Origin of the sequence: Pseudomonas sp. 21615526, assembly GCF_013386245.1 — a bacterium.
Lineage (GTDB): Bacteria > Pseudomonadota > Gammaproteobacteria > Pseudomonadales > Pseudomonadaceae > Aquipseudomonas.
On sequence record NZ_JACAOM010000015.1, the window covers coordinates 57,672 to 115,342 of the forward strand.

Here is a 57,671-nt window from a genome sequence, read left to right on the forward strand (position 1 = left end):
AATACCAACTGCCGCCCAGCACTACGAGGTAACCGCCACCGCCTGCCAAACCCAGGCCGATCAAGGCGATCAGCAGGCCCAGCCCAACCAGCAACCATCTGCTGCCGGTGGCAGCCCCAAAGTTATTCATCGCGCAAACGTCCTTCCTGTATACCTAACGCAAAATAATGTACCAAACAGTTACTTTTCACAATCTGGCACAAAATAATGTGTTCGATCAGCGGCGAAAATAAATTCCCGGCGGGGCGGGCAGTATCGCCAGGACCGAGCCTGTAACATGCTCGCCCATTGATGCCCGCGCCGGAGAACACCTTGCCCGCCTCTCACCCTCCCGTCCTCGATGAAATCGATCGCCAGTTGATCGCCGCCTTGCAGATCAACGCGCGTGAAAGCGTGGCCATGCTTGCCCGGCAACTGGGCATCGCGCGCACCACCGTCACCTCGCGCCTGGCGCGCCTGGAAAAAACCCAGGTGATTACCGGCTATGGCGTGCGCCTCAGCCAGCGGGTGGTGGATGGTGGTTTGCAGGCCTACGTGGGGATCACCGTGCAACCGCGCTCCGGCAAGGAAGTGCTGCGCCGGATCAGTGCCATGGCGCAGGTTCAGCAGTTATGTGCGGTAAGCGGCGAGTTCGATTACGTGGCCTGGCTACGCACCGATTCGCCGGAACAGCTGGATCAACTGCTGGACCAGATCGGCAGCGTCGATGGCGTGGAGAAGACCACCACCTCGATCATCCTCAGTAACAAACTGGATCGCGGCCAACCAATCTGACCAGCAAGATCGTCACTCTGACTAAAAACAATTCAATCCGACGACACATTGCGTCTTATTAACGAACGCTACGCTCCCTAGAATGGCTGCCATCTTTTCCTATACTCAGCGGGTCGCGCCCCGCCGAGCCGCCAGCAAGGTCAGCCATGAGCATTCCTTCCAGCACCATCAGCAAGACCAATCGCCACCCGGCAAACGGCAAAAAGCCCATCACTATCTTTGGCCCGGACTTCCCGTTTGCCTTTGATGACTGGATCGAACACCCGTCGGGCCTGGGCAGCATTCCGGCGGCCAACCACGGCGCCGAAGTGGCGATCGTCGGCGCCGGGATTGCCGGGCTGGTAGCCGCCTATGAGCTGATGAAGCTGGGCCTTAAACCCGTGGTGTATGAAGCCTCGAAAATGGGTGGCCGCCTGCGCTCCCAGGCGTTTGAAGGCGCCGAAGGCATCATTGCGGAACTGGGTGGCATGCGCTTCCCGGTGTCCTCCACCGCGTTCTACCACTATGTGGACAAGCTCGGGCTGGAGACCAAACCCTTCCCCAACCCGCTGACGCCGGCTTCCGGCAGCACGGTCATCGACCTCGAAGGCCAGACGCACTACGCACAGAAACTCGCTGACCTTCCTGCACTGTTCCAGGAAGTGGCTGACGCCTGGGCCGACGCCCTGGAAGCCGGCTCGCAGTTCGCCGATATCCAGCAAGCCATCCGCGACCGTGACGTACCGCGCCTGAAAGAGCTGTGGAATACGCTGGTTCCGTTGTGGGACGACCGCACCTTCTACGACTTCGTGGCGACCTCCAAAGCGTTCGCCAAGTTGTCCTTTCATCACCGCGAAGTGTTCGGCCAGGTCGGTTTCGGCACCGGCGGCTGGGACTCGGACTTCCCCAACTCGATGCTGGAAATCTTCCGCGTGGTGATGACCAACTGCGACGATCACCAGCATCTGGTAGTCGGCGGCGTCGCCCAAGTGCCCATGGGCATCTGGCGCCATGTGCCGGAGCGTTGCGCCCACTGGCCCGAAGGCACCAGCCTCAGTTCCCTGCACAACGGTGCGCCACGGGCCGGGGTCAAGCGCATTGCCCACGCCCCGGACGGCCGTTTCGCCGTCACCGACAACTACGGTGACACCCGCGAATACGCCGCCGTGCTGACCACCTGCCAGAGCTGGCTGCTGACCACCCAGATCGAGTGCGACGAAACCCTGTTCTCGCAAAAGATGTGGATGGCCCTGGACCGCACCCGCTACATGCAGTCGTCGAAGACCTTCGTGATGGTCGACCGGCCATTCTGGAAGGACAAGGATCCGGAAACCGGCCGCGACCTGATGAGCATGACGCTGACGGATCGCCTGACCCGCGGCACCTATCTGTTCGACAACGGCGACGACAAGCCGGGGGTGATTTGCCTGTCCTATTCCTGGATGAGCGATGCGCTGAAAATGCTTCCGCAACCCATCGAGAAACGCGTGAAGCTGGCTCTGGATGCGCTGAAGAAGATCTACCCGAAAGTCGACATCGCCGCGCGGATCATCGGCGATCCGATCACCGTGTCATGGGAAGCCGACCCGCATTTCCTCGGTGCTTTCAAAGGCGCACTTCCCGGCCACTATCGCTATAACCAGCGGATGTACGCGCACTTCATACAGAAGGACATGCCGGCGGAGCAACGCGGTATTTTCATTGCCGGTGACGACGTGTCCTGGACCCCGGCGTGGGTTGAAGGCGCCGTGCAAACCTCGCTGAACGCGGTGTGGGGCATCATGACTCACTTCGGTGGCAGCACTCACCCGCAGAACCCGGGGCCGGGGGATGTGTTCGACGAGATCGGGCCAATCGCACTGCCCGAGTAAGGAGTTGCCCATGCGTGTTGCCCTGTATCAATGCCCGCCTTTGCCGCTGGACGTGGCCGGTAATCTCAAGCGCCTGCATCAGTTGGCGCAAGAGGCCAATGACGCCGACCTGCTGGTACTGCCGGAGATGTTTCTCACCGGCTATAACATCGGCGTGGAAGCGGTCGGCGCCTTGGCTGAAACCCAGGACGGTCCCGCTGCCCAATCCATCGCCGCGCTGGCGAGAAACTCGGGCGTGGCGATCCTCTATGGCTATCCGGAACGCGGTGCAGACGGGCAGATCTACAACGCCGTGCAGTTGATAGACGCCAACGGCCAACGCCTGTGCAACTACCGCAAGACCCACCTGTTTGGCGACCTCGACAACTCGATGTTCAGCGCCGGGGACGATGATTTTCCGCTGGTGGAATTGAACGGCTGGAAGCTGGGTTTCCTGATTTGCTATGACCTGGAATTCCCGGAGAACACCCGGCGCCTGGCGCTGGCCGGGGCGGAGTTGATCCTGGTGCCGACGGCCAATATGGTGCCCTTCGATTTCGTCGCCGATGTGACCGTGCGGGCGCGGGCGTTTGAAAACCAGTGTTATGTGGCCTACGCCAATTACTGCGGGCAGGAAGGCGAGATCCAGTATTGCGGGCAAAGCAGCATCGCCGCACCGGATGGCCAGCGGATTGCCCAGGCAGGTCTGGATGAAGCGCTGATCGTGGGCACACTCGATCGGCAGTTGATGGTCGACTCACGCGCGGCCAATCGCTACCTGCTGGACCGTCGTCCCGAGCTTTATGGGGCGTTGCACAAGCACTGATCCCGGCTGCTTTGCGCTAGCATAGGCACTTCCTACGTTTCGGAAGTGCTCATGCCTGCGCCGGCCCACCCTCATCACCTTCAATTGACCCTGGCCAGCGGCCTGCGGGTTTCCTTGCATCATGCGCCGCGCTTGAAGCGCGCCGCGGCTGCCTTGCGCGTTGCAGCGGGCAGCCACGATGTACCCCTGGCGTGGCCGGGACTGGCGCATTTTCTTGAGCATTTATTGTTCCTGGGCACCGAGCGTTTTCCTGCAAGCGACGGGCTGATGGCCTACGTCCAGCGCCAGGGTGGACAGGTGAATGCCAGCACCCGCGAGCGCACTACCGACTTTTTCTTTGAGGTGCCTGTTACGGCATTTGAAGCCGCACTGGAGCGCCTGGGGGACATGCTCGCCCATCCGCGCCTGGCCCTGGAAGACCAGTTGCGTGAGCGCGAAGTATTGCAGGCGGAGTTTATTGCCTGGTCGCAAGATGCCACGGCGCAACAGCAACAAGCGTTGCTGGGAGGTGTTGCGGCGGGTCATCCGTTGCGCGCGTTTCATGCGGGCAACCGGGATAGCTTGCCGGTAGAGCGTGAGGATTTTCAGCAGGCCTTGCGGGATTTTTATGAAGGTTTCTATCATTCCGGGCAGATGACCTTGAGCCTTGCGGGCCCTCAGTCGCTGGTGGAGCTGGAGGCATTGGCGCATCAGTTTGGCGCTGCGCTGAAGACTGCACCTCTGCGGCGACAGACGCCGGCGCCCGCGTTGCTGGCCGGCAATCAACGTACTTATCAACACACCGATGAACACCACTGGCATCAGGTGGTGGCAAGCGAGGCTTCCCCTGAGGCGCTGGATTTCCTCTGCCTGTGGCTGAACACTTCGGCGCCCGGCGGGTTGCTCGCCGAGTTGCAGTCGCGGCAGTTAGTCAGCGCCATTAACGCAACGGCGCTGTATCAATTTGCCGGACAGGCGTTGTTGGATATCAAGTTCACCCTGGACACTCAGGGTGCGCAGCAGACGACACTGATCGAAGAACTGCTGCACGACTGGCTGAGCTTTTTCGCACACAGTGACTGGGCGCCCCTGCGGGAAGAGTACGCCTTGCTGCTTGCTCGCAAACAACAGGTCAGTGGTGCCCAGGCATTGGCCCGGCAGGACAAGGAACTGGTCCTGTCCGAGCAGAGCGCCAGCTCCCTCAAGACCCTGCTGGACTCGCTGCAATTGCCGCCGTCCCGGCACGCCTGGCAACTGCCGCCCACCAATCCGTTCCTGCAGCCGGCAGCCAAGGAAGAGCGCCCGGGGCTGATTCGCGGGCAAACCAGCGCCCATCGCGGCCTGCGCACGTTCGCCCAGGATCGCTCCCGTGGGCGGAAGGATCTTTCGGCGCTGACCTTCAGCCAGGCCTTGCCAGGTGACACAGATGAAGGCGCGCTCTACCTGCGCTGGCATCTGGATTCGCCACTGGATGCAGAGCTTTTCCCACGGCTACGTGAGAACGCCAGCCAGGCTGGCGTCCAGATGTCTTTCGAGACAATCGGCGGTCACTGGCAGCTGAAGATGCTAGGGCTGCACGAACCCATGCCCGCGATATTGGAGGAAGTGGCACGCGAGCTGACCCGGCTCGACGAAAATGCCGGAGCGTCATCCTCCCCGGCGCCGGCAATGGCGATCCGGCAGTTACTCAAGGCATTGCCCGGGTATTGCGCCGACATCCAAGCTGCACAGCAGGTTGCTGGGCGAGACCGATGGTCAACCGCTCGCTGGCAAGGGCTCGCCGTGGGGCTGCCCGCCGCCTGCGAGACGGCGATAAAAAGTGCAGCCGGGAAACTGCCCGGCCAACCCCAAGCGGCTATCAGCGAACTGCCGTCAATCAGCAGCCAGCATCGTTGGCACGAAGTCAGGACCGATTCCAGCGACGCCGCGTTGCTGCTGTTCTGCCCGACACCCACACGCTCCTTGGCGGACGAGGCTTGCTGGCGCCTCCTCGCACATCTGGTGCAAGCGCCGTTCTACCAGCAACTGCGTGTTGAGCTTCAATTGGGCTACGCGGTGTTCAGCGGCATCCGACAGTACAACGGGCAAACCGGCCTGCTGTTTGGGGTGCAATCCCCAAGCGCGTCTCTTGCGCAAATACTTGATCGCCTGCAGGCGTTCCTGAAGCAACTGCCCGCGCTGATCAACGCCAGCGAACTGTCGAACGATCTGGCCCGGCAATTTTCCCTCGACGCCCTACCCACTTCCCAAGCCGCTGAACTGCTCTGGCACGCGCACTTGGCAGGCCACCCGTCGGATTACATCCAGCAGCTGCAAGATTTCATCCAGACCCGCACCCGCGAGGATTTAATGGTAGCTGCACAGCAACTCGATGCTGCTGCAGGCGGATGGTGCTGTGTGGCCAATGGCGCTTGTGCCGCCGGCTCCTGGCAACGATCTGGCTGATCATTGCCGCTTCGGTAAAAGGCTTTTTCCCGCAGGACAGCGCTATCTTCAAAAGAAGTACGTAACATTCACATGCACACATCTGAACATCTCCGCTTGGAGGTGGACTATATGTATTACTTGGTAGTAAACGTCCCTTCCCTTCGTAGGAGTAAGAACATGACCTGGTCCAAACCTGCTTACACTGATCTGCGTATCGGCTTTGAAGTCACCATGTACTTTGCCAGCCGCTGATTGGCTTTGTATCGCAATGCAACGCCTCGGCTCGCCCGGGGCGTTTTTATTTTTGAGTTGTGTGTAATGGAGCGGCCATGTTTGTCCAGATTCTAGGTTCCGCCGCCGGCGGTGGTTTCCCGCAATGGAACTGCAACTGCGTGAACTGTGCAGGTTTTCGCGACGGCAGCCTGCGGGCCGAGGCGCGTACCCAGTCGTCCATCGCGATTTCCGATGACGGCGTGAACTGGGTGCTGTGCAACGCCTCGCCAGATATTCGCGCCCAGCTTCAAGGCTTCGCCCCGATGCAACCGGGCCGCGCGCTGCGGGATACCGGCATCAGCGCGATCATCCTGATGGACAGCCAGATCGACCACACCACCGGCCTGCTCAGCCTGCGCGAAGGCTGCCCGCACCAGGTGTGGTGCACCGACATGGTCCATGAAGACCTGAGCACCGGCTTCCCGCTGTTCACCATGCTGACCCACTGGAACGGCGGCCTGGCCTGGAACCGCATCGAGCTGGACGCCAGCTTCACGATCCCCGCCTGCCCCAACCTGCGCTTCACACCATTGCCCCTGCGCAGCGCGGCACCGCCCTACTCACCTCACCGATTCGACCCACACCCGGGCGACAACATCGGCCTGATCGTCGAAGACCTGCGCACCGGCGGCAAGCTGTTCTATGCGCCGGGCCTGGGCAAGGTTGACGCACCGTTGCTGGAAATAATGGCCGGCAGCGATTGCCTGCTGGTGGACGGCACGATGTGGGACGACGACGAAATGCAGCGCCGTGGCGTCGGCACCCGCACCGGTCGCGAGATGGGCCACCTGGCACAAAACGGCCCCGGCGGCATGCTGGAAGTGCTGGAGCAGTTGCCCAAGCAGCGCAAGGTGCTTATCCACATCAACAACACCAACCCGATCCTGGATGAAGACTCGCCCGAGCGAGCCGAGCTGCTGCGACGCAATGTGGAAGTGGCGTACGACGGCATGAGCATTGAATTGTAGGAGCGAGCCAAATGACTGACACACCGCTGACCACCGCCGAGTTCGAACAGGCCCTGCGCGCCAAGGGCGCCTTCTACCATATCCATCACCCGTATCACGTGGCGATGTACGAAGGCCGCGCCACCCGCGAGCAGATCCAGGGCTGGGTCGCCAACCGTTTTTATTACCAGGTGAACATTCCCCTCAAGGACGCCGCGATCCTGGCCAACTGCCCGGACCGGGAGATTCGTCGTGAGTGGATCCAGCGCCTGCTGGATCACGACGGCGCTCCCGGCGAAGACGGCGGCATTGAAGCCTGGTTGCGCCTGGGACAGGCCGTCGGCCTCGACCCGGATCAACTGCGCTCCCAGGAGTTGGTACTGCCGGGCGTACGATTTGCGGTAGACGCCTACGTCAACTTCGCCCGCAGGGCCAGCTGGCAGGAAGCCGCCAGCAGTTCCCTGACCGAGTTGTTCGCCCCGCAGATCCACCAGTCGCGCCTCGACAGCTGGCCCCAGCATTACCCATGGATCGACCCCGCCGGCTACGAGTATTTCCGCACCCGCCTGGGCCAGGCTCGCCGGGATGTGGAGCACGGTCTGGCCATCACCCTGCAGCACTACACCACCCGCGAAGGCCAGGAGCGCATGCTGGAAATTCTCCAGTTCAAACTGGACATTCTTTGGAGCATGCTCGATGCAATGAGCATGGCTTATGAACTGAAACGCCCGCCGTATCACAGCGTGACCGATCAGCGTGTATGGCATAAGGGGATCACCCTATGAGCTTCGATCGCAGCAAAAAACCGACCTGGCGCCAGGGCTATCGTTTCCAGTACGAACCGGCGCAAAAAGGCCATGTGCTGCTGTACCCGGAAGGCATGATCAAGCTCAACGACAGCGCCGCCTTGATCGGTGGCTTGATCGACGGCGAGCGCGATGTCAGCGCAATCATCGCCGAGTTGGACAAGCAGTTCCCTGGCGTGCCCGAGCTCGGTGAAGACATCGAGCAATTCATGGAGGTTGCCCGTGCTCAGCACTGGATCGAACTTGCCTGACCTGCCACCCAAGCCGGAAATCGGCCTGCCGCTCTGGTTGCTGGCCGAGCTGACCTACCGCTGCCCGCTGCAATGCCCGTACTGCTCCAATCCGCTGGATTTCGCCGAGCAGGGCAAGGAACTGAGCACGGAACAGTGGATCAAGGTATTTCGTGAAGCCCGGGAAATGGGCGCTGCGCAACTGGGGTTTTCCGGCGGTGAGCCGCTGGTGCGCCAGGACCTCGCCGAACTGATCGCCGAGGCGCGCAAGCTGGGTTTCTATACCAACCTGATCACCTCCGGCATCGGCCTCACCGAGCAGAAGATCAGCGACTTCAAGAAGGCCGGCCTGGACCATATCCAGATCAGTTTCCAGGCCAGTGACGAGCAAGTGAACAACTTGCTGGCCGGCTCGAAAAAAGCCTTCGCACAAAAACTCGAAATGGCCCGGGCAGTGAAAGCCCATGGCTACCCGATGGTGCTGAACTTCGTCACCCATCGGCACAATATCGACAAGATCGACCGCATCATTGAGCTGTGCATTGCCCTGGAAGCGGACTTTGTCGAGCTTGCCACCTGCCAGTTCTACGGCTGGGCCCAGCTCAATCGGGTCGGCCTGTTGCCGACCCAGGAACAGCTGGTGCGCGCCGAACGCATCACCAACGAATACCGCGCCAAGCTCGAAGCCGAAGGCCACCCGTGCAAGCTGATATTCGTCACGCCGGATTACTACGAGGAACGCCCGAAAGCCTGCATGAATGGCTGGGGCAGCATCTTTCTGACAGTAACGCCGGACGGTACTGCCCTGCCGTGCCACGGAGCCCGACAGATGCCGGTGCAATTTCCCAATGTGCGCGACCACAGCATGCAACACATCTGGTACGACTCGTTTGGCTTCAACCGCTTTCGCGGCTACGACTGGATGCCCGAGCCGTGCCGTTCATGTGACGAGAAGGAAAAGGACTTCGGTGGGTGCCGCTGCCAGGCGTTCATGCTGACCGGGGATGCCAGCAATGCTGACCCGGTGTGCAGCAAATCGGAGCACCACGGCATGATCCTCCAGGCCCGCGAAGAAGCGGAGCACGCCACCCAGACCATTGAGCAACTGGCCTTTCGCAATGAGCGCAACTCACGGCTGATCGCGAAAGGCTGAGGTCTTTTAGCGTTTGGCGATGATGTACACCGCGTGCACGATGCCGGGAATGTAACCGCACAAGGTCAGCAGGATGTTCAGCCAGAACGCGCCAGCGAAACCCACTTGCAGGAACACACCCAGTGGCGGCAGCAGAATAGCGATGATGATGCGAATGATATCCATGGGTTCAGCTCCAGAAAATCGGCTCGTGTGAGCCGTACAAGCTAATCGACCTTGGCCGTTGGTAAGGGTTCAGTGGGATCTGGCACTCAGCCATCGTCTAATTCGCGGACAAAAAAACGCCCCCAGCCAAAAGAATCAGGCTGGAGGCGCCGCGTATACCGCGAGACGGTTCAGGAAATATGGGGCTTAAACGGCAATGCCCTTGCGGCATTGCAGCTGTGCAGTGCGCACCCGGGAGAAGGCACGGGCCAGGCGCAGGAGCATTTCGTCGACGTTGCTTTTGCTCAATGTGAGCGCCGGGGTGAAGCGCAGGCAATCGGGTTGCGGCGCGCTCAGGATCAGGCCTTCACTGAGCGCGGCCTTTACCACGGCATCTGCCGAATCCTCCGACAGAGTCAGTCCCCACATCAGGCCCTGGCCGCGCAGTTCACCCTGGTCATAGCGATGCGCCAGGCGGGCAAGCCCTTCGCCCAGGTAAGTGCCGACCTCGCAGACGTGTTCAAGAAATCCGTGGTTCAGCACCGTATCAAGCACCGCCACACCGGCGGAAGCCATCAGCGCGTTGCCGTGGTGGGTGCCTTCCAGCTCACCCAGCTCAAAACAACACGCTTTGCCCCGTGCCAGCAACGCCGCCAGCGGCACACCGCCCCCCAAGCCCTTGCCCAGGGTGATGATGTCGGCGCGAACGCCATAGTGCTGTTCGGCGAGCAACGTGCCACAACGGCCGGTGCCGGTTTGCACTTCATCAAGGATCAACAGAATTCCCAGCTCACGGCACAGACGTTCGACACCCTTGAGGTAATGCTCGGTCGCGGGAATGACGCCGGCATCGTTCTGGATCGGTTCCAGCATGATTGCCACGGTTTGCGCATCCACCGCCGCGTGCAGCGCCGGCAGGTCGTTGAACGGCACGTGGCTGAATCCCGGCAACTGGGGCTCAAAACGGTTTTCACTGGCGGCTGCCGAGGCTGACATCGCGGCAAAGCTGCGGCCATGGCAACCGTTGCTCGCGGTGATGATGCGATAGGCGCCACCACGGTGCAGTTGGCCCCATTTGCGCGCCAGCTTGATGGCCGCTTCGCAGGCTTCGGCGCCGCTGTTGAGCAGGTAGGCCTGGTCGCTGCCGGTGCGATGGCACAGGCGGTCGGCGAGGTTCAGTTGAACGCGGTTGTGCAGGCTGTTACCGGGATTGATCAGCGATTGGGCCTGATCGGCCAGCGCCTTGGTCACTGCCTGTGGGCTATGGCCCAGGCTGTTGGCGCCGCCACCCTGGCTGAAGTCGAGATAGGCGCGGTCTTCGCTGTCCCACAGCCAGGAGCCCTGGCCGCGTACAAACACCTGGGGCGGGCGGGCCACGCTGGGCATCAGGCAATCGCTGGAAAGATCGTCTCGCAGAGCCGGGGTCTTCGCCTCGAGGATCAGATCATCCAGGCTGGGGGCGGGGCGACGCAGGTTGAACAGGTTCATGGATGAACCTCTTTGGCAATCGCACCTTGGTCGGTATTACCGATAAACCCATGGCGGAGGTTTTTTGCCTTGCCTATGCAAACACCGTCAACATAAACACTACTCATCTTGCTTTCCGGCCCTGTAAGCCCTGTGAATAGGCGCTAGACTAGGCGCCTTGGGGGCACTCGGCCATTTCGATTTTCCAGCATTTTCGATAAGCATTACTTATGGATTTCAAGCAACTGCGTTATTTCGTCGCGGTGTACGAAGAAGGCCATGTGGGGCGGGCAGCGGAGCGCCTGTCGATCTCCCAGCCAGCGTTGTCGCAGCAGATTCGCCAGCTCGAGCAAAACCTTGATGTGAGCCTGTTCGAACGCAGCAGCAAGCGCCTGCTGCCGACCCTCGCCGCCCACACTTTGTATAACCACGCCCTGCCCTTGCTCGACGGTATGCAGCACGCGGTGGAAGCACTGCGCAACTTCAAGGGCCAGGCACTGCGCACCTTGGCGATCGGCGTGCTGCAAACCGTGCACACCAGCCTGGTGCCGCAGATGCTCGAACGAGTACGCAAGGCCCAGCCGCACCTGGTCGTACAGATCTACGAGCTGACCGGGATGGAAATCGAACGCCGGCTGCTCAACGGCTCGCTGGATATCGGCATCAGCTACCTGCCGCCACGCCAGCCGGGGCTGCACGGCGTGCTGCTGTATGAAGATGAACTGAAGGTGGTCATCCCGGCTGATCACCCGCTGCGGGAATTCAAGAAAGTCTCCCTGAAGCAAGCCGCCGAGTTACCCATGTTGCTGCTGGGGGAAGAGTTTCAGGTGCGCCAGATATGGCAAGGTCAATTGGCCAACCTGGGCCGACGCCCGCAAGTGCAGGCCGAGTTGAATACGATGGCGGGGATTCTCGACAGCCTGCCCCACACCAAGCTGGCGACGGTGCTTCCCGGACGCTCCCAGGATGAACACAACAGCAAGGCGTTGCTGTGGAAACCCTTGAGCGAACCACGGGTGCCGTTGAAAGTGGGGTTGGTGTGCCGGGATGTGCAGCGCCAGCAGGCGACGCTGGAATTGTTGCGCACGCTGCTGGAAGACGTGATGAACGCGCCCGCCTGACTTTTTCGCAGGCAAAAGAAAACCCCGCCGAAGCGGGGCTTTGCAGACTGTTTCCCTGACATCCATTTCACTCCGCCTTCCTGGCAGAATCCTACGTGTCCGTGTTGTTGCTTTGCGCTTCCTGCGCGACGTCCATGTGAAGTAGATTATCCGTGGATCCAATTTGGCGATAGAGGACGAATAGCAGCACGTCATGTAAGAGAATGCTTACACGCCCTCCAAGCCCTTAGAACAGTGCTTCATCCAGCAAGAACAGCGATTCGCTACCGGCTTTTACCGAGGCGCTGAGGGACGCGATCCGCGGCAGCAAGCGCGCAAAGTAGAAACGCGCGGTGCCCAGCTTGCTCGCGTAGAAGTCTTCCTGAGCCTCTTTACCCAGAGCCGCCTTGGCCATCAGGGCCCACATGTAGGCATAAGCCATGTAGCCGAACGCGTGCAGGTATTCCACGGATGCCGCGCCGATTTCATTCGGGTTGGATTTGGCGCGGTCCAGCAGCCAGGCGGTCAGTTCGTCCAGGTCATCCACGGCCGCGTTCAGCGGCTTGGTGAATTCGGCCAGTTCGGCGCCGGCAGTGGTGGTGAAATGGCGGATCTCATCAGCGAACAGCTTGTAGAACGCCCCGCCGCTGCCGACGATCTTGCGTCCCACCAGGTCCAGGGCCTGAATCCCGTTGGTGCCTTCGTAGATCTGGGTGATGCGCACATCACGCACCAGTTGCTCCTGGCCCCATTCGCGAATGTAGCCGTGGCCGCCGAAAACCTGCTGGCCGTGCACGGTGGTTTCCAGGCCCAGGTCGGTCAGGAACGCCTTGGCAACCGGGGTCAGCAGAGCAACCAGATCGTCCGCGCGTTTGCGGGCAGTGGCGTCTTCGCTGAACTTGGCGGTGTCGAGCTGCATCGCCACATAGGTGGAGAACGCACGGCCACCTTCGTTCGAGGCTTTCATGGTCAGCAGCATGCGCCGCACGTCCGGGTGGACGATGATTGGGTCAGCGACCTTGTCCTTGGCTTTCGGACCGGTTGGCGAACGGCTTTGCAGGCGGTCGCGCGCATATTCGATAGCGTTCTGATAAGAGCGCTCACCGGAGGCCAGGCCCTGGATGCCCACACCCAGGCGCTCGTAGTTCATCATGGTGAACATCGCGGCCAGGCCACGGTTCGGCTCGCCCACCAGGTAGCCCACGGCTTCGTCGAAGTTCATCACGCAGGTCGCAGACGCCTGGATGCCCATCTTGTGTTCAATGGAGCCGCAGGTCACCGGATTGCGCGCGCCCAGGCTGCCGTCGGCATTGACCATGAACTTGGGTACCAGGAACAGCGAAATACCCTTGGGACCCGCCGGTGCGTCCGGCAGCTTGGCCAGCACCAGGTGGATGATGTTCTCGGTGAGGTCGTGTTCGCCACCGGTGATGAAGATCTTGGTGCCGCTGACCTTGTAGGAACCGTCTGCCTGAGGCTCGGCCTTGGTCCGAATTATCCCCAGGTCAGTGCCGGCATGAGGTTCGGTCAGGCACATGGAACCGGCCCACACGCCGGAGTACATATTCGGCAGGTAAGTGGCCTTGAGCTCTTCACTGGCGTGGGTGTTGATCGACACGCAGGCGCCGGAGGTCAGCATCGGGTACAGGCCGAAGGCCAGGCCCGAGGAGTTGATCATCTCTTCCACCTGGGCCGACACCGCCTTGGGCATGCCCATGCCGCCGTACGCCGGGTCGCCGCCAACACCTACCCAACCGCCTTCAGCGTAGGTTTTGTAGGCGTCCTTGAAGCCAGCCGGGGTGAAGACCGCGCCATTCTCCCAGCGGCAGCCTTCTTCGTCGCCGCCGCGGCTGAGCGGGGCGACGGTCTTGGAGGTGACTTTGCCGGCTTCTTCGAGGATTGCCTCAACGGTCTCGGCGTCGACGGTTTCTGCCAGCGCGGGCAGTTGGGCCCAGAGTTTGGCGACCTCGAAAACTTCGTTGAGGACGAAGCGCATATCGCGCAGCGGCGCTTTGTAGTCAGCCATGGCAAACCTCGTGAGAACTTTAACGTTATTCGGGTGGGGTCGGTTTTACAGACCCCGAGTGTAACCGAACAACTTTTGTGACACATAGGGTCTGCTTGTGACCAACAAGTATTTTACGGTCACTAAAGCGCAAACAGCTCCGCGGGCAGACTCATCAGGCACTCACTGCCCGCCTCCACCGCCGCCCGGTGCGCGGCCGTGCGCGGTAGCAGACGCTTGAAGTAGAACTCGCAGGTCGCCAGCTTGCCTCGGGCGTAATCGGCATCACCGCTACCGCTGTCCAACTGCTCCTGTGCCACCAGCGCCATGCGCAGCCACAAGTAGGCAAGGATGATGTAGCCGCTGTACATCAGGTAATCCAGGGCTGCAGCGCCGACTTCATCCGGGTTTTTCATGGCTGCCATGCCTACCTTGACCGTCAGCTCACCCCACTGCTGATTCAACTGGTTGAGCTGAGCCACATGGGCCTTGAGTTGCGGATGTTCGGCGTTGGCCGCGCAGAACTTGTGGACGATTTTGGTAAAGCCGCGCAGCAGCTTGCCCTGGCTGCCGAGCACCTTGCGCCCGAGCAAATCCAGGGCCTGGATGCCGTTGGTCCCTTCATAGATCGGCGCAATCCGGCAATCGCGAACCAGTTGCTCCATGCCCCATTCACGAATGAAGCCATGGCCACCGAACACCTGCATGCCGTGGTTGGTCACCTCCAGCCCGGTTTCGGTCATGAACGCCTTGCAGATCGGCGTAAGGAAGGCCAACAGGTCTTCGGCTTCCTGGCGTTGCCCCTCGTCGCCACTCAGGTGTGCTGTATCGAGCAACTGTGCCGAGAAGTAGGTCAATGCGCGGTTGCCTTCATTGAAGGCTTTCATGGTCAGCAACATGCGCCGCACATCCGGGTGGACGATGATTGGATCAGCGGCTTTTTCGGGTGCCTTGGCGCCGGTCAGCGAGCGCATCTGCAAGCGGTCGTTGGCGTACTTGATCGCACCCTGGAAGCTCGCTTCCCCCAGGCAAAGGCCCTGCATGCCGGTGCCCAGGCGCGCATGGTTCATCATGGTGAACATGCAGTTGAGGCCCTTGTTCGCCTCACCAATCAGGAAACCCCGGGCGCCATCGAAGTTCAGCACGCAGGTGGCCGACGCCTTGATGCCCATCTTGTGCTCGATGGAGCCGCAACTCATCGTGTTGCGCTCGCCCGAGTCGGCATGGAACTTGGGCACGATAAACAGCGAGATTCCCTTGGTGCCGGCCGGCGCATCCGGCAGCTTGGCCAGCACCAGGTGGATGATGTTGTCACTCATGTCATGCTCGCCGGCCGAGATGAAAATCTTGCTGCCGGTGACTGCATAACTGCCGTCGGCCTGCGGGACGGCGCGGGTCTTGATCAGGCCCAGGTCGGTGCCGCAATGGGCTTCGGTCAGGCACATGGTGCCGGTCCACTGGCCCGCGGTGAGTTTGCTCAGGTAGGTGTTTTTCTGCTCTTCAGTGCCGTGGGCACGGATCGCCGACATCGCACCGTGGGTCAGGCCGGGGTACATGCCCCAGGACGTATTGCTGGAGGAGATCATCTCCGCGAGCACCAGGCCCAGGGACATTGGCAAGCCCTGCCCGCCGTAGGCCGGGTCAGCCGCCAAACCGTGCCAGCCGCCTTCCACGTACTGCGCGAAGGCTTCCTTGAAGCCCTTGGGCGTGGTCACCACACCGTTGTCGAAATGGCAGCCTTCTTCATCGCCGGAGCGGTTCAACGGCGCCAGGACGTTTTCGCAGAACTTCGCACCTTCCTCGAGGATTGCGCCGACCATGTCCGGGCTGGCATCGCTTGCACCCAGCGCGGCGTAATGGCCGTGGAAGTCAAAGACGTGATCGATCAGAAAGCGCATGTCGCGCAGGGGAGCTTTATAGTCAGGCATGGCAATGTCTCCGGCAGCAGATGCCTTCAACCTACTGCCGCACGGCCCACCGGACAATCACTGTAGGGCCGCTGAATACACCACCATCACTCAACCGGCAGCGCTGTCCATGCGGACCGCGCCGCGGCGGGTCTGCCCCGCAGCGACCACGCAGTTACGCCCCGCACCCTTGGCGTTGTACAGCGCCTGGTCGGCGGATTTGAGCACTTCTTCAGGGCTGCGCTGCTCGGCCTGGCGTTCGGCCACGCCGATGCTGACGGTCACCGACACGCTGGAAGCGCCATTGCCTACACGACGCTGGCGCCCCTGCTGGTCGTCGTGGGGACGGTCCGGGTTACGCAGCTTGATGTCGTAGTTGGCGATGATTTCGCGGATCTCTTCCAGGTGCGGCAGGCATTCATCCAGGGTCTTGCCGGCGAATACCACGGCAAATTCCTCACCGCCATAGCGGTAGGCCCGGCCGCCGCCGTTGACCTTGGACAGCTTGCTGGCGACCAGGCGCAGTACCTGGTCGCCCACGTCGTGGCCATGGGTATCGTTGAAACGCTTGAAGTGATCGACGTCGCCCATGGCCAGCACATAATTGCGCCCCAGGCGCTGCATGCGCTCATTGAGCGCGCGGCGGCCCGGCAACCCGGTCAGCTCGTCACGGAAGGCCATTTGATAAGCCTCGTGGGCCACCCCGGCAGCGATCATCAGCATCACCTGGCTGCACATGATGTTCAGGGTGAACGGCAGGATGAATGTCTGCGGCAACATCCAGAACAACCCCAGCAACCCTACCAGTTGCGCGGCGTGCAGCGGTCTTGGTTGATACCAGTACTGCGCGGCCAGGGTCACAAAACCAATCAGGAACATCGGATAGGACAGCTGGATCAGGCTCATCCAGCGGCCATGCAAGGCGGGCCAGCGAATTTCAGCCAACCAGCTCAACAAGGCATGGGGGAAACTTTGTTCAAGGGCAAGCGCCACGCTGCCTACCGCAAACAGCACCGCGCAGCGTGCGACGAAGTCGCGAAACAGGTGGGTTTTTTCTTGCCAGACCGCGTAGATGCCGAACAGCAACGGTAACAGCAGGCAACACAGATGGAAGACCACGGCCGCGTCGTCCCGCACGCGACCGTTATCGCGGTAGTAATCGGTCTGGGTATCCAGCAGGAAATAGACCACGTACACCGTGATCATCAGGAACAGCTCTCGTTGGCGCCGGTAGACCGCGCAGTACGAACCGCCCAGCAGCAGCACGAGGGTCGGCAGCACATTGAACAGTGAAGTGAAGAACACATTGAGATCCTTCACATACGCAGCCGAGAGCCCCGCCAGCAGTAAAAGCAGTGAAGGTAAAAAATGACTGAAACGTACAGCAGACACGCGCGACAAGGGTAAAGCTCCGACCCACAAAAAAGATGGCACAGTGCCTTCACTGATCACAGTTAAGCACATTCAATGTGATGCGTATCACATTGCCATCACTGTAACGGCCGCTCGGAGCAATCCCTGAGTGCGGTACTGTGGTTTTTTATCGCGCAAAAAAAACCGCCGCTCCCGAAGGAGCGGCGGCTTTTGAAGCGAACTGGCCGAGGCTTAGTAGCCCAGGTCGAAGTTCTCTTCTTTCATGTCCATCAGGTTGTTGGCGCCCGACAGCATGGTTGCAACGTGGGTGCGGGTACGCGGCAGGATGCGCTGGAAGTAGAAGCGCGCAGTCTGCAGCTTGGCGGTGTAGAAGCCTTCTTCGGTGGTGCCGGCAGCCAGTTTCTCAGCGGCCAGGCGGGCCATGTCGGCCCAGAAGTAAGCCAGGCAGGCATAACCGGAGTACATCAGGTAATCCACCGAAGCGGCACCGACTTCTTCGCGGTCTTTCATGGCCGCCATGCCGACCTTCATGGTCAACTCGCCCCACTCTTTGTTCAGTGCCGCCAGCGGTGCAACGAATTCCTGTACGGCTTCGTTGCCTTCGTTGGCCTGGCAGAACTTGTGGACGATCTTGGTGAAGCCCTTCAGCGCTTCGCCCTGGGTCATCAGCACTTTACGGCCCAGGAGGTCGAGGGCCTGGATGCCGGTGGTGCCTTCGTACAGCATCGAAATGCGGCTGTCGCGAACGTTCTGCTCCATGCCCCACTCGGCGATGAAGCCGTGGCCGCCGTAGATTTGCACGCCGTGGTTGGCGGCTTCAAAACCGACTTCGGTCATGAACGCCTTGGCAATCGGGGTCATGAACGCCAGCAGTGCGTCAGCCTGTTTCTTGGCTTCGTCGTCGGTGCCGTACTTGACCACGTCAACCTGCTTGGCGGTGAAGTACACCATCGCGCGGTTGCCTTCGGCGAAGGCTTTCATGGTCAGCAGCATGCGGCGCACGTCAGGGTGCACGATGATCGGGTCAGCGGCCTTGTCTGGCGCTTTCGGGCCAGTCAGGGAGCGCATTTGCAGGCGGTCGCGAGCGTATTTGAGGCCGCCCTGGAAGCCGATTTCAGCGTGGGACAGGCCTTGCAGCGCGGTGCCCAGGCGAGCGGTGTTCATAAAGGTGAACATGCAGTTCAGGCCTTTGTTCGCCGGGCCGATCAGGAAACCGGTGGCCGCGTCGAAGTTCATCACGCAGGTGGCGTTGCCGTGGATACCCATCTTGTGTTCCAGGGAACCACAGGACACCGCGTTGCGTTCGCCAATCGAACCGTCGGCGTTTGGTACGAACTTGGGAACGATGAACAGCGAAATGCCCTTGGTGCCAGCCGGTGCGTCCGGCAGGCGAGCCAGCACGATGTGGACGATGTTGTCGGCCATGTCGTGTTCGCCGGCCGAGATGAAGATCTTGGTACCGGAAACCTTGTAGGAACCATCAGCCTGAGGCTCGGCCTTGGTGCGCAGCATGCCCAGGTCGGTGCCGCAGTGCGGTTCGGTCAGGCACATAGTGCCGGTCCACTCGCCCGACACCAGTTTGGTCAGGTAAGCCTCTTGCTGCTCGGGGGTGCCGTGCTCGGAAATGGTGTTCATCGCGCCATGGGACAGGCCCGGGTACATGCCCCACGACCAGTTGGCTTCGCCGACCATTTCGCTGACCGCCAGGCCCAGGGATTCCGGCAGGCCCTGGCCACCGTGCGCCACGTCGTGGGCCAGGCTTGGCCAGCCGCCTTCAACGAACTGTTTGTAGGCTTCTTTGAAACCGGTAGGGGTCTTAACGCCTGACTCGCTCCAGGTGCAACCTTCGATATCACCCACGCGGTTCAGCGGTGCCAGTACCTGCTCACAGAACTTGGCGCCTTCTTCGAGAATGGCGTCAACCATGTCCGGGGTAGCGTCCTGGCAAGCCGGCAGGCTCTGATAGTGCGCTTCATAGCCAAGCAGTTCGTCACGAACGAAGCGAATATCACGCAAGGGGGCCTTGTAGTCAGGCATAGCGATAAACCTCTGCTGATGTATCTGGGATGAACAACCGCGTGGATTGTTGTAGCGGTCAAACAGTTGTTTGAAACATACGTTTACGACCTATCCTTGTCAAGCGTCGTGCAAACGCCGTTTGTCATGACGCAGGTCAACGTCAGGCACGGCAAGGCCTGCAGCGAAATGCCGCATGACGATTCAGGAGGAAAAAGATTATTGAGCGGTGAAGATCAATGTGGGCGCTGGCTTGCCTGCGATGCGGGCGCCGCGGTGTATCAGGAGGATCGAGGTGACGCTATCGCAGGCAAGCCAGCTCCCACAGAGAAGCCAGCTCGCACGATAAGAGGGGGGGTTATGCGTAAGTATCGATCAACGTGCCGAGCATTTCGTCGGAAGCCTTGGCGACTTTGGCGCCCAGTTCAACCTGGAACTTGCCTTGGGCCATCTCGACCATGTTGCTCGCCGAGTTGCTGGCCTGATTGGCGTCTACCGAACGCAAACGATCACTTTGCGCGTCCGAAGGCTGGGAAGTGGCGGCGCTGGCAATCTTGCCGGCGGCCTGGTCGACACGGTTCTGCCCGGTCTGAATCGCGCTCAGTCCCGAGTAAAACGCACTGCTACCAGAGATTTCCATGGCGTGGACCTGCCTATAAGAGAATCGTGAACTGTTATTGAAGCAGACCTACCGGCAAAACGCTCGTCAAAAACACTAATGGCATAATGCCTTCTCGATAGGCAAAACTAGTCAAGCAGGTCCAGTTGCAAGTACGCGGCGACCGCTTCGGCGCTGGGATGCTTGAGCTTGGGCACCCTTCCCAGGCATGGCGCGGGGAGTCGTTCAGCCAGGGTCGCGAGGTTTTCTTCCAGACGAGAGGTCTTGGGGTCGATGATATTGGCCACCCAGCCCGCCAGCGGCAATCCGTCCCGGGCGATGGCTTCTGCGGTCAACAACGCGTGACTGATACACCCCAGCCGCACACCCACCACCAGGATCACCGGCAGCTTCAGCGCCTGGGCCAGGTCCGACAAATTGTCCTGGTCCGCCAATGGCACACGCCAGCCGCCCGCACCTTCGATCAAGGTGAAGTCCGCCTGCTTGGCGAGAACGTGCTGCATGGGTTTCAACAACGACTGCACCGTCAGCGCCACGCCGGCTTCACGGGCCGCCAGATGCGGCGCGATGGCCGGCTCGAAGGCCACCGGGTTGACCTCGGCATAACTCAACGGCAACGAACACTCGGCCAGCAACGCCAGGGCGTCCGAATTGCGCAGGCCCTTGGGCGTCAGCTGGCACCCAGAGGCTACCGGCTTGCCCGCCGCCGTACTTTTGCCGGCTTGCCGCGCGGCATGCAGCAGGCCGGCAGCGACGGTGGTCTTGCCGACGTCGGTGTCGGTCCCCGTGATGAAGTAAGCGGCATTCATAGAGGTTTCTCCAGGACGGCGTACACCACTTGATAAGTTGCCGGCAGGCCCTGGGCCTGGCGGAACTGCTCGTAGGCTTGCACCAGTGCAACAATCCGCGCCCGGCCCGTCAACCCTCCTGGGCGCCCCGGGTTCAGATTGTGCGCACCCAACGCTTTCAGTTCGTGGGTCAGGCTGCGCACGTCGGGGTAATGCAACACGTGGGGACACTGCTCCAGGCTGCGCACCCGCAAACCACTGGCTGCGCACAGTTGCTCATAAGCACTGAACGGCCGGAAGCGGTTCACATGAACCATGCCATCCGCTGCGCGCCAGCTTTCGCGCAACTCATCCAGCGTACCCACGCAGAGGCTGGCAAACGCCAGCACGCCGCCGGGCTGCAATACGCGCTGCGCTTCGCTGAGCACTGCGGCAAAATCCGAACACCACTGCACTGCCAAACTGGAGTAGATCAGCCCGCAACTGGCGTCCTGCAACGGCAAGCGCTCGGCATCGCCAGCGATGAAATGTTGTGCACCGCCCAGCGGCCGGGCGTGCTTGAGCATGCCCTCGGCGATATCCAGGGCGAAACCCTGGCTACCCGCAAATGACTGGCCCAGCACACGACTGAAATAACCCGTGCCGCAGCCCAGGTCCAGCCAGCGTTGTGGAGAAAGACCTTCGGGCAAACGCCGCAACAGCTCGCTGCCCACCGCACGCTGCAACTCGGCAACGCTGTCGTAACTGGCGGCTGCGCGGGAAAAGGAGGCCGCTACCTGGCGCTTGTCTGGCAAGCCGCCGGGCAGCACATGGGACAAATCAGTCATCACCGCACTCATGCAAAAAAGCCTGGATGGCCCCCGCCACACCGTGGGGGTCCTCCAGTAGAAAAGCGTGACCGGCCTGTTCAATCAGGCCGATTTCAACGTCAGGCAACAAGGCGAACAACTCACTCGCCACTTCAGCCGGAACCAGCCCGTCCAGCCCGGCAAACAGATGCAACTGCGGCCCTTGAAAGTCGACCAACGCCTGACGGGTGTCCAATCGGCCCAACAGCTCCAGACCACTGAGCAAGGTTTGCGCGGAGGTTTTAGGGGCACCCGCCAGCAATAGCCGAGCAAGTGATCGGGGATCGCTGGAGCCCCGGGCGCAAAGCAGACTGAAGCGTTTTAACGTCGCAACCGGATCAAGGCGGCAACCGTTAAGAAACGCAATAAAATCCTCTTCGTGCATGCCATGGTCCCAGCGGGACCAGGCCACGAAGCTTGCGTTGCTGGCAAAGGTGAGCAAACCGCAACAATGATCACCGCGCCGCGCGGCCAACTCGGCAGCAAGCATGCCACCGAGGGACCAACCACCCAGCCAGACGTCTTGGGGCAAGGTCGAATCCAGCTCATCGAGCCACTCTTGAAGGTCGTCCGACTCCACGCCCGGCAACGGTTCGATCTGCACCTGCAAGTGTTCATCCAGCCCCTGCAACGCCGCCGCCAGCGGTTCCAGCGGCGAAACGCCGAGGCCCCAGCCAGGCAGCAATATCAGTCGATCACGCATGGTCGGGCTCCTGGCCTAACAAGCGGAAACACTCTTCCAATGCGCTTAACAATAGCTGCACCTGGGCGTTGCTGTGGGTCGCCGTCAGGGTCACCCGCAGGCGAGCGCTACCGGCAGGCACGGTCGGTGGCCGAATCGCCGTCACCATCAGCCCGCGCTCGCGCAGCATCTGCGACAAACGCACCGCGCGGGCACTGTCGCCAATCATGATCGGCTGGATCGGCGTGAAACTGTCCATCAGTTCCAGGCCAATCTGCTCGGCGCCCTGGCGGAACTGGCGGATCAGCCCATTGAGATGCTCACGGCGCCAATGCTCGGTGCGCAGCAATTCCAGGCTTTTCAGCGTGGCGCAGGCCAATGCCGGCGGTTGGCTGGTGGTGTAGATATACGGGCGGGCGAACTGGATCAGGCTTTCGATCAGCTCTTCGCTGCCCGCGACAAACGCGCCGGCAGTACCGAAGGCTTTGCCCAGAGTGCCCACCAACACCGGAACGTCTTCCTGGCTCAAACCGAAATGCTCGACGATCCCACCACCGTTGGCGCCCAAAGGCCCGAAGCCATGGGCGTCATCCACCATCAACCATGCGCCCTTGGCCCGGGTTTCACGGGCCAGCGCCGGCAAGTCGGCCAGGTCACCGTCCATGCTGAACACGCCGTCGGTCACCACCAGCGTATTGCCGGTGGCTTTCTCCAGGCGCTTGGCCAGGCTTTCAGCATCGTTGTGCAGGTAACGATTGAAGCGCGCACCCGAGAGCAAACCAGCGTCCAGCAACGAGGCGTGGTTAAGGCGGTCTTCCAGCACCGTATCGCCCTGCCCCACCAGCGCGGTGACGGCGCCAAGGTTGGCCATGTAACCGGTGGTGAACAGCAGCGCCCGCGGGCGACCGGTGAGGTCGGCCAGGGCCTCTTCCAGTTCATGGTGCGGCGTGCTGTGGCCGATCACCAGATGCGAAGCGCCGCCACCCACGCCCCAGCGAGCCGCGCCCGCGCGCCAGGCTTCAATCACTTGCGGGTGATTGGCCAGGCCCAGGTAATCGTTGTTGCAGAACGCCAGCAACGGCTGGCCGTCGACCACCACGTCAGGGCCTTGCGGGCTCTGCAGCAGTGGACGTTGGCGATACAGGTGTTCGGCACGACGAGCCGCAAGACGCGCGGCGAGATCGAAAGACATGAGACCTCGGTAGATCAGGGTGAACGCGGTCAAAAATGTGGGAGCGGGCTTGCTCGCGAAAGCAGTGGATCAGTCAGCTTATGTATTGGCTGACACACCGCCTTCGCGAACAAGCCCGCTCCCACATTTGGATGGCATTCCAAAGTGGACTTATCAAACAGCCGCGTTGTAAAACTGCTCGCTGCTCTTCTGCTCCACCAGCGCCTGCTCGATCGCCGCCTGGTGCACTTCATCGGCGTGCTCTTCACGAGCTTCCGGCAAGATGCCCAGGCGCGAGAACAGTTGCATGTCCTTGTCCGCCTGCGGGTTGGCAGTGGTCAGCAGCTTGTCGCCGTAGAAAATCGAGTTGGCGCCAGCAAAGAACGCCAGGGCCTGCATCTGCTCGTTCATCGCCTCACGCCCGGCCGACAGCCGCACATGGGACTGCGGCATCAGGATGCGCGCCACCGCCAGCATGCGGATGAAGTCGAACGGGTCGATGTCGTCGGCGTTTTCCAGCGGCGTGCCGGCAACTTTCACCAGCATGTTGATCGGCACCGATTCCGGATGCTCCGGCAGGTTGGCCAGCTGGATCAGCAGGTTGGCGCGGTCGTCCAGGGACTCGCCCATGCCGAGGATGCCGCCGGAGCAGATCTTCATCCCCGAATCACGCACGTACGCCAGGGTTTGCAGGCGCTCGCCGTAGGTGCGGGTGGTGATGATCGAACCGTAGAACTCCGGCGACGTGTCGAGGTTGTGGTTGTAGTAATCGAGGCCGGCCTGGGCCAGGGCTTCGGTCTGGTCCTGGTCGAGGCGGCCGAGGGTCATGCAGGTTTCCAGGCCCATGGCCTTCACACCTTTGACCATCTCCAGCACGTAGGGCATGTCTTTGGCCGATGGATGTTTCCAGGCGGCGCCCATGCAGAAGCGGGTCGAGCCGATGGCCTTGGCGCGAGCGGCCTCTTCGAGGACCTTCTGCACTTCCATCAGCTTCTCTTTTTCCAGGCCGGTGTTGTAGTGGCCCGACTGCGGACAATATTTGCAATCTTCCGGGCAGGCGCCGGTCTTGATCGACAGCAGCGTGGAAACCTGGACGCGGTTGGCGTCGAAATGCGCGCGGTGCACGGTCTGCGCCTGGAACAACAGGTCGTTGAAGGGCTGTACGAACAGCGCTTTGACTTCGGCTAAAGACCAATCGTGACGCAGGTTGGCAGTGATGCTGGCGCTCATGGGCGATTCCTTGATTATGCTTTGGCAAGCCCTGTGGGAGTAATACCCACAGGTACGACACGGATGCTCGGCATATTTAAGGAAGATTCATGCACTGTCAACTTGAGAACAAACACGAGGTTTACATCTGGTTAAAAAGCAACCAAACCTGTTTAATCTGCGATGAAAGCAGCGGAACGGCCGATCCTGTCTGCGGCGCCTGCGAAACCGAGCTGCCCTGGCTGATGGAACATTGCGAGGTGTGCGCACTGCCGTTGCCGGCGACGGGCCTGGTGTGCGGCCAGTGCTTGAAGCAACCTCAGGCGTTCAAGCAGGTCGTCGCGCCGTGGACCTACAGCTTCCCCATCGACAGCCTGATCAGCCGTTTCAAGCATCAGGCCCGCTGGCCGCTGGGGCACCTGCTTGCGCACCTGTTGGGACAATTCCTGCAACACCGCTATGAAGATGCCGCGCTGGCTCGCCCCGACTGCCTGCTGCCCGTGCCCCTGGCCCGCAAACGCCTGCGGGAACGGGGCTTCAACCAGGCGGCGATGCTCGCCCGCTGGCTGAGTGAGGACCTGAACATCCCCTGGGATGAGCACCTGCTGTCACGGCCGCGTGAAACCGTGGCGCAGCAAGACCTGGACGCCAGGACCCGCAAGCGCAACCTGCACCAGGCCTTCGCCCTGGCCGACGGCGCGCAAGTCAAAGGCCGGCACTTGGCGCTGATCGACGACGTACTGACCACCGGCGCCACCGCCAGCAGTCTCGCCCGCCTGTTGATGGATGCCGGCGCCCGACAGGTGGATGTGTATTGCCTGGCCCGTACGCCCAAGCCCGGCACATGACTTGACTCGCGGGCGCCCTGCCCGCAACGTCTGCCCATTCCATCGAAGCGTGTAACCATGTCCCTGCCAACCCTCTTGAGCCAACACATCGTCCGTCGCCCGCAGCGCATTGCACTGCTGCAACATATTGCCGAACAAGGCTCCATCACCCGCGCCGCAAAGAGTGCGGGGCTGAGCTACAAGGCGGCCTGGGACGCCATCGACGAACTGAACAACCTGGCGCAAAAGCCCCTGGTGGAACGCAGCGTTGGCGGCAAGGGCGGTGGCGGCGCCAGGTTGACGGCCGAGGGTGAGCGGGTATTACGCCTTTACCAACGCCTGCAGGTGTTGCAAGCCCAGGTGCTGGATTCCGCCGAAGACGCCAGCGACTTCAACCTGCTGGGCCGCCTGATGCTGCGCACCAGCGCACGTAACCAGTTGCACGGCCGGGTGATCGCCATCGACAGCCACGGCCGCAATGACCTGATTCGCCTGGAGCTGGCAGCCGGGCTGCGCCTGGATGCGCAGATCACCCACGACAGCACGTTGCGCCTGGAGCTGGAGATCGGCACCGAAGTCGTCGCCCTGATCAAGGCCGGCTGGCTTGAAGTACTGGCCGTCACGCAGGCAGCAACACCTGGACACAATTGCCTGGAAGGAAAAATCGAGGCCATTCTCGATGCCGAAGACGGCCCCAGCGAGGTGCGGATCACCTTGCCCAACGGCCAGGTTCTCTGCGCCCTGGCCCGGCCCGACGCGCTTGCGCAGATCCATGCCGCCGAAGGCCTGCAGGTGAAGGTGCAGTTCTCCCCCAGCAACGTGCTGCTGGGCACTCCGGTGTAGCGCTTCAAACTGCAACAATTTCGTCACGACTGCTCCCTAAGGTGGCTGCAAAAACCCGCAGGGAGCCTGAAATGAGCCTATTAGAAGAAAACCAAGCCACCGACCTGGAACAGATGGTCGGCCTCAGCCGCCGGCGTTTTATCGGCGCCGGCGCCCTGTGCGGTGCCGCGATGTTCCTCGGCGGCAACCTGCTGACCCGCAGCGCCCTGGCGGTCAACGCCGCGTCGAACAGCCCATTGCTGGGTTTCACCAGCATCGCCTCGGCCACCAGCGACACCATCACCCTGCCGCCCGGCTACAGCGCTTCGGTACTGATCAGCTGGGGCCAGCCGCTGCACAAGAACGCGCCGGCCTTCGACCCCAGCGGCAACGGCACGGCCAAGGCCCAGGAACAGCAGTTCGGCGACAACAACGACGGCATGAGCCTGTTCGCCTTCCCCGGTGACGACAACCGCGCGCTGATGGCGATCAACAACGAATACACCAACTACCGCTACCTCTACGCCCACGGCGGCGCGCCGCAATCGGCCGAAGACGTGCGCAAGGCGTTGGCCAGCGAAGGCGTGTCGGTGATCGAAGTACGGCGCAAAGGCGACACCTGGCAGTTCGTCCAGGACTCGCGCTACAACCGGCGCATCCACGGCAACTCGCCAATCCGCTTCGGTGGCCCTGCGGCGGGCCATGCCTGGCTGAAAACCAGCGCCGACAAAACCGGCAAAAAAGTCCTCGGCACCTTCCAGAACTGCGCCAACGGCAAGACCCCGTGGGGCACGTATCTCACCTGCGAAGAGAACTTCACCGACTGCTTCGGCAGCAGCAACCCGCAACAGACCTTCGACGCCGGGCAGAAACGCTATGGCGTGGTGGCCGCCAGCAAAGACATCAACTGGCACCCCCACGACCCGCGCTTCGACATGGCCAAGAATCCCAACGAACTCAACCGCCATGGCTGGGTGGTGGAAATCGACCCGTTCGACCCGCAATCCACACCGGTCAAGCGCACCGCCCTCGGCCGCTTCAAGCATGAAAATGCTGCGCTGGCGGAAACCCGCGACGGCCGCGCCGTGGTGTACATGGGCGACGACGAGCGCGGCGAGTTCATCTACAAGTTCATCAGCCGCGACAAGATCAATCACAAGAATCCCAAGGCCAACAAGGACCTGCTGGACCACGGCACCTTGTATGTGGCGATTTTCGACGCGGGCGACGGCAATGCCGACCATCCCAAGGGCCAGGGCCAATGGGTCGAGCTGACCTACGGCAAGAACGGCATCGACGCCAACAGCGGTTTTGCCAGCCAGGCCGAAGTGCTGATCCACGCGCGCCTGGCCGCCAGCGTGGTGAAAGCCACCCGCATGGACCGCCCGGAATGGATCGTGGTCAGCCCCACCGACGGCCAGGTGTATTGCACCCTGACCAACAACGCCAAGCGCGGCGAAGACGGCCAGCCGGTGGGTGGCCCGAACCCGCGGGAGAAAAACGTCTACGGGCAGATCCTGCGCTGGAAGGCCAACGCCAATGACCATGGCGCGCCGGACTTCAGCTGGGACCTGTTTGTGGTGGCCGGCAACCCGGCGGTGCATGCCGGCACGCCAAAGGGCGGCTCATCCAACATCAACCCGCAGAACATGTTCAACAGCCCGGACGGCCTGGGCTTCGACAAGGCCGGGCGGTTGTGGATCCTCACCGATGGCGACTACAGCAACGGTGGCGACTTTGCCGGGATGGGTAACAACCAGATGCTGTGTGCCGACCCGTCGACCGGTGAAATTCGCCGGTTCATGGTAGGGCCCGTGGCCTGTGAAGTGACCGGGATCAGCTTCTCGCCGGACCAGAAAACCCTGTTTGTGGGGATTCAGCATCCGGGGGAAACCGGTGGGTCGACCTGGCCGGAGCATCTGCCAAATGGCAAGCCACGGTCCTCGGTGATGGCGATTCGTCGGGATGATGGCGGGATCGTCGGCGCCTGATAAGGCCTCTTCGCGAGCAAGCCCGCTCCCACACTTGACCGCATTCCTAAGGTGGAACTCGGTCAAATGTGGGAGCGGGCTTGCTCGCGAAGGCGTCCGCACAGCCACCACCTATCCCACCACCTATCCAACCCTGGGTGCGTTACCATACCCGGCCGGACGCGGCGCCCTGCTGCGCGCAGGAGTTCGCATGGCACACCCGTTTGAAACACTGACCCCTGACCTGGTGCTCGACGCAGTCGAAAGCATCGGTTTCCTCAGCGACGCCCGCATCCTCGCGCTCAACAGCTACGAAAACCGTGTCTACCAGGTCGGCATCGAAGACTCCGAGCCCTTGATCGCCAAGTTCTATCGGCCGCAACGCTGGACCAACGAAGCGATCCTCGAAGAACACAGCTTCACCTTCGAACTGGCCGAGTGCGAAGTGCCGGTGGTGGCGCCGATGATTCACAACGGTGAAAGCCTGTTCGAGCACGCGGGTTTCCGCTTCACCCTGTTCCCGCGCCGTGGCGGCCGCGCACCGGAGCCGGGCAACCTCGACCAGTTGTATCGCCTCGGCCAATTGCTCGGCCGCCTGCATGCGGTCGGTTCCACCCGCCCCTTCGAACACCGCGAAGCCCTGGGCGTGAAGAATTTCGGTCACGATTCCCTGAACACCCTGCTGGAAGGCAACTTCATTCCTCGCAGCCTGCTGCCAGCCTACGAGTCCGTGGCCCGCGACCTGCTCAAGCGTGTGGAGGAGGTCTACAAGGCCACGCCCCACAAGAACATCCGCATGCACGGCGATTGCCACCCCGGCAACATGATGTGCCGCGACGAGATGTTCCATATCGTCGACCTCGATGACTGCCGCATGGGCCCCGCCGTTCAGGACCTGTGGATGATGCTCGCCGGTGATCGTCAGGAATGCCTGGGGCAACTGTCGGAATTGATGGACGGCTACCAGGAATTCCACGACTTCGACCCGCGCGAACTGGCCCTGATCGAACCCCTGCGTGCCCTGCGCCTGATGCACTACAGCGCCTGGCTTGCACGGCGCTGGGACGACCCGGCGTTCCCCCACAGCTTTCCCTGGTTTGGCAGCGAACGTTACTGGGGCGACCAGGTGCTAGCGTTGCGCGAGCAGTTGTCGGCGCTCAATGAAGAACCCTTGAAACTGTTCTAACGCACACCACAATCCCCTGTAGGAGCTGGCTTGCCGGCGATGCAAGCGCCTCGGTGTATCAGTGGAACCGGGGTGAAGCCATCGCCGGCAAGCCAGCTCCTACAGAAAAGCACATCCCACTGACTGACAAATATCCTTACAATCGCGGCTTTGTTAGCTGCCTAAGCAAGGATTCTGCATGCAAGCCGCCAACCCCCGTCGCGGGTACATATTGGGCCTGAGCGCCTACGTCATCTGGGGCCTGTTCCCGATCTACTTCAAGGCCATCGCCAGCGTTCCCGCCGCAGAAATCATCGTCAACCGCGTGCTGTGGTCGGCGCTGTTCGGCAGTCTGCTGCTGATAGTCTGGAAACACCCGGGCTGGCTCCGAGAACTGCGGGACAACCCCAGGCGCCTGGCGATCCTGGCCCTGAGCGGCACCTTGATCGCAGCCAACTGGCTGACCTACGTGTGGTCAGTGAACAGTGGCCGCATGCTGGAGGCCAGCCTGGGTTACTACATCAACCCGCTGGTGAACGTGCTGCTGGGCATGGTGATCCTCGGCGAGCGCCTGCGCCGCCTGCAATGGGTGGCCGTGGGCCTGGCAGCGGTAGGTGTGGCGCAACAGGTATGGCAAGTCGGCAGCCTGCCGTGGGTATCCCTGGTCCTGGCGGCGACCTTTGGTTTCTACGGGTTGATCCGCAAGCAGGCGCCGGTCAAGGCATTGCCCGGGCTGGTGGTGGAAACCTGGATGCTGGTGCCGATTGCCATCGCATGGTTGCTGTTCAACCCCTCGGCCCACAGCGCACAGATGGAATTCTGGAGCACCTCCGAAGCGTGGTGGCTGGTGGCCGCAGGTCCGGTGACGCTGATCCCGCTGGTGTGTTTCAACGCCGCCGCACGGCATTTGCCCTACACCGCCCTGGGCTTCCTGCAATACGTGGCGCCCACCCTGGTGCTGCTGGAAGCCGTGCTGTTATTCAACGAACACCTGGCACCCGCCACGCTGATCGCCTTCTGCTTTATCTGGGCCGGCCTGGTGGTTTACAGCATCGACGCCTGGATGACTGTGCGGAAAAACTGATCAAATAACGTACAAACCTCTGCAAGCCACAGCTGGTGTGGCTTGCAGGCATTCACCCCAAGGTTATCCACAGCCTGGTCCCCGGCGTTTGTGCACAAGCCCTTGAAACTGTTCGTTTTTTAGCCAGCTGGCGAAGAGCCACGGCCCGCCTGGGCCGGACGCGGGTCTCTACAGGTTATCCACAGGCCCATGCAAGATTTCCATGCATAACCTTGTGGGCAACTATTCCTCGCTGCGTAGTTCCAGTTCCACCATCAAGTCGTCGGCCAGGGTTTCCAGCGCCGCCTGCAAGGTTTCCAGCGGCAGCGTCAACGGCACCGCCAGCAAGGCTTCGGCGTGGAACAGCAGGTCGCTGCTCATGGGCGCCGGGCGCACGTCGGTGATCAAGCGCTCCAGGTTGACACCCTGCTTGCTGAGCAGCGCGGTGATGTCGCGAACAATCCCCGGCCGGTCGTTACCGACCAGTTCCATCGCGATGGGTTGCGACTCGCTGGGGGCGAGCGAACTGCTTTCGCCCAGCAGCACGCGAATGCCGTGGGTGGACAAGTCTTCCAGCGCGCCAATCAAGTCCAGCCGATTTTCCGCCGGCACGCTCACCCGCAAAATCCCGGCAAACTGCCCGGCCATGTGCGCCATGCGGCTTTCCAGCCAGTTGCCGCCATGGGCGGCGATGCACTGGGCGATGCGTTCGACCACACCGGGTTTGTCCGGGGCGATGACAGTCAGTACGAGATGGTCCATGGTGTCGTCCTCTTCTTATGAAAATCAGGTAGGAACCAGGCGTTCCCCTCGTACCTACCAAGGTGGACTCAGGTAGCCACGAAAACAAATCGTGTACCATTTTTATATTTATATGGAACAATCCAATAGTTTTTTGAGAACATCCCGTACCCCACTGTGACCGTACGACCAAAGTGGGTCGCTAAACGACGTATTTAGTCTAATTTTCACAACCGCAACTCATCATGTAGTATGCCCAATCGCGCACTACATAACGTTAGGTCGATGTCTGCCAAGGCAACCACGCACCGCGACGCAGCCCGCCCAGCCGCCTTCTACGGCATGTACTGGTGCAGCGTGTTCACGGTTTACATGGCCAGAGGCTTCATTGGTAAATTGAAAAGCTGAAAAGCGCATAAGCTCCGCAGAGTGAGGCAAGCAATGACTGAACACGTTCAAGTCGGTGGCCTGCAGGTCGCCAAAGTCCTGTTCGACTTCGTGAACAACGAAGCCATTCCTGGTACCGGCATTACCGCCGACCAGTTCTGGGCCGGTGCCGACAAGGTCATCCACGACCTGGCGCCGAAGAACAAAGCCCTACTCGCCAAACGCGACGATTTTCAAGCGCGGATCGACACCTGGCACCAGGCACACGCCGGCCAGGCCCACGACGCGGTGGCCTACAAAGCCTTCCTTCAAGATATCGGATACCTGCTGCCAGAAGCCGCGGATTTCCAGGCCTCGACCCAAAACGTCGACGAAGAAATTGCCCACATGGCCGGCCCGCAGCTGGTAGTGCCGGTGATGAACGCCCGTTTCGCCCTCAACGCTTCGAATGCGCGCTGGGGCTCACTGTATGACGCGCTCTATGGCACCGACGCCATCAGCGAAGCCGACGGCGCCGAAAAGGGCAAAGGCTACAACAAGGTGCGTGGCGACAAAGTCATCGCCTTCGCCCGCGCCTTCCTTGACGAAGCCGCGCCATTGGCTGCCGGCAGCCACGTGGACTCCACTGGCTACAAGATCGTCGACGGCAAGCTCGTGGTCAGCCTCAAGGGCGGCAGCAACAGCGGCCTGCGCAGCGATGCCCAGTTGATCGGCTACCAGGGCGACGCAGCCAAGCCGACTGCCATCCTGCTGAAGCACAACGGCCTGCACTTCGAAATCCAGGTCGACGCCAGCACCCCGGTCGGCCAGACCGACGCCGCCGGCGTGAAAGACGTGCTGATGGAAGCCGCCCTGACCACCATCATGGACTGCGAAGACTCCGTCGCCGCCGTCGATGCCGATGACAAGGTCGTGATCTACCGCAACTGGCTCGGCCTGATGAAGGGCGACCTGTCGGAAGAAGTCGCCAAGGGTGGCAAGACCTTTACCCGCACCATGAACGCCGACCGCGTCTACACCGGTGCCGACGGCAAGGAAGTGACCCTGCACGGTCGTTCGCTGCTGTTCGTGCGTAACGTTGGCCACTTGATGACCATCGACGCGATCCTCGACAAGGATGGCAACGAAGTGCCGGAAGGCATTCTCGATGGCCTGCTCACCAGCCTGTCGGCGATCCACAGCCTTAACGGCAACACCCGCCGCAAGAACAGCCGCACCGGTTCGGTGTACATCGTTAAACCGAAAATGCACGGCCCCGAAGAAGCTGCGTTCACCAACGAGCTGTTCGGTCGCATCGAAGACGTGCTGAAGCTGCCGCGCAACACCCTCAAAGTCGGGATCATGGACGAGGAGCGCCGTACCACGGTCAACCTCAAGGCCTGCATCAAGGCCGCCAGCGAGCGCGTGGTGTTTATCAACACCGGCTTCCTCGACCGTACCGGCGACGAGATCCACACCTCCATGGAAGCCGGCGCGATGGTGCGCAAGGCCGCCATGAAGGCCGAGAAGTGGATCGGCGCCTACGAAAACTGGAACGTGGACATCGGCTTGAGCACCGGCCTGCAAGGCCGCGCACAAATCGGTAAAGGCATGTGGGCGATGCCCGACCTGATGGCCGCCATGCTGGAGCAGAAGATTGCTCACCCGCTGGCCGGCGCCAACACGGCGTGGGTTCCTTCGCCGACGGCGGCTGCGCTGCATGCGCTGCACTACCACAAGGTTGACGTGTTCGCCCGCCAGGCCGAACTGGCCAAGCGCGAACGTGCTTCGGTAGACGATATCCTGACCATTCCCCTGGCCCAGAATACCGATTGGTCCGACGAAGAAATCCGCAACGAGCTGGACAACAACGCCCAGGGCATCCTCGGTTACGTGGTGCGCTGGATCGACCAGGGCGTGGGTTGCTCGAAAGTCCCGGACATCAACGACGTCGGCCTGATGGAAGACCGCGCCACCCTGCGTATCTCCAGCCAGCACATTGCCAACTGGTTGCGCCACGGCATCGTCAATGAAGCCCAGGTGATGGAAAGCCTCAAGCGCATGGCGCCGGTGGTGGACCGTCAGAACGCCGGGGATGCGCTGTACCGTCCGCTGGCTCCGGATTTCGACAGCAACATCGCGTTCCAGGCAGCGGTGGAGTTGGTGATTGAAGGGACCAAGCAACCGAACGGCTATACCGAGCCGGTGTTGCACCGTCGGCGTCGGGAGTTCAAGGCCAAGAATGGTCTGTGAGTAAGCGCTAGAAACGAAAAAGCCCTGACCTATCGATCAGGGCTTTTTTGTTTGGGATGTCAATCGGACTCAACGGTGTAGTTCCCATTAAGCGTGACCGTTCCTCCGTCCGATTCAAACGTTACGTTTGTAAGTTTCCCGATGTGCTTGAAGGTAGTACCGGACTCCGGACGATCGACCAGCACAGTGAGGTCACCCAGCACAGGCTGATGGTATGAATGGCCGTCGGCATCGCGGTAGGTGACATTAAGAAGTGGAGCTTTCCGATGATGCGGCCCGGCTTTCAAGTCGCTTCCGTAGTAGATACGAACACTCTCAACTGCACCGTCCAAAGCGCTCCAGGAGAGATAGCCAAAGACGTCTGTAGGCACAAATACATGACTCAAGGTGCCATCTCGCGAAACTTCAATACGAGCATCACCACTGCTTAAAGTCTTGGCCTTGTGCAGTTCTTTCTCATCGATATTGAATTTTTCAGTACTCATGATGAACTCCTGTTCACAAATTGATTAGGTGCAGGCCTGCGACCCACCCCCTCCTAATCAGTAAACATGCGAAGTTCGATACTTTCCTACTGTCAGAATTGACAGTTCTTCGCGAAATCAGACCAATGGCACCGTCTAGGACGCCATCCCCAACTCCCGCTTCACCATTTTCGCCAGCTTCACGCTATCAATCGGCTTGAGCAAAAAGTCCACCACGCTCAAATGCATCGCATCAATCACATCCGGCGCTTCGGCGTCACCCGACATGATGATGATCGGCAGCGCCGCCCGGGTGGATTCGCGCACCTGGCGAATCAATTGCAGCCCGTTGCTCGGCGTCATGCGCAGGTCGGTGATCAGCAAGCCGATGGAGCTGCTGGAACTCAACAAGTCCCATGCAGCCTCGCCGCTGTCGGCGGTCATGCAACGAATGCCGTCCAGGCCAAGAATTTCTGCCAACAGTTCGCGCGCGTCCTTGTCGTCATCCACGATCAAAACCCGTTGTGGCGGCAAATCCGGCTCCTGCATAACTGCACTCAGGGCCTCGCGCTCGGCATCACTCAAAATATCGTGGTCGGACATACGTTTCTCGGCAGTTCTATTCAATCTCCCAGCACAGAAGTCAGACATCGCCGGAAGGGCGAACAATGTGCACTTCGTCGGAAAGTTTGCCTAGTGGGCGTTCTACGGGGTTTGGACGATATTCATGTAAGGTTTTTCCCTAGTAAGTGAGGGCGAATCGCTACCTAGACTTACGTCCAATGGGCACCCGCAGCGCAGGAGTCGACCATGGGGCACGATAACGACAAAAAAACTGCGGTCATAGGTATGAGTAAAGCTGATGCTTTCACACAAGCGGGGAAAACCGCTGTGTTGCAGAACATCCACGGCACCCTGCAATTCCTGCAACGCTTCCCGCCGTTCAACCAAATGGAAAACGCCCACCTGGGATTTCTGGTAGAGCAGTGTCAATTGCGCTTCTACGGCCCCGGCGAGAGCATCCTCAAGCCCTCGGGCGGGCCGGTGGAACACTTCTATATCGTCAAGCAGGGGCGCGTAGTCGGCGAGCGGCCGGACTCGACAGAAACCACCTTTGAAATCACCACCGGTGAATGTTTTCCGCTGGCGGCGCTGCTGGGGGAGCGGGCCACCCGTACCGAGCACAAAGCCGCCGAAGACACCTTCTGCCTGCAACTGAACAAGCCGGCCTTTATCAAGCTGTTCGCCCTTTCCAGCGCGTTTCGCGACTTTGCCTTGCGCGGCGTGAGCAGCTTGCTGGACCAGGTCAACCAGCAAGTCCAGCAAAAGGCCGTGGAAACCCTCGGCACCCAATATTCGCTGAACACCCGCCTGGGCGAATTGGCCATGCGTCACCCGGTCACCTGCAGCCCGCTGACGCCGCTGCGTGAAGCGGTCACGCAAATGCACGAGCAGCAGGTGGGCAGCATTGTGATCGTCGATGAACACAAGGCGCCCCTGGGGATTTTCACCCTGCGGGACCTGCGCCAGGTGGTGGCCGACGGCACCAGTGATTTCAACCAGGGCATCGAGCGCCATATGACCCAGGCGCCGTTTTTCCTCACGCCGGACCACAGCGCGTTCGACGCGGCGATTGCGATGACCGAGCGGCATATCGCCCACGTGTGCCTGGTCAAGGATCAGCGCCTGTGTGGCGTGGTGTCCGAGCGTGACCTGTTTTCCCTGCAGCGGGTGGACCTGGTGCACCTGGCGCGCACCATCCGCAATGCGCCCAGAGTCGAAAACCTGGTGGCGATTCGCGGCGAAATCGGCCAGTTGGTGGAGCGCATGCTCGCCCACGGCGCGTCGTCTACGCAGATCACCCACATCATCACCTTGCTCAACGATCACACGGTGTGCCGTGTCATCGAGTTGACCCTGGCCGACAAGGGCGACCCGGGCGTGCCATTCAGCTGGCTGTGTTTCGGCAGCGAGGGCCGCCGCGAGCAGACGCTGTATACCGACCAGGACAACGGCATCCTGTTCGAAGCCCGGGACGCCGCCGAAGCCGCCGAGATTCGCGGGCGCCTGCTGCCGCTGGCACAACAGATCAACCAGAGCCTGGCGCTGTGCGGCTTCAGCCTGTGCAAGGGCAATATCATGGCCGGTAACCCGGAGCTGTGCCTGTCCCGGGCGGAATGGGCGCGGCGCTTTGCCGGGTTTATCCGTGAGGCGACGCCGGAGAATCTGCTGGGTTCGAGCATCTATTTTGATTTGCGGGTGGTGTGGGGCGATGAGCAAGGGTGCGAGCAACTGCGCCAGGGCATTCTCGACCAGGTGGCAGACAACCGTTTGTTCCAGCGCATGCTCGCCGAGAACGCGTTGCGCCAGCGCCCGCCGGTAGGGCGCTTCCGGGATTTTGTGTTGACGCGCAAAGGCGCCGACAAGGCAACCCTTGACCTCAAGGTGCAAGGCCTCACGCCATTTGTCGACGGCGCCCGTCTGCTGGCATTGGCCAACGGCATCAGCGCCATCAACACCCTGGAGCGCTTGCGCCAACTGGTGGCCAGGGAAGTCATCGAACGCCTTGATGGCGCCGCCTATGAAGAGGCCTATCACTTCATCCAGCAAACTCGCATGCAACAACACCAACTGCAAACCCGCGAGAACCTGCCCTACTCCAACCGCGTCGATCCCGACAGCCTCAACCACCTCGACCGGCGCATCCTGCGCGAATCCCTGCGCCAGGCCCAACGCCTGCAAGGCAGCCTGACGTTGCGGTATCAGCTGTGAGCTGGTTTGGCTGGTTGCGCAAACCCAAACCTGGCCTGGATGCGGCGCAACAACGGCGCGTCGAGCAATTGCCCACACCTGGGGAGCTGGGGGACGGATCGCTGCGGGCCCAGCGCTGGGTGGTGGTGGACCTGGAAACCAGCGGCCTGAACCTCAATCGTGACCAGGTGCTTTCCATTGGCGCCGTGGTGATCGAGGACGGCGCAGTGGACTTCTCGCAATTGTTCGAACGCACCCTGCACCGGGCCGAGACCAAGCTCAACCCCAGCGTGCTGATCCATGGCCTAGGGCCCAGCGCCATTGCGGCGGGCAGTGACCCGGCAGAGGCGCTGATGGACTTCATGGAGTTTGTCGGCGACAGCCCGCTGCTGGCGTTTCATGCGCCCTTCGATCAACACATGCTGTGCCGGGCACTCAAGGACAGCCTGGGCTATCGCTTGAACCACCCGTTCCTGGACGTGGCCGACATCGCCCCGCTGCTGTGCCCCGACGCCAACATCCGCGAAGCCGGGCTGGATGACTGGATCACGCATTTCAAGCTGCAAGTGGGCGAGCGTCACCATGCCAGTGCGGATGCGTTGGCAACGGCGGAACTGATGCTGATTTTGTTCAGCCGCGCACGGCAGCAGCAGATCGACAGCCCGCACGCGTTACAACAGCGCCTGGGCCAATGGAAACGCCGCAAGCAAGCGCCCTCATTCTAATGGTGGCGAGGGAGCTCGCTCCCGCTGGGGTGCGAAGCGCCCTCAAATCAGCCAACCCATTTCCAACTGAATAAATGCACTGCCAGGATTACGACTGCTGCGCAGCCGAGCGGGAGCAAGCTCCCTCGCCACAGTAAGCGGCATCATCATGATAGATATCATTACGCCGCCGCCCGACCAACGCCAATTGCACCCGCCTTACACCTCTGCCACAATCGCGAATAATTCTCGTTAGTTTAAACTTTCCGATCGGTGTCGCCTTGTCGTCAATCCAAAGTCCCCACAGTGAGCTTGTTGGCGCGTTGTACCGCGACCATCGCAGCTGGCTGTTGGCGTGGCTGCGACGCAACGTGGCCTGCCCCAGCCGCGCCGAAGACCTCAGCCAGGACACCTTCATGCGCCTGCTGGGCCGTGAAGAACTGCGTGAACCCCGCGAGCCGCGGGCGTTCCTGGTGGCCATCGCCAAGGGCCTGCTTTTCGATTATTTCCGCCGCGCCGCGCTGGAACAGGCTTACCTCACCGAACTGATGCTGATCCCGGAAAGTGAGCACCCGTCCCCGGAAGAACAGCAACTGATCCTCGAAGACCTCAAGGCCATCGACCGCCTGCTGGGCAAACTCTCGAGCAAGGCCCGCGCGGCCTTCCTCTATAACCGCCTCGACGGCATGGGCCACGCCGAAATCGCCCAGCGCCTGGGGGTTTCCGTGCCCCGGGTGCGGCAATACCTGGCCCAGGGTATCCGCCAGTGCTACATCGCCCTGTATGGCGAGCCGCTGTGAGCCCGGTCAGTTCTAAGCCGGTGTCGGCGCGGGTGCTCGACGCGGCCATTGCCTGGCAACTGTCCCTCGACTCGGGCGACGGTAGTGCCGTGGAGCAGGAAGAATTCGCCAAATGGCTGGCCAGCAACGAAGAACACGCCCGCGCCTGGCGCCAGTTGGGCATGCTCGATCAGCGTTTCAGTGTGGCCTCGGGCCCGGCCCGTGCGGCATTGCTGCAGTCGCGCGAAGGCATTCGCCGCCGCGTGCGCAAGCTCGGCAGCGGCCTGGCCAGTGTGGTGCTGGTGTGCGGCCTGGCATTGTTCGTCGGCCAGCGCTACGTGCCGCTCAACTATTGGCTGGCAGACCAGCGCACCGCCACCGGTGAACAGCGCACCCTGAAGCTGGCGGATGGCACCGTGATCAACCTCAACACCCACAGCGCCATTGACGTGCGCTTTGACGAGAAACGTCGGCTGATCGTATTGCAGGAAGGCGAGATCCTTGTCGAAACCGGCCACAACGACGCCCGCCCGTTTTTTGTCGAAACCCGCGAAGGCAGCCTGCGCGCCCTGGGCACACGGTTTATCGTCAAGCGCGAGGAAGATGGCACCCGCCTCAGCGTGTTGCAGTCTGCCGTCGGCGCACAGCCTGAAGCGCTGCATCAAGAGCAGATCTTCAAGGAAGGCCAGCAAGTGCTGATGCGCCGCGACAGCCTCGGCCCGATGCTTGCCGTCAGCCCCGGCACCGACGCCTGGACGCGCGGCATGCTGGTGGTGGACAACGCGCGGCTCGGCGATGTGGTTGCCGAACTGAGCCGCTATCGCACCGGTTACCTGGGTGTGGATAAACAGGTGGCCGACCTGCGGATCACCGGCAGCTTTCCGTTGCACGACACCAACCTGGCACTGAACGCGCTGCTGCCGACCTTGCCGGTGCAGATTCAACAATACACGCCGTGGTGGGTGACGGTGGCGCCCAAGCCGTAGGCTCCTGTGGTGCATAGGCCATTGTCATCGCAGGCAAGCCAGCTCCCACAGGTGGAATGCGTTCCCCTGTGGGAGCTGGCTTGCCTGCGATGAGGCCCTCAAAAACAGCACTCACCCACTAATAGAAATTATTTTCATCGAGCCCTATCACTTTTTGCATCTCGCTCGGCACATAGGCAATTGAGAAATATTTCCATTCAGGAGCCGCCCTATGTCCCGCACACTAGACACCTTGTTGCGCCCCAGCCTGTTGGCCGTGGCCATTGCCCTCAGCGCTCCGCTGGCCAGCACCCAGTTGCTCGCCGCCGAACAAGCGTCCAGTGTGCGCGCCTACAATCTGCCGGCAGCGTCGCTGGCCACCACCCTGAACCAGATCGCCAGCCAGGCCGGTTTGGCGCTGACGCTGAACCCGGGGTTGGCAGCGGGCAAGACTTCCGCGCCGGTAAAAGGGCAATTCGATGCACAAGGCGCATTGCGTGAAGCGTTGCGCGGGACCGGGCTGCAACTGGAGCAAAGCAGTGCAGGCACGTTCAGCCTGGTAGCGATCCCGGATGGGGTCGTGGCATTGCCGGAGACCAGCATTACCGGCCAGGCCGACGCGGAAAGCGCATGGGGGCCGGTTGATGGTTACCTGGCGACCCGCACCGCTGCCGGCACCAAGACCGATACCGCACTGGTCGAAGCCCCGCGTTCGATCTCCGTCGCCACTCGCCAGCAAATGCAGGACCGCAACGTCCAGAACCTGGATGACGCCGTCAAATACATGCCCGGCATCGTGTCCGCCAGCTACGGCAGTGACACCCGCTACGACTGGATGCGTGTACGCGGCTTCGAACCCACCCAGTTCCTCGACGGCCTGCCGCTGCCACGCGGCGTGTATGCCAACCCGAAAGCCGAAACCTGGAACCTCGACCGCCTTGCGCTGCTGCGCGGCCCGGCCTCGTCGGTCTACGGCCAGACCCCGCCCGGCGGCCTGCTGGATATGGTCAGCCGCCGCCCCAGCGCTGAATCGAGCAATGCCATCCAGGTGCAGTATGGCAGCGACAACTACCGCCAGATCAACTTCGCCAGCACCGGCAAGATCGATGATGAAGGCCAGTTTCTCTACGGCCTCAGCGGTGTGGTGCGCGACGCCGGCACCCAGGTCGATCACATCGACAACAAGCGCTACAACATCGCGCCCAGCCTGACCTGGAATATTGATACCGACACCAAGCTGACGTTTCTGTCGCAGTTCACCCGCGACGATACCGGCGCCACCAGTCAGTTCCTGCCCATTGTCGGCACCAAGATCAAATCGCCGCTGGGGGACATCTCTCATCACAAGAACCTCGGCGACCCGGACTACGAGTACTACGACCGCACCTACTACGCGCTGGGCTACGCCTTCGAGCATCGCTTCAACGATACCTGGCAGTTCAAGCAGAACCTGCGTTACACCAAGTCGGAGCTGGCTTTCCAGCAACTGACCGTGGGTTCCTACGGTTACTCGACCATTGATGCCGAGGGCAATACCAGCCGCGGGTCGACCAACGTCGACGAAAACATCGGCCAGTTCGCCGTCGACAACAATTTCCAGGCTGACTTCGCCACCGGTGATATCACCCACACGCTGTTGCTCGGCCTGGATCACCAGCGCACCGACACCTCGTACCTGTCGATCTTCGGTGACGGCGGCACAGTCAACCTCTACAACCCCGTCAACACCAAGCCGGTGGTGCGTCCGGCGCGCTCCACCGCTTATTACGACTACAACCAGAAAACCATCCAGACTGGCCTTTACGCCCAGGACCAGATGGCCCTGGACCAGTGGCGCCTGACCCTCGGCGGGCGTGAAGACTGGGTGCACCAAGGCACCACCTACTTCAACAAAAACGATGCAACCAATACCGACCGCAGCAAGAACTTCAGTGGCAACGCCGCGCTGAGCTATGTGTTCGATTCGGGCTTCGTTCCGTACCTCTCCTACGCCGAATCGTTCCAGCCAGCGAGTAACGCCAGCGTCTCGCCAACCGAGTCGTACAAACCCACCGAAGGCAAGCAATGGGAATTGGGGGTCAAGTACCAGCCACCCGGCTCAAATACCCTGCTGAGCGCCGCGGTGTACGACCTGACCCAAAAGAACGTGCTGGTTACCAGCTTCGGCGCCGGTGGCCAGTCGATCACCAACCAGACCGGCGAAGTGAAGGTCAAGGGCCTGGAATTGGAAGCCGTCTCTGACGTGACCGAGAACCTTAAGGTCATCGCGGCATACACCCTGGCCAAATCCGAAGTGCAAAAAGGCCAATACAAAGGCAACCGCCTGCAACTGATGCCAAACCAGCAAGCCTCACTGTGGACCGACTACACCTGGCACGCCGGTGTGCTCGACGGTTTCGGCATTGGCGCGGGTGCCCGCTACACCGGCAATACCTATGGCGACCAGGGCAACACCTGGCTGGGCAAGGCCAATGCCTACACCGTGTTCGATGCCTCCGTGCATTACGACCTCGGCCGCCTGGACAACAGCCTCAAGGGGGCTTCGGTGAAACTGAATGCCACCAACCTGTTCGACAAGGACTACATTTCCACCTGCGATGCTTCCTACTGCTACTACGGCGACCAACGCAGCGTCGTCGCCAGTGCCACCTACCAGTGGTAATCGGCTGAGTTAACAACCGGGCCGCCCCCGTGGGCGGCTTCGGTGTGTCTGAAGGCTAGAAAATGAAAAGCAAAACCATCCGCCGCTGGTCCTTCATCCACACCTGGACCAGCCTCGTCTGCACCGTATTCCTGCTGCTGCTCGCCCTCACCGGCCTGCCGTTGATCTTCCACCACGAGATCGACCACCTGCTGGGCAACGAACCCGAGCTGGCACAGATGCCCGCCGATACCCCACAGCTGAACCTCGAACAGCTTGTTGCCAAAGCCCAGGCCCATCGCCCCGGCGAAGCCATGCAATACCTGGCCTGGGACGAAGACGACAAGAACGGCGTGATCGCGATCATGGCCGCCACCGCCGGCACCGAACCCAATTCCTCCCACACCTTCATGCTCGACGCCCGCACCGGCGAGGCCGTGGAAACGCCTTCGGCCAACGGCGGGCTGACGATGTTCCTGCTGCGCCTGCACGTCGATATGTTCGCCGGGCTGCCGGGCAAGTTGCTGCTGGCGTTCATGGGCATTCTGTTTGTGCTGGCGATCATCTCCGGCACGGTGCTGTACCTGCCGTTCATGCGCCGGCTGAAATTCGCCACCGTGCGCCAGGACAAATCCACGCGCCTGCGCTGGCTCGACCTGCACAACTTGATCGGCGTGGTCACCCTGACCTGGGCGCTGGTAGTGGGCGTGACCGGCGTGATCAGCGCCTGCGCCGACCTGATCATCGCCGCGTGGCGCACCGACAGCCTCAGCGCAATGATCGAGCCTTACAAAAACGCCCCGCCGCTGACCCTGCGCGCCCCCGCCACCGACCTGCTGACGATTGCCGCCAAGGCCGCGCCCGGGATGGAGCCGGACTTTATCGCGTTCCCCGGCACGCGTTTCTCCAGCGAGCATCACTACGCGGTGTTCATGAAAGGCAGCACCCACCTGACTTCACACCTGCTGACGCCGGTATTGATCGACGCCAGCAACCTGCACGTCACCGCCATCGCCGAACGGCCGTGGTACATGGACGCCATGGGCATGTCCCAGCCGTTGCACTTCGGTGACTACGGCGGCATGCCGATGAAGATCCTCTGGGCGGTGCTGGATGTGCTGACCATCATCGTCCTGGGCAGTGGCGTGTACCTGTGGCTGGTGCGGCGCAAGGCGGCCAAGTCATGAAGCCGAGGCAATCGAGTTTCTGGAAGGTATTCGGCATTCCGCTGGCCATCGGGTTGTTGAGTGCTGCCGGATTGTTTGCGGCATTGCTGGGGGACGGCTTGTGGGATTCGCTGAGCTGGGTGGGGCTGGGCATTCCGGCCGCCATAGGTAGCTGGGCGTTGCTCAAGCGTTGAGATAGATTAGCGCTGCCCTTTTCCGAGGAATGCCCATGTCCACCCCCAGCATGACGTTGTTCCACAACCCTGCCTCGCCGTTTGTGCGCAAAGTACGGGTGTTGTTGCACGAGACCGGTCAACTGGACCGCGTGACCTTGCACGCCTGCGTGCCGACGCCGGTCAAGCCCGACGCCGATGTAATCCTGGACAACGCGCTGGGCAAGATCCCCGCCCTGCGCCTGGCCGACGGCAATGCGCTGCACGACAGCCGGGTGATCCTCGATTACCTCGACTACCAACACACCGGGACTCCACTGATCCCCCGGAACGGCCCGGCCCGCTGGCGGCGCCTGACCCTGGCCTCGACCGCCGACGGCATCATGGATGCCGCCGTACTGGTGCGTTATGAAACCGCCATGCGCCCCGAGGAAAAACACTGGGACCTGTGGCTGGAAGGCCAGCGCGACAAGATCCGCCGCGCCCTCGACATGCTCGAACAGGACGCCATCGCCGAACTGGCCGGGCCGTTTGACGTGGCCGCGATCAGCGTGGGGTGTGCACTGGCTTACCTGGACTTCCGCCACCCGGACATGCAGTGGCGGTCGAGCCATCCGAAGCTGGCGGCGTGGTATGCCGAGGTGAGTCAGCGGCCGTCGATGCTCCAGACCCAGCCACCGGCCTAACCTGCTGCAAGGGCCCCTCTGTGGCGAGGGAGCTTGCTCCCGCTGGAGTGCGAAGCGCTCCCAGGATTTTTGGGGCCGCTGCGCAGCCCAGCGGGAGCAAGCTCCCTCGCCACAAAAAGCTCCCGGGCCAAAGGGAATAGCGCGTTAATCCTCACCACTAACTGCGCGCCCTCTTGCTGATCTTCCCGCAACCCCAACGACCTACTCATCACCCACCTCCTTGCGTTTGCCCACGCCATACCAATCCAGCTTGCGGGTCAGCACCATCACCGTGCCCAGCAACCCGAACAGCAGCAACGAGCCCATCAACAACGCGTAATCCTCGGCACTCAGCAACCCGTACAGCAAGCCATACAACGCCGCCAACCCTGCTGAAAACCCCAGGCCATGGGCGACACTGCGCAGCACATGGCAGACGTAAAACCCGATCAGCAACACACAGGCCGCCGCCGATATCAGGTAAGCCGGGCCAAACCCGATGTGCTCGGACAACGACAACAGCAGCAGGTAGAAAAACGTTAGGGCAAACCCCACCAGCGCGTACTGGATCGGGTGCACCGCCAGGCTCTTGAGCACCTCGAACAGGAAGAAACCGGCAAACGTCAGGGCAATGAACAGCAGCGCATATTTGATCGCCCGATCGCTCTTGAGGTACTGGTCCACCGGGTCGATAAAGCTCACGCCGAAGCTGCGGCTGTTGAAGTCGTCACAGCCGCGCTCGGCCAGGCAACCGCGCAGTGCTTCTTCCAGGTTGGTGGAGAAGAATGTGGTCTGCCAATTGGCGCTGAAGCCTTGGGCGGTGACCTCACGCTGGGCCGGCAGGAAGTTGCCGATAAAGCTGGGGTGCGGCCAGTTGGACGCCAGCTTGACCTGGCTGGTCTTGCCCACCGGCACCACTTGCAGTTGCTCGGTGCCTTGCAGGCGCAGGTCAAAGGCGAAGTCAAAAGGTGACGGATTCTGGCTGTCCTGCTCGGGCAGCATCACGTGCACACCCTCCCCCAGCCAAGCCACTTGAGTGCCCGGGGAAAACGCCAGTTGCTGGCTGCCCAGCTCCAGCTTCAACGCATTTTCGATGCCGCGAATGTCGCTGATACCCACTGCCAGATACGCCCGCTCAAAGCGGTAATCGGCAAAGTTTTCCGTGATGCCCCACTGCTCCGGCAACACAAACCGCCCACTGATACGGCTGTCGGCGTGGAACAACCGCGCCTGGTAGATGCCCCGGGCGCGCACTTCGGTTTGCACCTGCCCGTCGAGGGCAAATTGCTCCGGCAGGAAATACAGATGACCACGCACCTCGCGGGTTTCTTCGTAGCGTTCGTTGAGCTTTTCATTGAGCTTCCACTCCCGGACGGTCTTGCGATAAGGCACCACCAGCACCGGGCCATTGAGGCGCTGGCTGTAGCTGGAACTGCGGGCGATATCCTGCAAGACGTCGTCGCGCAGTTGCTGACGGTCGGTAATCACCCCGTGGATCATCAGCAACGGAATCAACAACAGCACGATCAGCAGCGCGATGGCGCCCAATTTGAAAAGCAGATTGCGGTTCATGAAGCTCTCCCTGTTTTGATGGGGGAGAGTCTGGCGGGCGCTTAAGGGGGATTTATGAAGGGAATGTGGAGACTGTGTGGAGATGCAGTTTTACCTGCACGCCGCCGGGCACGTTGCCGATCTGCAATGAGCCGCCGTGCAGCTTCATCACCTCTTCGACAAAATTGAGCCCAAGGCCGGTGCTCTTGCGCCCGCTGGCCGGGCGCGGCAGGGAATAGAAGCGCTCGCTCAGGCGCGGCAACGCGTACTCGGGAATGGCTTCGGCCTGGTTGAACAGGGTGAATTCGATCCCGTCATCCAAGGCCTTGGCGCTGAACCGCAATGTGCCACCGGGCGGTGTGAAATCCAGTGCGTTTTCCAGCAGGTTACCCAGTGCCTGGCGCAGCAGGAACGGCTCGCCGTACACCTGCAGATCCGCGTCAATCGCCTGCTCGACCTGCAACCCGGCGCCTTCAATGCGCGCACATTGAGCCCTGAGCACTTCGTCCACCAGCGCCGCCAACGACAGGCTGGCCTGGTCCTCAAGGCCCTGGCGCTGCTCCACCTGCGCCAGGTTCAGCAGGCGTTCGATCAACTGCTGCAAGCGCGCACTTTCACTGTCGATATTGCTCACGAAACGCTGCTGCTGGTCACGGGACATGTCGCCCTGCAACAGCTCCGCCGCACCACGAATCGCCGCCAGCGGGCTTTTCAATTCGTGGGTCAGGGTGTGCACATAACGTTCGACGTACGCCTTGCCTTCCAGCTGGGTGCGCATGTGTTCCACGGCGGTGGACAACTGCTCCAGTTCACCGCCGCGATAGTGCGGCAACTCGGCACGCCGGCCTTCACTCACCGCCTGGGCATACGCCGTCAGCCGGCGCAGTGCGACACTCAACCACCACGACAACAGCGCACCAAACAGCAAGCCCAGGGCGACCAGCCCGGCGCCGTACCACAGCAGCCGGTCTTCGGTGCGGTCCACATAGGGTTGCAGTGAACTGTTGGGCTTGGCCACAGTGACCACGCCGATGATCTGCCCGCTATCGCGGATCGGCGCGCCGACGTGCATCACCGATGAGGCAGGGTCGTCCAGTTCGCTGCGGGTCGAGCGCGCACCGTATTCGCCGCGCAGGGTCAGGTACACGTCGTTCCACTTCGAATAGTCCTCGCCCACCGCCTCGCCGGTGGAGTCCAGCAACACGATGCCCTTGGCGTCGGTGACGTAGATGCGGTGGTTGACCTGGTTTTTCGGCAGGCCCCAGATATTCGCGCCGGGCTGACGCTCACCGTAGGCCTTGAGCAGTTCGGGCCAGTGGCTCTGGCCGAGGGTGCCGTTCTTCACATCGTCGCGCAGGATTTCCGCCAGCAGGTTGGCGGTGTCCACCAGGGTTTCCTCGGTGGACTGGCGCACGCCGGGGCGGATTTCCTTCATCACGGTGCTGAGTACGAAGTAGCCGGTCAGGCCGATAAACAATGCGTACACCAGGAAGAACCGAATCCCCAGGCGCATCAGCTGTTGCCCGGGCTGTAGCTGTAGCCCAGGCCACGGTGGGTCTGGATGGGCTCCGCCTCGGGCGCCACCGCGCGCAATTTGCTGCGCACGCTTTTGATATGGCTGTCGATATTGCGCTCGTAGCCTGCGTCCGCCGCCACGCCCACCGCATCCAGCAGTTGCTCGCGGCTGAACACCCGCTCGGGTTGCTCCAGCAGGCTGTGCAGCAGACGGAATTCATGGCGAGTGAGGCTCAGGGGCTGGCCGCGATAACTGATCTGCATGCGCTCCAGGTCCACCTGGAACACCGCCGGAGCAGCACCGGGGCCCACGCGCTTGAGAATGGCCCGTACCCGCGCTGCCACTTCCCGCGGGCTGAACGGCTTGACTACATAGTCGTCAGCGCCGATCTCAAGACCCACCACGCGGTCGATCTCACCGTCCCGGGCGCTGAGGAACATCACCGGTACTTCGCTGAAACGCCGCAGTTGCTTGCAGGTTTCAAAGCCGGTGATGTCCGGCAGGCCGATGTCGAGGATGACCAGGTCCGCCGGGGTTTGCCGCTGATGGGCCAGCGCCGCCTGGCCGAGGCTCAACCAGGTGGTGGTGAAGCCCTCGCCTTGCAGGGCGAAAATCAGCGTGTCAGCGATAGCCGCTTCGTCTTCGACAATCAGGATATGCGCCATGGTGTTCCGTCAGCAGTCCGGTTTGTCCGCAGTGTAACGGCGGGCCGGGTTTACCGCAGCGCCGAATTCACGCAGGGCCTTGGCGCCGATCAGCAGCGGGTAGTTGAAGCTGCTGCGGTCGGTGAGGTTGACCTCGACGGTGCGCTTGACGTTGCCCAGGCACATTTCCAGGTCGATCACCGGGCGCTTGGCCACGGTGGCTTCGTCCTTGTCGTCATCTTCGTCGGCGCGGCTCTTGATTTTGCTGATGCGCGAAACCTTGTGCTCGTACACCTTGTTGGTGGCGTCCTTGCCGCCGAGGCGGAAGCGTACCCAGTCGTCGCCATCACGGGTGAAGGTCTCGATGTCCCGGGCCGACAGCGAGGCGGTCAGCGCGCCGGTGTCCATCTTGGCCTTGAAGGTCTCACCGATTTCCGGCAGTTGGATGTATTCGTAGCGACCGTAAAGGGTCGGCTCGGCGGCCATGACAGGCAAGGCCACCAGCGTTAGCAGGGCAAGGATGGATTTCACGTAGGAGGTTTCCTTGAAATAAGTGGGCCAATTCTAGACTGCAAATTCGCTGCTTAGTTAGATCACAGAGCATACCCAGCCCGCTGTGAAACATTCGTAAGCTTATTTGCGATTTGGTCTCCAGGCCCAAGCTGCTTATCATGGCGGGCCAAAAATGATTCCAAGAGTTACTTATGCGCCGCCTGCTCACCGGCTGTTTCGTCACATTGCTGCTGTTGCTCAACACCCTGGTGCTGTTCGGGCCGCTGATGGTGTTTGCCCTGCTCAAGCTGGTGGCCCCCGGTCGCTTTCGTGACTATGCGTCCTGGGCCGTCATGTGGATCGCCGAAACCTGGGCCGAGATCGACAAGCTGATCTTCGCCCTGTGCATCCCTACCCAATGGGACATTCGCGGCGGCGGCGACCTGCGGGGTGACACTTCTTACCTGGTGATCAGCAACCATCAATCCTGGGTCGACATCCCCGCACTGATCCAGGCCCTCAACCGGCGCACGCCGTTCTTCAAGTTCTTCCTGAAAAAGGAACTGATCTGGGTACCCTTCCTGGGCCTGGCCTGGTGGGCGCTGGATTACCCGTTCATGAAGCGCTACAGCAAGGCATTCCTGGCCAAGCACCCTGAACTGGCAGGCCAGGACCTGAAAATCACCAAAGAGGCTTGCGAGTTGTTCAAGCGCCAGCCGGTCACCGTGGTGAATTACCTGGAAGGCACGCGGTTCACCCCGGCCAAGCGCAAACAGCAGGCTTCACCCTTCGAGCGCCTGCTCAAGCCCAAGGCGGGTGGCGTGGCGTTCGTGCTCGCGGCGTTGGGTGAACAGCTGGATGCGGTGCTCGACGTCACCGTGGTTTATCCACAGGAAAACATTCCGGGCTTCTGGGACTTGATCAGTGGTGCGGTGCCGAAGGTGATCGTGGATATCCGTACCCGAGAGCTGGATCCGGCGTTGTGGCAGGGGGATTACGAGAACGATCCGGCGTTTCGCCAGACCGTCCAGAACTGGGTCAACCAGCTCTGGATGGAGAAGGATGCGCGCATCGCCCAACTGCGCGCGGAGCGGCCTTAGCCGCCAGTGCCCCAGGCCGAAGCCAGTTTGCCCAGCACCGATTCGCTGGCGCCCTGGCCGCCCAGGTATTTCAGGATAACCGGCGCAAACTGGCCCACCATCCCGCTGTCCATGCCCAGCGCGCTGAACGCAGTGTTCAGGTCGTTGGTGTTTTTCACGTTACCCAACACGCCATCCAGGCCCGAGGTCTTGCTGCCGCCGCTCTGGCCGAGCATGCCGCTCAGGGCGCCGAGGCTGCCCAGGGAGTTGCTGCCGGAGAGCTTGTCCAGGCCCGGTACGCTTTTGGTCAGTTGCGAGTAATCACCGCCGCCCAATTTATTCTTGGCCAGGCCCAGCATTGCGCCGGTACCACCAACGGCCTGCTCAGGGGTCACGTTCAATTGCGAGGTCAGTGCCTGCAGCAGACCAGCGGTCTGTGAAGTGGGTGCAGCCGCTGCTGCCTTGTCGCCACCTTGTGCACCGGACACGGCATTGGCCACGTCGCCGAGGCTGAAACCTGCCGCAAATACCGGGCTGGCCGCCACGGTCAACAGGCAGGACAGGGCAAAACCGCGTGAAATCTTCATCAAGACAACCTCTGAAAGTAAGCGCAAAAAGCAGGAGTTTGACTGGGTACGCCGAAGGATTGTTCCCTCCCTGCAGATTAGTTCAGAAAACCACTGCATCCGATGCGCCTTGCGCTGCGTATATCCACCACGAGCCGCACGGAGGTCGATGGAATGAATGCCCAAGCTGGACTAACCTCAGCCTGCCCTCTTTACCGTGCGCCGTCCCATCGCCCTGTTGCAAGCGCCTGGAGAAGCCCTATTTCGACCCACGATGCAGATCAGCTACGGCAATTGCTGACCCAGTGTTCACTGGGTAATCGCCAGGCGTTCGAAACGCTCTATCGCAGCGTTTCCCCGCGTTTGCACGGTGTTGCCTTGCGTTTCATGGGTCGCAAGGAGCTGGCCGAGGAGGTGTTGCAGGAAAGCTTCGTGCGCATCTGGTACAACGCCTCACGCTATGAGGCCCATCTGTCGGCGCCCATGACCTGGATGGTCAATATCACCCGCAACCTGGCGATCGACCAGTTGCGCAAACACCGCGAACAACCCTTGAACGAAGGCCAGGAGGACGCCACGGCCGACGAAAGCCCCAGCGCCCATGAACAGCTCGACAGCGAGCGTGAAGCCCTCGCCCTGAACCGCTGCCTCGACAGCCTCGAAGGCATGCAGCGCCAGTCGATCACCGTGGCTTACTTCCAGGGCTTGTCGTGCTCGGAATTGGCCGAACATCTGGCCGCGCCCCTGGGCTCGGTCAAATCCTGGATTCGCCGCGGCATGGAGCGCTTGCGCAGGTGCCTTGAATCATGAACTACCAGACCACCGCCCTGCGCCGCGCCCTGGCGGCTGACTACGCCATCGGGCTGATGCCTGCCACCGCCCGCCGGCGCTTTGAAGCGCTGCTGCGGGATGACGCGGCGCTGCGCGTCGAACTCGGGCACTGGCAGGATGCCCTCGCCAGCCTCACCGGGCCGCTGCCTGAACGGCCGGTGCCGGACCACGTATGGGAAGGGATCAAGGCGCGCATTGAGCCGCAAGTGCTGCATATGCCGGCGAAGAAACCGTTCTGGATGAACCTGCGCTTGCTGGTAGCGGCGTGCGGGGTGGTGATCGCGGTATTGGTGGGTGTGTTGTACCAGCGCGATCTTGGGGTGGAGTACAACGCCACGCTGGTGGCGGCTGATCAGCAGCCGGCGCTGAAGATCCAGGCCTACGCGGATCACCTGCAAGTGGAACCGCTGACCCTGGCGGCCGTGGAGCCGGCCCGCGCGTTGGAACTGTGGGCAATCCCGGCAGGCGGCAAACCCATCTCCCTGGGGTTGTTGCCGGTGTCGGGTAACGGCCGAATCCAGTTGAGCAAAGAACACCAGGCGCTGCTGACGGCGCCGCTGACCCTGGCAGTGAGCCTTGAGCCTCAGGGGGGCTCGCCGACCGGACAACCCACCGGGCCGGTGCTGTATCAGGGCCAATTGGCATCACTCTGATCCGAGGCTCAATACGACGGATGAGGAACCGATCGCCGTTAACCGGGTCCATTAAAGACTACAAAACATGTCAGGAAGAGCCTAATGACTGCGATCAACCCCCAAGTGATTGAGCACAAGCCTTCATTCTGGAACCGCCCACGCCTGTTCGTCGGCGCCTGTTTGGTGATAGTGGCAGGCGTCGGCGGCGCCCTCTACACCCAGGACAGCGTCAAGGCTGCCGCATTGCTGGTGAACACCACCCAGCAACCGGCCACGCAAATCGTGGCCCACAAGGATTACCTCGAAGTGCAGCCGATTGCCGCCACCGCACCGGCTCCGGACCAAAGCCTGGAGCTGTGGGCGGTTCCGGCTGACGGCACGCCAGTGTCACTGGGCCTGTTGCCGGAAGACGGCAAAGGCATTATCGGCATCAACCCTCGCCAGCAGGAGTCGATCAGCAAGCCGGTGACACTGATGGTCAGCTCGGAAACCAAGGGCGGCTCGGTGAGCAAGCAGCCGACGGGGCCAACGGTGTATCAGGGGGCTTTGGCGATTCGCTGATTCTCCCACCCAACCGCAGATGCAAAAAAGGCGACCCTGAGGTCGCCTTTATATTTGCCCGCGATTTAAGCCGCGCTGAACAACTTGTGCGGATCAATCACAAACTTCTTCGGCACGCCCGCATCGAACTCACCGTACCCGCGTGGCGCGTCATCCAGGCTGATGACTTCCACACCGACGATGTCGGCAATGTTGATACGGTCCCACATGATCGCCTGCATCAGTTGGCGGTTGTACTTCATCACTGGGGTTTGCCCGGTGTGGAAGCTGTGGGACTTGGCCCAGCCCAGGCCGAAACGAATGCTCAGGCTGCCCATTTTTGCAGCGGCATCCACGGCACCCGGGTCTTCTGTCACGTACAGGCCCGGAATACCGATTTTGCCAGCCACCCGCACCACGCCCATCAACGAGTTGAGCACGGTGGCCGGAGCCTCTGCCTTGGCCCCTTCATGACCATGGCCACGCGCTTCGAAACCCACGGCATCGACGGCGCAATCCACTTCCGGCTCGCCCAGCAACGCAGCGATTTGTTCGTGCAGCGGGGTATCTTTCGACAGGTCGGCAATTTCAAAACCCTGGGCCTTGGCGTGGGCCAGGCGGATCGGGTTGACGTCACCGATGATCACCACCGCAGCGCCCAGCAGGCGAGCGGAGGCGGCAGCTGCCAGGCCCACAGGCCCGGCACCGGCGATGTAGACCGTGCTGCCCGGGCCAACGCCCGCAGTGACTGCACCGTGGTAGCCAGTGGGCAGGATGTCGGAGAGGCAAGTCAGGTCGCGGATTTTCTCCATGGCCTTGTCGCGGTCCGGCAGTTTCAACAGGTTGAAGTCGGCGTAAGGCACCAGCACGTATTCGGCCTGGCCACCGGTCCAGTCGCCCATGTCGACATAGCCGTAGGCGCCACCGGCACGGGCCGGGTTGACGGTCAGGCACACGCCGGTGTGCTGCTCTTTGCAGGAACGGCAACGGCCGCATGCGACGTTGAACGGCACCGACACCAGGTCGCCGATCTTCAGGTTCTCGACGTCGCTGCCCTTCTCGATCACTTCGCCGGTGATTTCGTGGCCCAGGACCAGGCCGGTCTGGGCAGTGGTGCGGCCGCGCACCATGTGTTGGTCGGAGCCGCAGATGTTGGTGGAGACCACGCGCAGGATGACGCCGTGCTCAATCTTCCTGCCACGGGGGTCCTGCATTTTGGGATAGTCGATTTTCTGTACTTCGACCTTGCCGTTGCCGAGATACACGACACCACGATTACCAGACATGCTTTCACCTCGCTGTTGTTTTTATGGAACCGCGTTGCCCAGGCAGGCAGCGCGTTTAAGTGCTCGGGTACAGATGCTGTTTTTGCGTTGTTAGTAAGGGCCTCTTCGCGAGCAAGCCCGCTCCCACAGTTGACCGAGTCCTACCTTTGAAATGCGGTCGAATGTGGGAGCGGGCTTGCTCGCGAAGGCGTCCATCAGAGCACCACTGTCCGATTGGCGTTCAAGAACACCCGCCGCTCAATGTGATACCCCACGGCCCGGGCCAGGGTCAGGCCTTCGATATCCCGTCCCTTGGCAATCAAATCTTCCGGATAGTGACTGTGGTCCACCACCTCCACGCCCTGGGCGATGATCGGGCCTTCGTCCAAATCGTTATTGATGTAATGCGCAGTGGCGCCCACCAGTTTCACCCCCTTGTTGTAAGCCTGGTGATACGGCTTGGCGCCCTTGAAACCGGGCAGCAGGGAGTGGTGGATGTTGATGGCTTTACCATCGAGCTTGCGGCACAGCTCCGGCGACAGCACTTGCATGTAGCGCGCAAGGATCACCAGCTCGGCGCCGGACTCTTCGATCACCTGCCACACCTGGCGCTCCTGCGACGGCTTGTCGTTGGGGTCCAGGGGAAAGTGGTAATAGGGAATCTGGTGCCAGTCGGCCAGGGGCTTGAGGTCCGGGTGGTTGGAGACTACGGCGACCACGTCCATCGACAGTTGGCCGATGCGCTGGCGATAGAGCAAATCGTTGAGGCAGTGATCGGCCTTGGAGACCATGATCACCACTTTCGGCCGGTAGTTCGGCGCGGTCAGTTCGAAGATCATGCCGAACGCTTCGCCACGGGTGGCCAGGCCATCGCGGAAGGCTTGTTCGTCAAAACCGTCAGGCTGGCGGAACTCCACGCGGATGAAGAACCGGCCCGAGAGCCGGTCATCGAAGGAGTGGTGCTCAGTGACGTAGCAGCCCTGCTCGAACAGGTAGCGAGTGACCGCGTCCACCGTGCCGAGCACGCTGGGGCAGTCGGCGGTCAAAATCCATGTATCGGGTACGCGGCTCATTATTCGTGACTCCTTGATCGTTCCCACGCTCTGCGTGGGAACGCCGCAATGGACGCTCTGCGTCCGCTCTTGGGACGCGGAGCGTCCCGGGATGCATTCCCACGCGGAGCGTGGGAACGATCAGGCCTGGACGCTTAAACCATACTCAGCCGCCGCATCCTGCAACCACAGCCACCAGTAATCCGAGAAGCTGCGACGAATCACCAGCTCCCAGGTGTCTTCAGCAGTATGGCGAATCACCAATTGCGACTTGGCGAACACCGTGCCCACCGCCTTGCCCACCGGGAAGCTGTTGGGGTGCACGTCGTAGCTGGTGGATTTCATCAGCACATCGCGCACGTTCGGGCCGCTGAGTTCGAGAATCTGCTGGCCGCCGCTGACGTTGACGACCTGGATATGCAAATCACCCAGCGCCTCACGCAAGCTTTTCTCGGCGGCGAATTCCTCACCGCCTGGCACTACCAGCAACCACTCATCCGGACCGAGCCATTGCAGGCTGGTCTCGCCCTTGACGATGACTTGCAGGGCACCGGGCAATTCGATACCCAAGGCTTTGTGCACACCGGCGGCGAAGGCTGCGTCATGGCCATCGCCACGAATGGTCAGGTGGCCCAGCAGTTTCTTTTCACGCACGGTCACGCCGGTATTCTTGCGGCCCTTGCCTACCAGGCTGGCGAGGTCGGCATGGTGCAGCGACGACTCGGCCTTGGCTCCGGAGGTGGGGCGTTGTTGGTAAACATTGGCTGCTGTCATAAAGCACCTGTGTTGAATTTGATCGTTCCCACGCTCTGCGTGGGAATGCCGCCATGGACGCTCTGCGTCCGCTCTTGGGGCGCAGAGCGCCCCGGGATGCATTCCCACGCGGAGCGTGGGAACGATCAGGTGTCAGATGTTCTGTCGGTCGCCTTTAGGGTCGAAGAACACCGAAGAAACAATCTCCGCCTCGATCACGCTGCCATCCGCCAGCGGTGCAAACACCCGCTCGCCGATGCGCTTCAAGCCGCCCTTCACCACGCCCATGGCAAACGAATAACCGAGGGAGTTGTGGGCATAACTGGAGGTGACATGGCCGACCATCTTCATCGGGATCGTCTGCTTGGTGTCGAACACCAGTTGCGCGCCTTCCGGCAGCCACACGTTCGGGTCAATCGGCTTGAGTCCGACAAGCTGCTTGCGGTCTTCACGCACACAGTCTTCGCGATTCATCCCGCGCCAGCCAATCCACGAGAACGGTTTGGTGCGGCCTACACACCAGCCCATGTTCAGGTCGTCCGGGGTCATCGAGCCGTCGGTATCCTGGCCAACGATGATGAAACCCTTCTCGGCCCGCAGCACGTGCATGGTTTCGGTGCCGTACGGGGTCAGGTTGTACTGCTTGCCGGCCTCGACGATTTTCTCGAGCACGCCCATGGCGTAGTCGGCCTGCACGTTGACTTCGTACGACAGCTCACCGGTAAACGAAATCCGGAACACCCGTGCCGGCACGCCGCCTACCAGGCCTTCTTTCCAGGTCATGAACGGGAAGCCGTCCTTGTCCAGGTCGATGTCGGTGACTTCGCTCAGCAGCTTGCGGCTGTTGGGGCCGGACAAGGTCATGGTTGCCCAGTGGTCGGTGACCGAGGTGAAGTACACCTTGAGGTCTGGCCATTCGGTCTGCTGGTAGATTTCCAGCCACTGCAGCACGCGCGCTGCGCCGCCGGTGGTGGTGGTCATCAGGAAGTGGTTGTCGGCGAGGCAGGCAGTCACGCCGTCGTCGAAGACCATGCCGTCTTCCTTGCACATCAGGCCGTAGCGGGCCTTGCCCACGTCGAGCTTGGTCCAGGCGTTGCTGTAGATACGGTTGAGGAACTCGCGGGCATCCGGGCCCTGGATGTCGATCTTGCCGAGGGTGGACGCGTCCAGCAGGCCGACGCTGTCACGCACGGCCAGGCATTCGCGCTTCACCGCGGCGTGCAGGTCTTCACCGTTGCGCGGGAAATACCATGGGCGTTTCCACTGGCCGACGTCCTCAAACTCGGCGCCGTTTTTCACGTGCCAGGCTTGCAGCGCGGTGTAGCGCACCGGCTCGAAGATGTGCCCACAGTGCCGGCCTGCTACCGCGCCGAAGGTCACCGGCGTGTAGTTGGGACGGAACATGGTGGTGCCCATCTGCGGGATGGTCACGTTCAGCGAACGGGCCGCGATGGCCAGGCCGTTGACGTTGCCGAGCTTGCCCTGGTCAGTGCCGAAGCCCAGTGCGGTGTAGCGCTTGACGTGCTCCACCGACTCGAAACCCTCGCGGGTGGCGAGTTCGATGGCGGCCGCGGTGACGTCATTCTGCAGGTCGACAAATTGCTTCGGCGCCCGTGCGGTAGCTTTCTCGTGAGGTACCTGGAACAGCGCCAGGGTCGGTTCTTCCAGGCGGTTCAAGGCTTTTGGCAGCGTACCTTCCACCGGCGCAAACCCGGCTTCGCTGGCAGCGCGCACGCCACCTTCAAAACCGTCGGCCAGGGAATCGCCGAGGCCGTAGACGCCATTGATGCCACCGACGCACACGCGTTTCTGCGGTGCTTCGCCCGGTACAAAACCGAGGATGTCTTCACGCCAGGTCGGCTTGCCGCCCAGGTGCGAGGCCAGGTGGACCACCGGGCTGTAGCCGCCGGAGCTGGCGACCAGGTCGCACTCCAGCCACTCGCCGGGGCTGGTGACTTTATGAGCTTTGACATCGATGGCCGCAACACGGGCGCCAGTGACGTGCTTGCTGCCACGGGCCTCGATCACGGCGCTGCCGGTGAGGATGCGAATGCCTTTGGCACGCGCCTCTTCAACCAGCGCGCCCCGTGGATTGTGGCGGGCATCGGCTACGGCGACAACGCTGAGGCCGGCGTCGAACCAGTCCAGCGCCACGCGGTAGGCGTGATCGTTGTTGGTGGACAGCACCAGCTTCTTGCCCGGTGCCACGCCGTAGCGACGCACGTAAGTGGAGACCGCTCCCGCCAGCATGTTGCCCGGTACGTCGTTGTTGCCGTACACCAGCGGACGCTCGCACGCACCAGTGGCCAACACCACGCGCTTGGCGCGAACCCGGTGGATACGCTGACGCACCTGGCCGATCGGCGCACGGTCACCGAGGTGGTCGGTGAGGCGCTCGTGAATGGTCAGGAAGTTATGGTCGTGGTAACCGTTGACGGTGGCGCGAGGCAGCAGCACCACGTCCGGCAGGGATTTCAGTTCCGCAATAACACTGGCGACCCATTCAGCCGCCGGCTTGCCATCGAGGCTTTCGCGGGAATCCAGCAAGGAGCCGCCGAACTCTTCCTGCTCGTCCGCGATGATCACCCGGGCGCCACTGCGGGCGGCGGCCAACGCAGCCGCCAGGCCGGCAGGGCCCGCGCCCACAATCAGCACGTC

Annotated in this window: 53 protein-coding genes (2 of these 53 cut by a window edge); 28 read left to right on the forward strand and 25 right to left on the reverse strand. The window is 61.6% G+C overall.

The features are described 5' to 3' along the window. A protein-coding gene (locus tag HX786_RS06435; protein ID WP_008434394.1) for a glucose/quinate/shikimate family membrane-bound PQQ-dependent dehydrogenase crosses the window boundary here: on the reverse strand, window positions 1-130 show its 5' end (the start). It extends 2,231 nt beyond the left edge of the window; the window shows 130 of its 2,361 coding nt (coding positions 1-130); it begins with the start codon at window positions 128-130; its stop codon lies off the left edge, out of view. 161 nt (window positions 131-291) lie between these two features. Here HX786_RS06435 and HX786_RS06440 point away from each other — a divergent pair, with 161 nt between their 5' ends. The 9 genes from HX786_RS06440 (at window position 292) to pqqE (ending at window position 9,244) form a co-directional block, all read left to right on the forward strand. Then, on the forward strand, window positions 292-774 hold the full coding sequence (locus HX786_RS06440) for an Lrp/AsnC family transcriptional regulator (protein ID WP_050543199.1): 483 nt from the start codon (window positions 292-294) through the stop codon (window positions 772-774). 167 nt (window positions 775-941) lie between these two features. Continuing rightward, on the forward strand, window positions 942-2,624 hold the full coding sequence (locus HX786_RS06445; protein ID WP_178911878.1) for an NAD(P)/FAD-dependent oxidoreductase: 1,683 nt from the start codon (window positions 942-944) through the stop codon (window positions 2,622-2,624). Between the two features lie 10 nt (window positions 2,625-2,634). Then, window positions 2,635-3,429 (forward strand): carbon-nitrogen hydrolase family protein, encoded by a 795-nt coding sequence (locus tag HX786_RS06450; RefSeq protein WP_178911848.1) that lies wholly within the window; start codon window positions 2,635-2,637, stop codon window positions 3,427-3,429. A gap of 51 nt (window positions 3,430-3,480) precedes the next feature. Beyond that, the gene (pqqF, locus tag HX786_RS06455; protein WP_178911849.1) at window positions 3,481-5,853 is read left to right on the forward strand and encodes a pyrroloquinoline quinone biosynthesis protein PqqF; all 2,373 of its coding nucleotides are present in this window, start codon (window positions 3,481-3,483) and stop codon (window positions 5,851-5,853) included. A gap of 159 nt (window positions 5,854-6,012) precedes the next feature. After that, on the forward strand, window positions 6,013-6,087 hold the full coding sequence (gene pqqA / locus HX786_RS06460) for a pyrroloquinoline quinone precursor peptide PqqA (protein ID WP_003194766.1): 75 nt from the start codon (window positions 6,013-6,015) through the stop codon (window positions 6,085-6,087). Window positions 6,088-6,164: 77 nt separating this feature from the next. After that, window positions 6,165-7,076, forward strand: coding sequence for a pyrroloquinoline quinone biosynthesis protein PqqB (gene pqqB / locus HX786_RS06465; protein WP_003211040.1), 912 nt, complete (start codon window positions 6,165-6,167; stop codon window positions 7,074-7,076). A gap of 11 nt (window positions 7,077-7,087) precedes the next feature. Then, the gene (pqqC, locus tag HX786_RS06470; protein WP_003211042.1) at window positions 7,088-7,840 is read left to right on the forward strand and encodes a pyrroloquinoline-quinone synthase PqqC; all 753 of its coding nucleotides are present in this window, start codon (window positions 7,088-7,090) and stop codon (window positions 7,838-7,840) included. After that, entirely contained in the window at window positions 7,837-8,112 is a 276-nt protein-coding gene (pqqD, locus tag HX786_RS06475; protein WP_003211043.1) for a pyrroloquinoline quinone biosynthesis peptide chaperone PqqD, read from the forward strand. Before pqqC ends, pqqD begins: the two co-directional genes overlap by 4 nt. Further along, the gene (gene pqqE / locus HX786_RS06480) at window positions 8,105-9,244 is read left to right on the forward strand and encodes a pyrroloquinoline quinone biosynthesis protein PqqE (protein WP_008434380.1); all 1,140 of its coding nucleotides are present in this window, start codon (window positions 8,105-8,107) and stop codon (window positions 9,242-9,244) included. Before pqqD ends, pqqE begins: the two co-directional genes overlap by 8 nt. A 6-nt stretch (window positions 9,245-9,250) precedes the next feature. Here pqqE and HX786_RS06485 read toward each other — a convergent pair whose 3' ends face one another. Further along, complete coding sequence (locus HX786_RS06485) at window positions 9,251-9,409, reverse strand: YqaE/Pmp3 family membrane protein (RefSeq protein ID WP_003211049.1); 159 nt, start codon at window positions 9,407-9,409, stop codon at window positions 9,251-9,253. 186 nt (window positions 9,410-9,595) lie between these two features. Then, the gene (locus tag HX786_RS06490) at window positions 9,596-10,876 is read right to left on the reverse strand and encodes an aspartate aminotransferase family protein (RefSeq protein WP_177027976.1); all 1,281 of its coding nucleotides are present in this window, start codon (window positions 10,874-10,876) and stop codon (window positions 9,596-9,598) included. A 209-nt stretch (window positions 10,877-11,085) separates the two neighbouring features. Here HX786_RS06490 and HX786_RS06495 point away from each other — a divergent pair, with 209 nt between their 5' ends. Continuing rightward, window positions 11,086-11,976 carry a LysR family transcriptional regulator gene (locus HX786_RS06495; protein ID WP_003211052.1) on the forward strand — a complete coding sequence of 297 codons (891 nt, stop codon included), beginning with the start codon at window positions 11,086-11,088 and terminating at the stop codon, window positions 11,974-11,976. Window positions 11,977-12,202: 226 nt separating this feature from the next. Here HX786_RS06495 and HX786_RS06500 read toward each other — a convergent pair whose 3' ends face one another. The 10 genes from HX786_RS06500 to bioB form a co-directional block, all read right to left on the reverse strand. Then, entirely contained in the window at window positions 12,203-13,981 is a 1,779-nt protein-coding gene (locus tag HX786_RS06500; RefSeq protein ID WP_178911850.1) for an acyl-CoA dehydrogenase C-terminal domain-containing protein, read from the reverse strand. Between the two features lie 122 nt (window positions 13,982-14,103). After that, entirely contained in the window at window positions 14,104-15,888 is a 1,785-nt protein-coding gene (locus HX786_RS06505; RefSeq protein ID WP_087694737.1) for an acyl-CoA dehydrogenase C-terminal domain-containing protein, read from the reverse strand. 90 nt (window positions 15,889-15,978) lie between these two features. Continuing rightward, on the reverse strand, window positions 15,979-17,268 hold the full coding sequence (locus HX786_RS06510; RefSeq protein ID WP_178911851.1) for a diguanylate cyclase: 1,290 nt from the start codon (window positions 17,266-17,268) through the stop codon (window positions 15,979-15,981). A gap of 204 nt (window positions 17,269-17,472) precedes the next feature. Continuing rightward, the gene (locus tag HX786_RS06515; RefSeq protein WP_008434376.1) at window positions 17,473-19,278 is read right to left on the reverse strand and encodes a phenylacyl-CoA dehydrogenase; all 1,806 of its coding nucleotides are present in this window, start codon (window positions 19,276-19,278) and stop codon (window positions 17,473-17,475) included. Between the two features lie 337 nt (window positions 19,279-19,615). Beyond that, a complete protein-coding gene (locus HX786_RS06520) occupies window positions 19,616-19,897 on the reverse strand; it encodes a hypothetical protein (RefSeq protein ID WP_003211062.1) in 282 nt (93 codons plus the stop codon). Window positions 19,898-20,004: 107 nt separating this feature from the next. Next, the gene (gene bioD, locus HX786_RS06525; protein WP_008434374.1) at window positions 20,005-20,685 is read right to left on the reverse strand and encodes a dethiobiotin synthase; all 681 of its coding nucleotides are present in this window, start codon (window positions 20,683-20,685) and stop codon (window positions 20,005-20,007) included. Beyond that, window positions 20,682-21,491 (reverse strand): malonyl-ACP O-methyltransferase BioC, encoded by an 810-nt coding sequence (gene bioC / locus HX786_RS06530; protein WP_178911852.1) that lies wholly within the window; start codon window positions 21,489-21,491, stop codon window positions 20,682-20,684. Before bioC ends, bioD begins: the two co-directional genes overlap by 4 nt. Next, entirely contained in the window at window positions 21,484-22,215 is a 732-nt protein-coding gene (locus HX786_RS06535; protein ID WP_177122386.1) for an alpha/beta fold hydrolase, read from the reverse strand. The genes bioC and HX786_RS06535 overlap by 8 nt, the downstream gene beginning before the upstream one ends. Then, window positions 22,208-23,386, reverse strand: coding sequence for an 8-amino-7-oxononanoate synthase (gene bioF, locus HX786_RS06540; protein WP_177035249.1), 1,179 nt, complete (start codon window positions 23,384-23,386; stop codon window positions 22,208-22,210). Before bioF ends, HX786_RS06535 begins: the two co-directional genes overlap by 8 nt. 153 nt (window positions 23,387-23,539) lie before the next feature. Next, window positions 23,540-24,595 (reverse strand): biotin synthase BioB, encoded by a 1,056-nt coding sequence (bioB, locus tag HX786_RS06545; protein ID WP_003211072.1) that lies wholly within the window; start codon window positions 24,593-24,595, stop codon window positions 23,540-23,542. 89 nt (window positions 24,596-24,684) lie between these two features. Here bioB and HX786_RS06550 point away from each other — a divergent pair, with 89 nt between their 5' ends. The 5 genes from HX786_RS06550 (at window position 24,685) to rarD (ending at window position 30,442) form a co-directional block, all read left to right on the forward strand. After that, window positions 24,685-25,422, forward strand: a complete 738-nt coding sequence (locus tag HX786_RS06550; RefSeq protein ID WP_177022296.1) for a ComF family protein — start codon at window positions 24,685-24,687, stop codon at window positions 25,420-25,422. Between the two features lie 57 nt (window positions 25,423-25,479). Further along, on the forward strand, window positions 25,480-26,244 hold the full coding sequence (locus HX786_RS06555; protein WP_003211075.1) for a TOBE domain-containing protein: 765 nt from the start codon (window positions 25,480-25,482) through the stop codon (window positions 26,242-26,244). A 71-nt stretch (window positions 26,245-26,315) separates the two neighbouring features. Then, on the forward strand, window positions 26,316-28,214 hold the full coding sequence (locus tag HX786_RS06560) for a PhoX family phosphatase (protein ID WP_178911853.1): 1,899 nt from the start codon (window positions 26,316-26,318) through the stop codon (window positions 28,212-28,214). A gap of 190 nt (window positions 28,215-28,404) precedes the next feature. Continuing rightward, complete coding sequence (locus HX786_RS06565; RefSeq protein ID WP_003211077.1) at window positions 28,405-29,379, forward strand: serine/threonine protein kinase; 975 nt, start codon at window positions 28,405-28,407, stop codon at window positions 29,377-29,379. Between the two features lie 178 nt (window positions 29,380-29,557). Further along, complete coding sequence (gene rarD, locus HX786_RS06570; RefSeq protein ID WP_003211079.1) at window positions 29,558-30,442, forward strand: EamA family transporter RarD; 885 nt, start codon at window positions 29,558-29,560, stop codon at window positions 30,440-30,442. Between the two features lie 222 nt (window positions 30,443-30,664). Here the strand turns inward: rarD and HX786_RS06575 are convergent, their stop codons facing one another. Beyond that, window positions 30,665-31,183, reverse strand: coding sequence for a glycine cleavage system protein R (locus HX786_RS06575; protein ID WP_003211081.1), 519 nt, complete (start codon window positions 31,181-31,183; stop codon window positions 30,665-30,667). 420 nt (window positions 31,184-31,603) lie between these two features. Here HX786_RS06575 and HX786_RS06580 point away from each other — a divergent pair, with 420 nt between their 5' ends. Then, window positions 31,604-33,781: a malate synthase G gene (locus HX786_RS06580; RefSeq protein ID WP_177080651.1), complete on the forward strand. Its 2,178-nt coding sequence runs from the start codon at window positions 31,604-31,606 to the stop codon at window positions 33,779-33,781. Between the two features lie 59 nt (window positions 33,782-33,840). Here HX786_RS06580 and HX786_RS06585 read toward each other — a convergent pair whose 3' ends face one another. Both HX786_RS06585 and HX786_RS06590 read right to left on the reverse strand, forming a co-directional pair. Then, window positions 33,841-34,266, reverse strand: a complete 426-nt coding sequence (locus tag HX786_RS06585; protein WP_087694746.1) for a hypothetical protein — start codon at window positions 34,264-34,266, stop codon at window positions 33,841-33,843. A 135-nt stretch (window positions 34,267-34,401) separates the two neighbouring features. Then, a complete protein-coding gene (locus tag HX786_RS06590) occupies window positions 34,402-34,848 on the reverse strand; it encodes a response regulator (RefSeq protein ID WP_003211086.1) in 447 nt (148 codons plus the stop codon). Between the two features lie 246 nt (window positions 34,849-35,094). Here HX786_RS06590 and HX786_RS06595 point away from each other — a divergent pair, with 246 nt between their 5' ends. The 8 genes from HX786_RS06595 (at window position 35,095) to HX786_RS06630 (ending at window position 44,110) form a co-directional block, all read left to right on the forward strand. After that, window positions 35,095-37,017 carry a putative nucleotidyltransferase substrate binding domain-containing protein gene (locus HX786_RS06595; protein WP_003211088.1) on the forward strand — a complete coding sequence of 641 codons (1,923 nt, stop codon included), beginning with the start codon at window positions 35,095-35,097 and terminating at the stop codon, window positions 37,015-37,017. After that, window positions 37,014-37,721 carry a PolC-type DNA polymerase III gene (locus HX786_RS06600; RefSeq protein ID WP_003211091.1) on the forward strand — a complete coding sequence of 236 codons (708 nt, stop codon included), beginning with the start codon at window positions 37,014-37,016 and terminating at the stop codon, window positions 37,719-37,721. Before HX786_RS06595 ends, HX786_RS06600 begins: the two co-directional genes overlap by 4 nt. Before the next feature lie 260 nt (window positions 37,722-37,981). Further along, window positions 37,982-38,500: an RNA polymerase sigma factor gene (locus tag HX786_RS06605; protein ID WP_010167452.1), complete on the forward strand. Its 519-nt coding sequence runs from the start codon at window positions 37,982-37,984 to the stop codon at window positions 38,498-38,500. Next, entirely contained in the window at window positions 38,497-39,465 is a 969-nt protein-coding gene (locus HX786_RS06610; protein ID WP_178911854.1) for a FecR family protein, read from the forward strand. Before HX786_RS06605 ends, HX786_RS06610 begins: the two co-directional genes overlap by 4 nt. 211 nt (window positions 39,466-39,676) lie before the next feature. Continuing rightward, a complete protein-coding gene (locus HX786_RS06615) occupies window positions 39,677-42,106 on the forward strand; it encodes a TonB-dependent siderophore receptor (protein ID WP_087694749.1) in 2,430 nt (809 codons plus the stop codon). 62 nt (window positions 42,107-42,168) lie between these two features. After that, window positions 42,169-43,272: a PepSY domain-containing protein gene (locus HX786_RS06620; RefSeq protein ID WP_003209218.1), complete on the forward strand. Its 1,104-nt coding sequence runs from the start codon at window positions 42,169-42,171 to the stop codon at window positions 43,270-43,272. Beyond that, entirely contained in the window at window positions 43,269-43,445 is a 177-nt protein-coding gene (locus tag HX786_RS06625; protein WP_003209216.1) for a hypothetical protein, read from the forward strand. The genes HX786_RS06620 and HX786_RS06625 overlap by 4 nt, the downstream gene beginning before the upstream one ends. Window positions 43,446-43,480: 35 nt before the next feature. Next, window positions 43,481-44,110, forward strand: coding sequence for a glutathione S-transferase (locus tag HX786_RS06630; RefSeq protein ID WP_178911855.1), 630 nt, complete (start codon window positions 43,481-43,483; stop codon window positions 44,108-44,110). Between the two features lie 201 nt (window positions 44,111-44,311). Here HX786_RS06630 and creD read toward each other — a convergent pair whose 3' ends face one another. From creD to HX786_RS06650, 4 genes are read right to left on the reverse strand one after another with little or no spacing between them, the layout of a single operon-like run. Beyond that, on the reverse strand, window positions 44,312-45,661 hold the full coding sequence (creD, locus tag HX786_RS06635) for a cell envelope integrity protein CreD (protein ID WP_178911856.1): 1,350 nt from the start codon (window positions 45,659-45,661) through the stop codon (window positions 44,312-44,314). Window positions 45,662-45,713: 52 nt separating this feature from the next. Further along, window positions 45,714-47,153 carry a two-component system sensor histidine kinase CreC gene (creC, locus tag HX786_RS06640; protein ID WP_177116631.1) on the reverse strand — a complete coding sequence of 480 codons (1,440 nt, stop codon included), beginning with the start codon at window positions 47,151-47,153 and terminating at the stop codon, window positions 45,714-45,716. Then, a complete protein-coding gene (creB, locus tag HX786_RS06645; protein WP_003209207.1) occupies window positions 47,153-47,821 on the reverse strand; it encodes a two-component system response regulator CreB in 669 nt (222 codons plus the stop codon). Before creB ends, creC begins: the two co-directional genes overlap by 1 nt. Before the next feature lie 9 nt (window positions 47,822-47,830). Next, window positions 47,831-48,331: an ATP-dependent zinc protease gene (locus HX786_RS06650; RefSeq protein WP_003209205.1), complete on the reverse strand. Its 501-nt coding sequence runs from the start codon at window positions 48,329-48,331 to the stop codon at window positions 47,831-47,833. Between the two features lie 173 nt (window positions 48,332-48,504). Between HX786_RS06650 and HX786_RS06655 the strand changes: the two genes are divergently transcribed. Further along, window positions 48,505-49,392: an acyltransferase gene (locus HX786_RS06655; protein WP_003209204.1), complete on the forward strand. Its 888-nt coding sequence runs from the start codon at window positions 48,505-48,507 to the stop codon at window positions 49,390-49,392. Here HX786_RS06655 and HX786_RS06660 read toward each other — a convergent pair. Next, a complete protein-coding gene (locus HX786_RS06660; RefSeq protein WP_003209203.1) occupies window positions 49,389-49,958 on the reverse strand; it encodes a DUF2780 domain-containing protein in 570 nt (189 codons plus the stop codon). The genes HX786_RS06655 and HX786_RS06660 overlap by 4 nt on opposite strands. A gap of 153 nt (window positions 49,959-50,111) precedes the next feature. Between HX786_RS06660 and HX786_RS06665 the strand changes: the two genes are divergently transcribed. The 3 genes from HX786_RS06665 to HX786_RS06675 all read left to right on the forward strand — a co-directional run bounded on the left by HX786_RS06665 (window position 50,112) and on the right by HX786_RS06675 (window position 51,964). Beyond that, window positions 50,112-50,747: a sigma-70 family RNA polymerase sigma factor gene (locus HX786_RS06665; protein WP_178911857.1), complete on the forward strand. Its 636-nt coding sequence runs from the start codon at window positions 50,112-50,114 to the stop codon at window positions 50,745-50,747. Then, window positions 50,744-51,421, forward strand: a complete 678-nt coding sequence (locus HX786_RS06670) for an anti-sigma factor domain-containing protein (protein WP_087694755.1) — start codon at window positions 50,744-50,746, stop codon at window positions 51,419-51,421. The genes HX786_RS06665 and HX786_RS06670 overlap by 4 nt, the downstream gene beginning before the upstream one ends. 84 nt (window positions 51,422-51,505) lie before the next feature. Continuing rightward, window positions 51,506-51,964, forward strand: a complete 459-nt coding sequence (locus tag HX786_RS06675; protein ID WP_003209196.1) for an anti-sigma factor domain-containing protein — start codon at window positions 51,506-51,508, stop codon at window positions 51,962-51,964. Between the two features lie 65 nt (window positions 51,965-52,029). Here HX786_RS06675 and fdhA read toward each other — a convergent pair whose 3' ends face one another. The 4 genes from fdhA to HX786_RS06695 all read right to left on the reverse strand — a co-directional run. Beyond that, window positions 52,030-53,229 carry a formaldehyde dehydrogenase, glutathione-independent gene (gene fdhA / locus HX786_RS06680; protein ID WP_003209194.1) on the reverse strand — a complete coding sequence of 400 codons (1,200 nt, stop codon included), beginning with the start codon at window positions 53,227-53,229 and terminating at the stop codon, window positions 52,030-52,032. Between the two features lie 194 nt (window positions 53,230-53,423). Continuing rightward, window positions 53,424-54,281 (reverse strand): formyltetrahydrofolate deformylase, encoded by an 858-nt coding sequence (gene purU, locus HX786_RS06685; RefSeq protein ID WP_003209192.1) that lies wholly within the window; start codon window positions 54,279-54,281, stop codon window positions 53,424-53,426. 120 nt (window positions 54,282-54,401) lie between these two features. Then, entirely contained in the window at window positions 54,402-55,034 is a 633-nt protein-coding gene (locus tag HX786_RS06690) for a sarcosine oxidase subunit gamma (protein ID WP_178911858.1), read from the reverse strand. 132 nt (window positions 55,035-55,166) lie between these two features. Beyond that, a protein-coding gene (locus HX786_RS06695) for a sarcosine oxidase subunit alpha (protein WP_178911859.1) crosses the window boundary here: on the reverse strand, window positions 55,167-57,671 show its 3' portion. 513 nt of this gene lie beyond the right edge of the window; the window shows 2,505 of its 3,018 coding nt (coding positions 514-3,018); the start codon falls outside the window, past its right edge; its stop codon occupies window positions 55,167-55,169.

Coding starts and splice junctions, on each gene's coding strand:
- HX786_RS06440 (WP_050543199.1), top strand. CDS start 292: ATGCCCGCGCCGGAGAACACCTTGCCCGCCTCTCACCCTCCCGTCCTC.
- HX786_RS06450 (WP_178911848.1), top strand. CDS start 2,635: ATGCGTGTTGCCCTGTATCAATGCCCGCCTTTGCCGCTGGACGTGGCC.
- pqqF (WP_178911849.1), top strand. CDS start 3,481: ATGCCTGCGCCGGCCCACCCTCATCACCTTCAATTGACCCTGGCCAGC.
- pqqB (WP_003211040.1), top strand. CDS start 6,165: ATGTTTGTCCAGATTCTAGGTTCCGCCGCCGGCGGTGGTTTCCCGCAA.
- pqqC (WP_003211042.1), top strand. CDS start 7,088: ATGACTGACACACCGCTGACCACCGCCGAGTTCGAACAGGCCCTGCGC.
- pqqD (WP_003211043.1), top strand. CDS start 7,837: ATGAGCTTCGATCGCAGCAAAAAACCGACCTGGCGCCAGGGCTATCGT.
- HX786_RS06485 (WP_003211049.1), bottom strand. CDS start 9,409: ATGGATATCATTCGCATCATCATCGCTATTCTGCTGCCGCCACTGGGT.
- HX786_RS06490 (WP_177027976.1), bottom strand. CDS start 10,876: ATGAACCTGTTCAACCTGCGTCGCCCCGCCCCCAGCCTGGATGATCTG.
- HX786_RS06495 (WP_003211052.1), top strand. CDS start 11,086: ATGGATTTCAAGCAACTGCGTTATTTCGTCGCGGTGTACGAAGAAGGC.
- HX786_RS06500 (WP_178911850.1), bottom strand. CDS start 13,981: ATGGCTGACTACAAAGCGCCGCTGCGCGATATGCGCTTCGTCCTCAAC.
- HX786_RS06505 (WP_087694737.1), bottom strand. CDS start 15,888: ATGCCTGACTATAAAGCTCCCCTGCGCGACATGCGCTTTCTGATCGAT.
- HX786_RS06515 (WP_008434376.1), bottom strand. CDS start 19,278: ATGCCTGACTACAAGGCCCCCTTGCGTGATATTCGCTTCGTTCGTGAC.
- HX786_RS06520 (WP_003211062.1), bottom strand. CDS start 19,897: ATGGAAATCTCTGGTAGCAGTGCGTTTTACTCGGGACTGAGCGCGATT.
- bioD (WP_008434374.1), bottom strand. CDS start 20,685: ATGAATGCCGCTTACTTCATCACGGGGACCGACACCGACGTCGGCAAG.
- bioC (WP_178911852.1), bottom strand. CDS start 21,491: ATGACTGATTTGTCCCATGTGCTGCCCGGCGGCTTGCCAGACAAGCGC.
- HX786_RS06535 (WP_177122386.1), bottom strand. CDS start 22,215: ATGCGTGATCGACTGATATTGCTGCCTGGCTGGGGCCTCGGCGTTTCG.
- bioF (WP_177035249.1), bottom strand. CDS start 23,386: ATGTCTTTCGATCTCGCCGCGCGTCTTGCGGCTCGTCGTGCCGAACAC.
- bioB (WP_003211072.1), bottom strand. CDS start 24,595: ATGAGCGCCAGCATCACTGCCAACCTGCGTCACGATTGGTCTTTAGCC.
- HX786_RS06550 (WP_177022296.1), top strand. CDS start 24,685: ATGCACTGTCAACTTGAGAACAAACACGAGGTTTACATCTGGTTAAAA.
- HX786_RS06555 (WP_003211075.1), top strand. CDS start 25,480: ATGTCCCTGCCAACCCTCTTGAGCCAACACATCGTCCGTCGCCCGCAG.
- HX786_RS06560 (WP_178911853.1), top strand. CDS start 26,316: ATGAGCCTATTAGAAGAAAACCAAGCCACCGACCTGGAACAGATGGTC.
- HX786_RS06565 (WP_003211077.1), top strand. CDS start 28,405: ATGGCACACCCGTTTGAAACACTGACCCCTGACCTGGTGCTCGACGCA.
- rarD (WP_003211079.1), top strand. CDS start 29,558: ATGCAAGCCGCCAACCCCCGTCGCGGGTACATATTGGGCCTGAGCGCC.
- HX786_RS06575 (WP_003211081.1), bottom strand. CDS start 31,183: ATGGACCATCTCGTACTGACTGTCATCGCCCCGGACAAACCCGGTGTG.
- HX786_RS06580 (WP_177080651.1), top strand. CDS start 31,604: ATGACTGAACACGTTCAAGTCGGTGGCCTGCAGGTCGCCAAAGTCCTG.
- HX786_RS06585 (WP_087694746.1), bottom strand. CDS start 34,266: ATGAGTACTGAAAAATTCAATATCGATGAGAAAGAACTGCACAAGGCC.
- HX786_RS06590 (WP_003211086.1), bottom strand. CDS start 34,848: ATGTCCGACCACGATATTTTGAGTGATGCCGAGCGCGAGGCCCTGAGT.
- HX786_RS06595 (WP_003211088.1), top strand. CDS start 35,095: ATGAGTAAAGCTGATGCTTTCACACAAGCGGGGAAAACCGCTGTGTTG.
- HX786_RS06615 (WP_087694749.1), top strand. CDS start 39,677: ATGTCCCGCACACTAGACACCTTGTTGCGCCCCAGCCTGTTGGCCGTG.
- HX786_RS06620 (WP_003209218.1), top strand. CDS start 42,169: ATGAAAAGCAAAACCATCCGCCGCTGGTCCTTCATCCACACCTGGACC.
- HX786_RS06625 (WP_003209216.1), top strand. CDS start 43,269: ATGAAGCCGAGGCAATCGAGTTTCTGGAAGGTATTCGGCATTCCGCTG.
- HX786_RS06630 (WP_178911855.1), top strand. CDS start 43,481: ATGTCCACCCCCAGCATGACGTTGTTCCACAACCCTGCCTCGCCGTTT.
- creD (WP_178911856.1), bottom strand. CDS start 45,661: ATGAACCGCAATCTGCTTTTCAAATTGGGCGCCATCGCGCTGCTGATC.
- creC (WP_177116631.1), bottom strand. CDS start 47,153: ATGCGCCTGGGGATTCGGTTCTTCCTGGTGTACGCATTGTTTATCGGC.
- creB (WP_003209207.1), bottom strand. CDS start 47,821: ATGGCGCATATCCTGATTGTCGAAGACGAAGCGGCTATCGCTGACACG.
- HX786_RS06655 (WP_003209204.1), top strand. CDS start 48,505: ATGCGCCGCCTGCTCACCGGCTGTTTCGTCACATTGCTGCTGTTGCTC.
- HX786_RS06660 (WP_003209203.1), bottom strand. CDS start 49,958: ATGAAGATTTCACGCGGTTTTGCCCTGTCCTGCCTGTTGACCGTGGCG.
- HX786_RS06665 (WP_178911857.1), top strand. CDS start 50,112: ATGAATGCCCAAGCTGGACTAACCTCAGCCTGCCCTCTTTACCGTGCG.
- HX786_RS06670 (WP_087694755.1), top strand. CDS start 50,744: ATGAACTACCAGACCACCGCCCTGCGCCGCGCCCTGGCGGCTGACTAC.
- HX786_RS06675 (WP_003209196.1), top strand. CDS start 51,506: ATGACTGCGATCAACCCCCAAGTGATTGAGCACAAGCCTTCATTCTGG.
- fdhA (WP_003209194.1), bottom strand. CDS start 53,229: ATGTCTGGTAATCGTGGTGTCGTGTATCTCGGCAACGGCAAGGTCGAA.
- purU (WP_003209192.1), bottom strand. CDS start 54,281: ATGAGCCGCGTACCCGATACATGGATTTTGACCGCCGACTGCCCCAGC.
- HX786_RS06690 (WP_178911858.1), bottom strand. CDS start 55,034: ATGACAGCAGCCAATGTTTACCAACAACGCCCCACCTCCGGAGCCAAG.